We start from the raw sequence: 57671 nt of genomic DNA, 5'->3' as shown, positions 1-57671 counted from the left end.
GACGGACACGGCACGGCCGACCTCGCCGCGGGCCCACTTGATCGGCTTGCCGTTCTCGGCGGAGATCAGCCGGGCGATCTCCTCGGTGCGCTCGACGAGGCGCTTGCTGACGTGGTCGAGGGCGGCGGCGCGCACATGGGCCGGCGTGGCGGCGAACTCGTCACGGACGGCGTACGCGGCGGCCACGGCCTCCTCGGTCTGCGCGTCCGTGGGTACGCTGACCGTGCCGACGACACGGCCGTCCCACGGCGAGGTGACGTCGAAGCTGTCCTCGCCGCTGACCTGGCGGCCGGCGAGCCAGAAGGCGTGGGTGGAAGTCATAGGGATTCCCGGCCCTTCCGCGTTGGGGGTGTCCTGGTCTGTCGAGACCCACGGTAGGGGCGCCGGGCCACCCGGGTGTTTGGCCGGGGTGTACTGGTGGGGTGCCCGGCTTCGACGGATTGGCGCAGCCCGAAGCCCGGCCCGGTCCTACTCCTCGGCCGAGGTCGCCTTCAGCGCCAGCCACAGCTCCATCCGCACGTCCGCGTCGTCCAGGGAGCGCCCGAGGATCTCCTCGACCCGCCGCATCCGGTAGCGCAGGGTGTGCCGGTGGACGCCCAGGTCGGCGGCGGCCGCGTCCCACTGGCCGTGCCGGGACAGCCACGCCCGCAGCGAGGCCACCAGATCGCCGCGGCCGGTCGCGTCGTGCTCGTGCAGGGCCCGCAGCAGCCCGTCGGCGAACGCCCTGACCGCGTCGTCCGCGAGCAGCGGCAGCACCGACCCGGAGGCCAGCTGCTCGTGCTCCACGCACACCCGTCCGCGCCGCCGGGCCACCGACAGCGCCTGCTCGGCCTGCTTGTAGGCGGCGGCCGCGGCGATCGGCCCGGCCGGCGCCGACAGCCCGACGACCAGTTCGTCCTGGTCGCCCGCCGGCTGCTCCGGTACGGCCCCCGCGCGCGCCGCCTCCAGGCCCGCCGCGTACTCCCCGCACGCGGCGACCGCCGCGCCGCCGTCGGAGGCGAGCACCACCAGCCGCCCGGTCTCCGTCTCGGGCACCACCAGCACCGCCTCCCCCGCGCGGGCCGCCGCCGACTCGACGACCTCGGTGAGCGCGCCGAGCGGGTCGCCGGCGTCGGCGGCGACGACGAGGGCCGCGGCGGACGCCTTGGTCAGCGCCACCCGGGTGCCGGAGTCCACGACCCGGGCGGCCGAGACCGGCGCCGCCTCGGCGACGATCACCCGGAACGGCGCGTCCAGCAGACCGCCGTACAGGCCGCCGGCCACCGCGCGGGCGTGGTCGGGTTGTCCGGCCAGCAGCATGCGCAGGACGGCGGCGCCGACGCGCTGCTCGGCGGCCTGGAGCGAACGGGAGCGCTCGGTGGTCAGGGTCAGCAGCGCGATCGCCGAGTGGACGGCGTACCGTTCGGCGGTGCCGAGCGCGGCGGCGGTGCCCACGGCGAGCGCGGCGCGCGGGCGGCGCCCGGTGCCCAGGCTGTGCAGCTCGACCCGGTCCTCGTTCTCGGGGCCGCCGACCACGGAGGACGCCGGCGCCGGCCGCTCGCGCAGCCGCTCCACATCGGCGGTGAGGCGGGCCGCCCGCCGCCCGGCCCACTCGGGGGCGGTGGCGACGACGGCGCCGGAGGCGTCGTACAGCGCGGCCCAGCCGTTGACCTGGGAGGCGAGCGCGGCCAGCAGGCCCTCGGGGCCGGAGGTCAGCGCCTGCCGGGTCAGTTCCCGCTGGGCGGCGAAGCCCGCGGTGACCGCCTGGTACTGCTCCGCCGCGATGGCCGCCGAGACGGCCTTGCTGATGGCGAGGAAGGGCGTGCGGCGCGGCACCTCGAGGAGCGGCAGGCCCTCCTCGTCGGCGGCGTCGATCAGCGCCTTGGGGATCTCCTCGTAGTTCACGCCGACCGCGAAGCCGAGCCCGACCACCCCGGCCCCGGCCAGCCGCCGGACATAGCGGCGCATCGCCTCGGGGTCCTCCGCGTCCAGCTGGAGGGCGGTGATCAGCAGCAGCTCGCCGCCCTCCATATAGGGGACGGGGTCGGCGAGCTCGCTGACGTGTGCCCAGCGCACGGGCACGTCCAGGCGGTCCGCGCCCGCCCGCACGGTCAGCTTGAGCGCGGAGTGGTGGACGAGCGAGGCAAGCGTCGGGGGCATGAGGCCTTCACATCGGTGTGATGGGGTGTGATCGCCGGATCTTCGGTGGATCCTGTGATCAGTTGGCCGCCATGTATGAACGGCCTGTGCCGATTCTGCCTCACCGTACGGTCATCGCGCGGCCCCGCTCCTGGATCGCGCGGTCAGCCCCGCAGATCGAGCAGCAGCGGCGGGGCGTGCTCGCCCCGGACGCTGGTCACCGACAGCACCGCGTGCCCCGGCGGCACCCCGTGCGCCAGCTCGGAGGCCGACCAGCGCTCCCGCTCGACCTTCCGGACGGTCACCGCCTCGGTGGTGACCGCCTTGCCGGTGACCAGCTTGCGCAGCCGGTGCAGGGCCCGGGTCATGGGCTGGTCGGCGAAGACGGTGTGCTGGGCGACGTCGCGCGTCTCCACCCACTCGGTGCCCCAGGCCTCGGCGAAGCGGCTGCCGTCCCAGGTGGTCACGCCGGACAGCGCCATCCGGCAGCCGACGGCCCCGTACAGCGGCCCGTGCAGCGCCTCCGGTACGTCGGAGACCGTGCGCAGGGCGAGCACGACCCCGGCGTTGCGCGGGCGCAGCCGCTGGATCCGCCGGACGGACTCGGGGGTGACGGTGCCGGTGGCGTCGTCGAGGACGAGGGCGGCGAAGTGCTCGCCGGTCCCGTCCTGGACGATCTCGGTGAACTGGGCCAGCACCAGCCGGGCGATCAGCCGGGAGACCTCGGCGTGGGTGCGTTCGGGCAGATCGATGCGGACCCGCAGGGGGTGGTGGGCGACCGCCCGCAGCGAGAAGGGCCGGTGTTCGTCGCCGCCGGCGCCGAGGAAGCCGGCGAAGGCGGGCCGGTCCAGCAGGGCGAGCCGGCCGGCGAGGACCGGGCCGGGGTCGCCGGTGGTGCCGGTCAGCCGGACCCGGGCGTCCAGGTCCCGGCGCATTGCCGTGTGCGGGTCGTCGGCCAGCCGGGCGCGCAGATCGGTGAGGGCCCGCTCGTCGCCCTCCAGCAGGTCCCGCAGGACCGGGAGGGTGGGGAAGCGTCCGTGGGCGGCCCGGTAGGGGCCGAGCAGCTGGGCGAGCGCGGTGGTGGCGCGCTCGGCGCCGACCGCGTCGAGGTCCCCGGCGAGCGCCTCGGCGAGGAACCCTGCGGCCTCGTCCGGGTCGTCGCTGCCCGCGTACGGGTCGAGGTCGTGGGTGGAGGCGGGGTCGCCGACGCGCACCACCACGTCGTACGACGAGTCGGGCCCGACCGCGCTGCCCGCGGCGCACACCACGACGACCGCGCAGGTCCCGGTGAGCGCCTGCAGTGCCAGGGACTCGGCGAGCGGGGCGATCACCTGCCGGGTCTTCCCGGACCCGGACGGTCCGACGACCAGCAGCGAGGTGCCCAGCGTGGCCGGTTCGAGCGCCGCCCCGGCACCGCCGTACGCGGCCGGGGTGCGCTCGGTGGCGGCCCAGGTGCCGATGCGCACCTGTCCGCCGAGCAGATCGTGCCGTGCGGTGCGGCCGGGCAGGTCCCGGGCGCCGGACGGATGGGCGAACGCTGCGGCGCCCTGTCGCAGCACGGCGTCGGTGAACTCCGCCGGCCGGCCCTCGCCCCGGGCGCGCGCCCACTGGCGCTCGACGCGGGCGCAGTCGACGTCGTTCATCCGTCCGGCGAGAACCTCGGCGGCGAGGACGTCGGCGGCCTGGTGCTGGCCGGCCTCGCGCAGCTCGGGGAAGCGAGACCGGGGCACCTCGACGACGGGGGCCTCCCCCTGTGCCGCATGGGCGCGGGCGGCGAGCCGGTCCCGGGCCAGCTCCCACCAGCCGCCCAGTCGGGCGAAGGGCCATACGACGAGGGCGGTGACGAGCAGATGGAGGACGGTCTCCCAGGGCGCCGAGTAGACGTCGTAGGAGTCGCTGAGCAGCACGATCAGGGAGAACAGCGGGCTGACCACGGGCAGCGGGTCCCAGCCGACGCCCGGGAAGGTGTCGGGGTACACGAGGGTGAGGGCGGCCAGGGCGCCGAACGCGGCCCACAGGGCGCGGGCCGGCTGGGGCCTGGTGTCCAGCAGATGCCGGACGACCGCGGGCCAGCTGCCGAGCCGGGCGACGGTGTAGAGGAGCAGGGCGAAGAAGAGGCCGTTGTAGACGTCCAGCGCCTCGACGCCCGGGTACTGCAGCGCCTGGTCCTCCAGGTGCTTGGGCCGGGCCATGGTGCCGCCCCACCACCAGTCCTCCGGGGTGAACAGCCGCAGCACGGTGAACTGGTACGGCAGCGCGCCGCGCCGCCAGAACGACCACACCAGGAGGGCGACGGCCAGCGGGATCAGCATGCCGACGACGATGGTGGGGCTGATCCGTTCGGCCCGCGCGGCCTTCGGCGGCCGGTATCCGAGACGCCAGATGCCGGGCTCCGTCGCGGGCCGGGGCTCGTCCAGCCAGGCGGCCACGGAGGTGTTGGGGGCCTGGCCGGGCGGGGCCGAGGGCATCGGGGGCAGGGCGGAGCGTGATCGGGGCACGGGTGTCGCGTGTGTGCCCCGTGCGTCCTGCGTCCCGTCGCCGTCCATCGCCGTTGCCCCCTGACCAGCCGTTCCGTGCAAGCGCCAGCCAGTCAATCTAGTGCCCGGCACCCGTCCGTCCACCGCTTACGCGGCCGACGCGGCGGACCCGGGTGTTCCGGTCGCGTCCCGGCGGCCCCGCCCCGCCATGTCCACCACGGACAACCGGATGCGCGGACAACGCCCACATGGAGCATGCCCACCCCCCGCTGTCCGCCCTAGCCTGCGAGAAAAGAGAAGACAAAACGTCCGTAGAGCACCCCCAGGAGCCCGTCATGAGCGCACTTCCCCAGGAGCGCCGCGTCGTCACCGCCATTCCCGGCCCGAAGTCGCAGGAACTGCAGGCCCGCCGTACCGCCGCGGTCGCGCAGGGCGTGGGCTCCGTCCTCCCTGTGTTCACCGCGCGCGCGGGCGGCGGCATCATCGAGGACGTCGACGGCAACCGCCTCATCGACTTCGGCTCCGGTATCGCCGTGACCTCGGTCGGCGCCTCCGCCGAGGCGGTCGTACGCCGGGCGTCCGCGCAGCTCGCCGACTTCACCCACACCTGTTTCATGGTCACGCCGTACGAGGGCTACGTCGAGGTCGCCGAGGCGCTGGCGGAGCTGACGCCGGGTGACCACGCCAAGAAGTCCGCGCTGTTCAACTCGGGCGCCGAGGCCGTCGAGAACGCCGTCAAGATCGCCCGCGCGTACACCAAGCGCCAGGCCGTCGTCGTCTTCGACCACGGCTACCACGGCCGTACGAACCTGACGATGGCGCTGACCGCGAAGAACATGCCGTACAAGCACGGCTTCGGCCCGTTCGCGCCCGAGGTCTACCGCGTCCCGGTCGCCTACGGCTACCGCTGGCCGACCGGTGCCGAGAACGCCGGCCCCGAGGCCGCGCAGCAGGCCATCGACATGATCACCAAGCAGGTCGGTGCCGACAACGTCGCCGCGATCATCATCGAGCCGGTCCTCGGCGAGGGCGGCTTCATCGAGCCGGCCAAGGGCTTCCTGCCGGCGATCGTGAAGTTCGCCAACGACAACGGCATCGTCTTCGTCGCCGACGAGATCCAGTCGGGCTTCTGCCGCACCGGCCAGTGGTTCGCCTGCGAGGACGAGGGCATCGTCCCGGACCTGATCACCACCGCCAAGGGCATCGCGGGCGGTCTGCCGCTCGCCGCCGTGACCGGCCGCGCCGAGATCATGGACGCCGCGCACGCGGGCGGCCTGGGCGGCACCTACGGCGGCAACCCGGTGGCCTGCGCCGGTGCGCTCGGCGCCATCGAGACCATGAAGGAGCTCGACCTCAACGCCAAGGCGAAGAACATCGAGTCCGTCATGAAGGCGCGTCTGTCCGCCATGGCCGAGAAGTTCGACGCCATCGGCGACATCCGGGGCCGCGGCGCCATGATCGCCATCGAGCTGGTCAAGGACCGCGCCACCAAGGAGCCCAACCCGGAGGCCACCGCCGCGCTGGCCAAGGCCTGCCACGCCGAGGGCCTGCTGGTCCTGACCTGTGGCACCTACGGCAACGTCCTCCGCTTCCTGCCGCCGCTGGTCATCGACGAGGACCTGCTGAACGAGGGCCTCGACATCATCGAGCAGGCCTTCGCCCGTATCTGAGGTCACGGCGAAACCACTGGTGGGGGCGGGTGCACCGGCCCCCACCGCCTCATCCGCCCCACCCCTTTCACCACGTACGGTTCCGGGGCTGGGGCGGTCGGCGTCAGAGCGTGTGAAGAAGGTGTGCGAGGTGGATGGCAGGACGCGATTCCGACTGTCTAACGCCATCTCCCTGCCGTAGGTTCTAACCAGATGAGAGATACACCCCGCCCGGAGGGGACTCTGGGCGACATCAGGCCGGGGCCTCCCCAGCTTCGACCTGGTCGTGCCCTCGCGCACACAACCGGCGCCTCCGGCTCCGGATCTCCTCACCGATCGGACAGTCGCCCGCCCCAAACCCCCCGGGGCGCGCGACCACCCGATCCGGACGGCCGCCTCGGAACCACCCCCCCTGTTCCGGGGCGGCCGACCTCCCTCCTTCTCCTTCTCGGGCTTCCCGCCCTGCTCTTCGCGCTCATCACCTGGCAGGTGGTGACCGACGGCCCGCTGGTCGGTCTCGACGAGACCGCCAGTCGGGCCCTCGTGCGTCCCGGCCCTCTCTCCGAACTGCTGGCCGATCTGGGCAACGTCCAGGTCGCCGTGCCGGTCCTGGCCGTCGCTCTCGCGTACGTCATCTGGCGGCACCGCCGTATCGGTACAGACCAATGGTGGCTGCCGGGTGTGTCCGCGGCCCTGCTGATGGCCCTGGTCCCGGTGCTGGTGATCCCGCTGAAGGTGCTCACCGACCGTCCGGGCACCCCGGCCGTGCCGCCCGCGACCGGCTACTACCCGTCGGGGCACACGGCCACGGCCGCCATCGCCTACGGGGCCGCGACCCTGCTTCTGCTGCCGCTGCTGCGGTCGGCCGGCGCCCGCCGGGCCCTCCTCGTCCTCTGCGCCGCGCTGAACCTCGGCGTCGGATTCGGGCTGACCCGGCGGGGCTACCACTGGCCGCTGGACGTCCTGGCCAGCTGGTGTCTGGGCACGATCCTGCTCACCGCCCTGTGGCTGTTCCTCAGCCGAAGTAGCCGTCGAACGTCCGCTGGAACTCCCAGCCGCCGAACCGGTCCCAGTTGACCGACCAGGTCATCAGGCCGCGCAGCGCCGGCCAGGTGCCGTGGGTGGCGTACGAGCCGCAGTTGGTCTTCTTGGTCAGGCAGTCGAGGGTCTTGACGACCTCGGCCGGGGGGACGTGCCCGTTGCCCGCGTTGGGTGTGGCCGGCATGCCGATCGCCACCTGGTCCGCGCGCAGCGGCGGGAAGACGTTGTTCGCGTCGCCCGCGACCGGGAAGCCGGTGAGCAGCATGTCGGTCATGGCGATGTGGAAGTCGGCGCCGCCCATGGAGTGGTACTGGTTGTCCAGGCCCATGATCGGGCCCGAGTTGTAGTCCTGGACGTGCAGCAGGGTGAGGTCGTCGCGCAGGGCGTGGATGACCGGGAGATAGGCCCCGGCCCTCGGGTCCTGGCCGCCCCATTTGCCGGTGCCGTAGTACTGGTAACCGAGCTGGACGAAGAAGGTCTCCGGGGCCATGGTCAGCACGAAGTCGTCGCCGTACTTGGCCTTCAGGGTCTTCAGCGCCGAGATCAGGTTGACGATCACCGGGGTCTTCGGGTTCCTGAAGTCGGTGTCGTCGGCGTTCAGGGAGAGCGAGTGGCCCTCGAAGTCGATGTCGAGTCCGTCGAGTCCGTACTCGTCGATGATCTTCGAGACGGAGGACACGAAGGTGTCGCGTGCGGCCGCGGTGGTCAGCTGCACCTGGCCGTTCTGGCCGCCGATGGAGATGAGCACCTTCTTGCCGGCCGCCTGCTTGGCCCGGATCGCCGCCTTGAACTCGGCGTCGCTCTCGACGTTCGGGCACTCGGCGACGGGACAGCGGTCGAAGCGGATGTCGCCGGAGGTGACCGAGGTGGGCTCGCCGAAGGCCAGGTCGATGACGTCCCAGCTGTCGGGGACGTCGGCCATCCGGGTGTAGCCGGAGCCGTTGGCGAAGCTCGCGTGGAGGTAGCCGACCAGGGCGTGCGCCGGGAGGCCCTGGTCGCCGCCGCCGGTGGGTTGGGAGGTGGTGGCGGTGACCGTGGCGGAGCGCGCGGACTCGCCGGCCTCGTTGAGCGCGGTGACCTGGAAGGCGTACGCGGTCGCGGGTGACAGTCCGGTGATGGTGGCCGAAGTCCCGTTCACCGTGCGGACCTTGGCGCCGTCGCGGTAGACGGCGTAGCTGGTGGCGCCGGGGACCGCCGACCAGCTGAGGGCGACGCTCGTGGAGGTGACGGACCCGGTGGTGAGGCCGGTCGGGGGCGCCGGCGGCTGGGTGGCGTCGCCGCCGGGGCCGATCAGCGAGATGTCGTCGGCGTGGTAGGCGCCGGTGCCGTACCAGCCGTGGGTGTAGATCGTGACGCGGGTGGTGGTGGGGCCGGTGCGGAAGGTCGTGGTGAGCTGCTGCCAGTCGGGGGCGGACTGGGTCCAGGCGGAGACGTCGGTGGTGCCGGTGCCGCTCGCGCCGAGGTACACGTAGGAGCCGCGGACGTGTCCGGAGAGCGTGTACGCCGAGTCCGGTTTCACGGTGACGGTCTGCGAGCAGCGGGCGTTGTCGCTGCCGGCCGGGGTCGCCCGGAGGGCGGAACGGCCGCTGCGCACGGGCGAGTCGACGGTCGTACCGGCCGTGCAGGTCCAGCCGTCGAGGCCGGACTCGAAGCCGCCGTTGCGTACGACGTCGGCGTCGGCAGCACGGGCGGCCGACGAGAGCGCGGTGAGGCCGGGCAGGGTCAGTGCCGCGGCGATGAGGAGGGCGAGCGGTCTGGAGCGGTCCACAAGTGCCTCCGGGCATGGGGGATTTGGAGGGGGAGCCGCCCCCAACTTGGTCCAGACCAATTCACCGTGTCAAGGGTTCTAGGGGGTGTCTCGTTGATCAGGCCGGATCAGCTCCCGGTGTCTGGTGCCGTGCATCGCAAGGCGGAGGAGGGAGTCGATGCGGAGCATCGGCGAGTGACGACAACGCGGCGAGGCGCGGTGCCAGACACCGGGAGCCCGGCCTGATCGACGAGACACCCCCTAGTGCTCCCCGTCCGTCGGCCGGGCGAGGCTCGCGGCCGCCTCGTGCATGGCCAGTTCGAGCAGGGACGGGTCGGTGAGGGTGCCGCCGGCGTCCGGGGGGACCAGCCAGCGGACGCCGCCCGAGGCCCGCCCCGGGTACGGCACGACGATCCAGGTGCCCGCCCCGGCGGTGCGGATCCCGGTGCCGAGCCAGCGTGCCGCCGTGCCCGGCGGGACGAAGAACCCCATGCGTGCGTCGCCGAAGTCGACCAGCACCGGGCCCGGCCGGTCGAGGATGCGGGTGAGCACGTCGAGCGTGGGATAGCCCAGCTCGGCCGGCAGGATGAGCACGTCCCAGGCCCGCCCGGCCGGCAGCAGCGCGACCCCGAGCGGATTGCGCTCCCACTCCCAGCGGCAGCTCTCCGGATCGGGCGCGACCGACGCCAGCCATTCCACCGCCGTCTTCTCCCCTGTCATGACGATGACCTCCCTCTTCGTCGTGGACGCCCGATGGCGTCACGAGGGAGAGGGAGGTCACCGGCGGGCATTACGCGGCTTCCGCACCCCGTATGGGTGATGTGGATCACATGGCGGTGGCTGGGCGGGCGTCAGCTGTCGAAGCCGAGGCCCAGTCGGTCCATCGTCCGCAGCCACAGATTGCGCCGCCCGCCGTGCGCGTCGGCGCGGGCCAGCGACCACTTGGTGAGCGCGATCCCGGTCCAGGCGAACGGCTCGGGCGGGAACGGGAGCGGCTTTCTGCGCACCATCTCCAGCTCCGTGCGCTCGGTGCGCTCCCCCGCCAGCAGGTCCAGCATCACGTCGGCGCCGAACCGGGTCGCGCCGACGCCGAGGCCCGTGAAGCCGGCCGCGTACGCCACCTTGCCCTGGTGGGCGGTGCCGAAGAACGCCGAGAAGCGCGAACAGGTGTCGATCGCGCCGCCCCACGCGTGGGTGAAGCGCAGGCCCTCCAACTGCGGGAAGCAGGTGAAGAAGTGCCCGGCCAGCTTGGCGTACGTCTCCGGGCGGTCGTCGTACTCGGAGCGCACCCGGCCGCCGTACGGGTAGACGGCGTCGTAGCCGCCCCACAGGACGCGGTTGTCGGCGGAGAGCCGGAAGTAGTGGAACTGGTTCGCCGAGTCGCCGAGGCCCTGGCGGTTCTTCCAGCCGACCGACGCGAGCTGGTCCTCGCTGAGGGGCTCGGTCATCAGGGCGTAGTCGTAGACGGGGACGGTGTAGGCGCGCACCCGGCGGACCAGGTTCGGGAAGATGTTGGTGCCGAGCGCGACCGCGGCGGTACGGCGGGCGCGGATCCGGCCGTAGGGCGTGCGGACGGCCATCCCGGCGCCGTACGGCTTGAGGTCCAGGGCCGGGGTGTGCTCGTAGACGCGGACGCCGAGCTCCTTGCAGGCGCGCTTGAGGCCCCAGACCAGCTTGGCCGGGTGGAGCATGGCGACGCCCCGGCGGTCGTACAGGCCGGCCCGGAAGGTCGGCGAGTCGACCTGCGCCCGCACCGCCTCGGCGTCCAGGAACTCGACGCCCTCGTCCAGGCCCCGGTCGCGCAGCTCGTCGTACCAGGCGCGCAGTTCGGACGCCTGGTATGGCTCGGTGGCGACGTCGATCTCGCCGGTCCGCTCGAAGTCGCAGTCCAGGGAGTGGCGGGCGACCGCGCGCTCGATCTCGTCGAGGTTGCGGGCGCCCAGCCGCTCCAGCGTGTGGATCTCCCCCGGCCAGCGGGCGAGCCCGTTGGGCAGCCCGTGGGTGAGGGAGGCGGCACAGAAGCCGCCGTTGCGGCCGGAGGCGGCCCAGCCCACCTCGCGGCCCTCGACCAGCACCACGTCCCGCGCGGGGTCGCGCTCCTTGGCGATGAGCGCGGTCCACAGCCCGCTGTATCCGCCGCCGACGACCAGCAGGTCGCAGGTCTCGGCGGCCGTGAGGGCGGGCTCAGGGCGGGGCCGGCCGGGGTCGTCCAGCCAGTACGGGACCGGCTGGGCGTCGGAGAGGGACTTCGTCCAGTGACTGCCAGAACTCATGGCGCTCGGGGCCATGATGTCAACTCCCTACAGGGGTCTATGCCTTCTGCTTCTTGCGGCGGTTCCCGACGGCCATGGAGGCCAGGACGAACAGTACGGCGATGACGAACATGGCCGTGCCGATGACATTGATCTGAACGGGCGTTCCGCGCTGTGCCGAGCCCCAGACGAACATCGGGAAGGTGACGGTGGAGCCGGCGTTGAAGTTGGTGATGATGAAGTCGTCGAACGACAGCGCGAAGGCGAGCAGCGCGCCGGCCGCGATGCCCGGCGCCGCGATCGGCAGGGTCACCCGCACGAACGTCTGGACGGGTCCGGCGTAGAGGTCCTGCGCGGCCTGCTCCAGACGCGGGTCCATCGACATCACGCGCGCCTTGACCGCCGTCACGACGAAGCTGAGGCAGAACATGATGTGGGCGATGAGGATCGTCCAGAAGCCCAGCTGGGCGCCCATGTTGAGGAACAGGGTGAGCAGCGAGGCGGCCATGACGACCTCGGGCATCGCCATCGGCAGGAAGATCAGCGAGTTGATCGCGCCGCGCGCCCGGAACCGGTAGCGGACCAGCGCGAAGGCGATCAGCGTGCCGAGGAGGGTGGCGCCGAGGGTCGCCCAGAACGCGATCTGGAGGCTGACGGACAGCGAGCCGCACAGGCCGGAGACCCCGCACGGGTCGCGCCAGGCGTCCGTGGAGAACTCCTGCCACTCGTAGTTGAAGCGGCCCTTCGGGCGGTTGAAGGAGAACACCGTCACGACGACGTTGGGCAGCAGGAGATAGGCGAGCGTGACCAGTCCCGCGATGACGACGAGATGCCGCTTGAGCCAGTTGACGACGGCCATCAGACCAGATCCTCCGTTCCGGACCTGCGGATGTAGACGGTCACCATGACGAGGATGGCGGCCATCAGGATGAAGGAGAGGGCCGCGGCCGTCGGGTAGTCCAGGATGCGCAGGAACTGCGACTGGATGACATTGCCGACCATCCGGGTGTCCGTGGAGCCGAGCAGGTCGGCGTTGACGTAGTCGCCGGTGGCCGGGATGAAGGTCAGCAGGGTGCCGGAGACGACACCCGGCATCGACAGCGGGAAGGTGACCCGGCGGAAGGTGGTGACCGGCCGGGCGTACAGGTCGTTCGCCGCCTCGTGCAGCCGCGGGTCGATGCGCTCCAGCGAGGTGTAGAGCGGCAGGACCATGAACGGCAGGAAGTTGTACGTCAGACCGCACACCACCGCGAGCGGGGTGGCCAGCACCCGGTCGCCCTGGGTCATGCCGAGCCAGCTCGTGACGTCGAGGACGTGCAGGGCGTTCAGGGCGCCGACGACCGGTCCGCCGTCGGCGAGGATCGTCTTCCAGGCGAGGGTGCGGATCAGGAAGCTGGTGAAGAACGGCGCGATCACCAGGATCATGATCAGGTTCCGCCAGCGCCCCGCGCGGAAGGCGATGAGGTAGGCGAGCGGATAACCGAGGAGCAGGCACAGGATCGTCGCCGAGCCGGCGTAGAGCACCGAGCGCAGGAACTGCGGGTAGTACGCGGACAGGGCGTCCCAGTACGTCGCGAAGTGCCAGGTGACCTTGTAGCCCTCCTCCAGGGAGCCCGTCTGCACGGACGTGGAGGCCTGGTAGACCATCGGCAGCGCGAAGAAGACCAGCAGCCACAGGATGCCGGGGAGCAGCAGCCAGTACGGGACGAGACGGCCGCGCCGGCGTGGCGGCTTGGCCTTCTTCTCGGGGGCCGCGGGGGTGAGAGGCGGGGGCGCCTCGGTGAGGGTCGCCATCAGACCGCCGCCTCTTCCTCGGTGCCGGCGTCGATGTCCTGGGTGGCGTCGAGCCCGAAGGTGTGCGCGGGGTTCCAGTGCAGGACGACCTCGGCGCCGGGCACCAGCCGCGGGTCGCGGTCGATGTTCTGGGCGTAGACCTCGAACTCGGGGCAGACGGGACTGTCGACGACGTACTGGGTGGAGACGCCGATGAACGAGGAGTCGGCGATCCGGCCGGTGATGCGGTTGCGGCCCTCGGGTATCTCGCCGGCCTCGTCGGCGTGGGTGACGGAGATCTTCTCGGGGCGCACGCCGACCAGCACCTTGCCGCCGGTCGTCGTCGGCGCGGAGCAGCGGGCCTCGGGGAGGACCAGCTTGCCGCCGCCGGCCTTCAGCACCAGGCCGTCGCCGCCGCGGGAGTCGATCTCGGCCTCGATGAAGTTGGACGAGCCGAGGAAGTTGGCGACGAACGTGGTGCGCGGGTTCTCGTACAGGTCGGCCGGGGAGCCCAGTTGCTCGACGCGTCCGGCGTTCATCACGGCGACCTGGTCGGCCATCGTCATGGCCTCCTCCTGGTCGTGCGTGACGTGCACGAAGGTGATGCCGACCTCGGTCTGGATGCGCTTGAGCTCCAGCTGCATCTGGCGGCGCAGCTTCAGGTCGAGGGCGCCGAGGGGCTCGTCGAGGAGGAGCACCTTCGGGTGGTTGATCAGGGCGCGGGCCACGGCCACGCGCTGCTGCTGGCCGCCGGAGAGCTGGTGCGGCTTCTTGCGGGCCTGCTCGCCGAGCTGGACGAGGTCGAGCATCTCGTCGACCTGCTTCTTCACGCTCTTGATGCCGCGCCGGCGCAGACCGAAGGCGACGTTCTCGAAGATGTCGAGGTGCGGGAAGAGGGCGTACGACTGGAAGACGGTGTTCACCGGCCGCTTGTACGGCGGAAGCGCGGTGACGTCCTGGTCGCCGAGGTGGACGGTGCCCGCGGAGGGCTCCTCCAGGCCGGCGATCATGCGCAGGGTGGTGGTCTTGCCGCAGCCCGAGGCACCCAGCAGGGCGAAGAACGAGCCCTCGGGCACGGTCAGGTCGAGCGGGTGGACGGCCGTGAAGGAGCCGTAGGTCTTGCTGATGCCGGTGAGGCGGACGTCGCCGCCGTGGGCGGCGGACGTGCTGGTCTCTTTGGTGGTCTTCATCTCGTCACGCCCCAGTGAGCTTCGCGAACTTGCCTTCGAATTCCGTGTCTTCCTTGCTGCTCAGGGAGCGGAAGGCACGGGACTTGGCCTGCATGGCCTTGTCGGGGAGGATCAGCGGGTTGTTCGCCGCGTCCTCGTCGAGCTTCGCGAGCTCGTCCTTCACGCCGTCGACGGGGCAGACGAAGTTGATGTAGGCGGCGAGCTCGGCGGCCGGCTGCGGCTCGAAGTAGTAGTCGATCAGCCGCTCGGCGTTCGTCTTGTGCCGCGCCTTGTTGGGGATCAGCATGTTGTCGCTGGAGAGCATGTAGCCGCTGTCCGGGATGACGAAGTCGATGTCCGGGTTGTCGGCCTTCAGCTGGACGACGTCACCGGCCCAGGCGACACAGGCGGCGAGGTCGCCCTTGGTCAGGTCCGAGGTGTAGTCGTTGCCGGTGAAGCGGCGGATCTGGCCCTTGTCGACGCACTTCTGGAGCCGGGCGAGCGCCGCGTCGTAGTCGTCGGCGGTGAAGTCGCGCGGGTCCTTGTCCATGTCGAGCAGCGCCATGCCCATGGTGTCGCGCATCTCGGTGAGCAGCCCGACCCGGCCCTTGAGCTCAGGGTTGTCGAGCATGTCGGACAGGCTCTTCACCTCGACCCCGTCGAGCGCCTTCTTGTTGTAGGCGATGACGGTCGCGATGCCCTGCCAGGGGTAGGAGTAGGCGCGGCCCGGGTCCCAGTCCGGACTCCGGTACGACGACGCCACGTTGGCGAAGGCGTGCGGCAGGTTGGAGGCGTCCAGCTTCTGCACCCAGCCGAGGCGTATCAGCCGGGCGGCGAGCCAGTCGGTGAGGACGATGATGTCGCGGCCGGTGTCCTGGCCCGCGGCGAGCTGCGGCTTGATCTTGCCGAAGAACTCGGTGTTGTCGTTGATGTCCTCGGTGTACTTCACCTTGATGCCGGTGCGTTTGGTGAACGCCTCCAGCGTCGGGTGCTTGCGCCCGCTGTCGTCGATGTCCATGTACTCGGTCCAGTTGGAGAAGCTGACGGTCCTCTCCTTCGCCGAGTGGTCCTCCGCCGAGACGCCGCCCTTGGTGTCGCCGGCCGCGGGGATGCCGCAGCCGGACAGTGCCCCGAGACCGCCGGCCGCGAGCGCGCCGCCCGCGGAGGCGCGCAGCAGGCTGCGGCGGGTCATGGCGGCCCTGCCGTTGCGCAGGCTGCGCCGCATGGCGGCCACCTGGGGCGGGGAGAGGCGGTCGGGCTCGTACTGCTCCATGCGCGTGGTGCCCTTTCGGGAGTCGGCCGCGGGTCGGGCGGCCTGGCTGCTATCGGTCCCCGAAGACGGTGCGGTGCCAGTCCTTCGCGGCGACCGCGGTGTTGTCGAACATGACGTGCTTGATCTGGGTGTACTCCTCGAAGGAGTACGCGGACATGTCCTTGCCGAAGCCGGACGCCTTGTAGCCGCCGTGCGGCATCTCGCTGATGATCGGGATGTGGTCGTTCACCCACACGCAGCCCGCCTTGATCTCGCGGGTGGCGCGGTTGGCCCGGTAGACGTCACGGCTCCAGGCGGAGGCGGCGAGGCCGTACGGGGTGTCGTTGGCCAGCGCGATGCCCTCGTCGTCCGTGTCGAAGGGGAGGACGACCAGCACCGGTCCGAAGATCTCGGACTGCACGACCTCGCTGTCCTGCGGTGCGTCGGCGACCAGGGTGGGGCGATAGTACGCGCCGTTCCTGAGGTCTCCCTGTGGGGCCTCGCCGCCGGTCACCACGCGCGCGTAGCCGCGCGCCCGGTCGACGAACCCGGCCACCCGGTCGCGCTGGGTGTGCGAGATCAGCGGGCCGAGGTCGATGCCGGGAGCGAACGGGTCGCCGAGGCGGACGCTCTCCATCAGGGCGGCCGTGCGCTCGACGAACGCCTCGTACAGCGGGCGCTGCACATAGGCGCGGGTCGCGGCCGTGCAGTCCTGCCCGGTGTTGATGAGCGAGCCCGCGACGGCGCCGTGCGCGGCGGCCTCGAGGTCGGCGTCGTCGAAGACGACGAAGGGGGCCTTGCCGCCGAGTTCCAGATGGATCCGCTTGACGGTGGCGGTGGCGATCTCGGCGACGCGCTTGCCGACGCCGGTGGAGCCGGTGAACGACGTCATGGCCACGTCGGGGTGCCCGACGAGGTGCTCGCCGGCCTCCTTGCCGGTGCCGGTGACGATGTTGATCACACCGTCGGGGATGCCGGCGTCGGTGGCGGCCTGCGCGAACAGCAGTGAGGTGAGCGGGGTCAGCTCGGCGGGCTTGAGCACGACCGTGTTGCCCGCGGCGATCGCCGGGAGGATCTTCCAGGCGGCCATCTGCAGCGGGTAGTTCCACGGGGCGATCGAGCCGACGACCCCGATGGGCTCGCGCCGGACGTACGACGTGTGGTCGCCGGAGTACTCCCCCGCCGACTGGCCCTGGAGATGGCGGGCGGCGCCCGCGAAGAACGCGGTGTTGTCGATCGTGCCCGGCACGTCGAACTCACGGGTGAGCTTCAGCGGCTTGCCGCACTGCAGGGACTCCGCGCGGGCGAAGTCCTCGGCACGCTCGGCGAGGACGGCGGCGAAGCGGTGCAGCGCGTCGGACCGCTCGGCCGGGGTGGCACCGGACCAGCCGGGGAAGGCGGCGCGCGCGGCGGCGACGGCGGCGTCCACGTCGTCCGTTCCGGCCAGCTCGTACGTGTACACCTCCTCGCCCGTTGCGGGGTCGACCACGGCGTGGGTGCGCCCCGAGGTCCCCTTCGTCAACCGGCCCGCGATGAACTGGGCGCCGTCGGCGAAGCGGTGCTGGGCCGGGAATCGTTCCGGGGTCGGGTTGCCCGGGTTGTGCATGTCGCTCCCTCCGTGCCCCGGAGTGGGGCCGGCGTGGCTCAGGCTCGATTTGAGTGCCGATCCTGACAGAGCAGGTGGACTCCAACAAGTGATTCCGTTGTTGCCATTTGGTTACGCGACGGAATCTGTCGACCAGGTGTCGAGTCGGCACGGAAAACCCAGGACGGGTTGTCGGTGGTGCGTGCCAGACTCGGGCCCATGGTGAGGATCGATTCCTGGGACGTCCTGAAACAGGAGGTCCGCACGGGGGCGAGGGTCAAGTATCTCCACTTCTGGGGACACCGGCCGCTACCGGACGGACGTGTCGGCGCGAGCTGTCTCAGCCAGTGGTGGCCGTCGCCGTTCACGGTGGACGGCGTGCGCTACGCGACGGCCGAGCACTGGATGATGGCCGGCAAGGCACGGCTCTTCCGGGACGCGGAGGCCGAGCGGCTGGCGCTGGCCGCGGAGCATCCGGCGGAGGCGAAAAAGGCCGGCCGGCTGGTGCGCGGGTTCGACGCCGCGGTGTGGGCGCGGGAGCGCTTCCGGATCGTCGTGGAGGGCTCGGTGCACAAGTTCGCCGCGCACCCGGAGCTGCGCGGCTTCCTGCTCGGCACCGGTGAGCGGGTCCTGGTCGAGGCCAGCCCGCTGGACCGGGTGTGGGGCATAGGACTGGCGGCGACCGACCAGGGAGCCGCCGACCCGGAGCGCTGGAAGGGCCCGAACCTGCTGGGGTTCGCCCTGATGGAGGCGCGGGAGCGGCTGCGGGCCACCCCGTAGAGTCCCGCCGGCCCCTACAGGTTCGCGAAGACCGTGATCACCAGCAGGCCCACTCCGAGGACGATGCCGGTGATCCCGCAGATGATCCCGGCGAGCGCCTGACCGGGGTTCGTGGCCTCGCCTCGCCGCGCCTTGCCGCGTCCGATCGCGCCGAAGATCAGCGCCAGCACACCGAGCACGATGGCGATCGGCCACAGGCAGAAGATCGCCGCGGAGATGATGCCGAGCACCAGTCCGGCCGTCCCCATGCCGTTGCTGGGCAGGGGCTGGTGCATCCCGGGCCAGCCGTAGGAGAGTCCGGCGCCGGCGCCGGGCGCGTGGGCGCCCGGGTAGCCGGGGGTGCCGGGATAGCCGTACGGCACCTGGCCCGGTCCCTCGGGGCCGATGGGCGGCGGCGGGACGGGCTCGCCGTACGAGGCGACAGGGCCGTAGGGGCCGGGGTACGCCGGGGGTGCGAAGGGGTCGGACGGCGGGACCGCCTGGCCGGGCGCCGCGGGGTGCGCCCAGGGCGACGGGCCCGGCTGTCCGGGGCCCGGGGTGGGCAGCGCGGCCATCGTCCGCTGGTCGTGCACGGTCGGGCCGGCCCAGGCCGGCGGCTCGTTCGCGGCGACGGTGTGTCCGGGTCCGCCCGGCGCGGGCGGCGCCCAGGGGTCGCGCTCCTCGGCGGCGGGCGCGGCCGGGCTCCCGGTCTTCTCCAGCGAGGTCTTCGGGGCCGCGGCCCCGTCCTCGGGTGCCCCGGGGCCTTCCGGCACCTCCGGCGCCTGCGTGTCGTCGGACATGCGCGGACCCCCCTCAGTCGTACGTTCCGTCATGCTAAGGCCCCGGCCCGGCGGTCGCGGCCCCGGCCTACGATGATCCCGAGTCACCGATCAGCCGATCACCCGCGCCCCGCCGCCGGCACCCCGGCCGCGCGGACGCCGTTCCGGGGAGGAACCTTGACCGACCATCTCGTCGACGCCGACGCTCCGCGCGACCTGCACGCCTTCATCGCCGGGCTGCCGAAGGCCGAACTGCACGTCCACCACGTCGGCTCCGCCTCCCCCCGCATCGTCGCGGAACTCGCCGCCCGGCACCCCGACTCCAAGGTCCCCACCGACCCCGAGGCGCTGGCCGACTACTTCACGTTCACGGACTTCGCGCACTTCATCGACGTGTACCTGTCCGTCGTGGACCTCATCCGCACCCCCGAGGACGTGCGGCTGCTGACCTACGAGGTGGCCCGCGACCTGGCCCGGCAGCAGGTGCGCTACGCCGAGCTGACGATCACCCCCTTCTCCTCCACCCGCCGCGGTATCGACGAGCGGGCCTTCATGGAGGCGATCGAGGACGCGCGCAAGGCGGCCGAGGCCGAGTTCGGGACCGTGCTGCGCTGGTGCTTCGACATCCCCGGCGAGGCCGGGCTGGAGTCCGCCGAGGAGACCGCGCGGCTCGCCACCGACGACCGGCTGCGCCCGGAGGGCCTGGTCTCCTTCGGGCTCGGCGGGCCGGAGATCGGTGTGCCGAGGCCGCAGTTCAAGCCGTACTTCGACCGGGCGATCGCGGCCGGGCTGCACTCCGTGCCGCACGCCGGGGAGACGACCGGCCCGCAGACCATCTGGGACGCGCTCACCGAGCTGCGCGCCGAGCGCATCGGGCACGGCACGAGTGCCGCGCAGGACCCGAAGCTGCTCGCCCACCTCGCCGAGCACCGGATTCCGCTGGAGGTGTGCCCGACGTCCAACATCGCCACGCGCGCGGTGCGCACGATCGAGGAGCACCCGCTGGCGCGGTTCGTGGAGGCGGGGGTCCTGGTCACGATCAACTCCGACGACCCGCCGATGTTCGGCACCGACCTCGACAACGAGTACGCCGTCGCGGCCCGGCTCCTCGGCCTCGACGAGCGGGGCTTGGCGGACCTGGCGAAGAACGCCGTGACCGCGTCGTTCCTGGACGAGCCCGGCAAGGCCCGGATCGCCGCCGAGATCGACACGTACACGGCGGGGTGGCTCGCGCCCTGAGCGGCCACAATGACCCCATGCACCACGTGACCGCCGTCGCGCACCGCGGCGACCCCTACCGCGTCCGCGAGAACACACTGGACTCGCTGCGCTCCGCGCTCGCCCTGGGCGCGGACGCGGTGGAGATCGACGTACGGCTCACCCGGGACGGTGTGCCGGTGCTGCTGCACGACGCGACGCTGCGCCGGCTGTGGGAGCTGGACCGGCCGCTGCTCTCGCTGTCGGCGGCCGAGGTGCGGGGACTGACGGCGGGCGGGGTGCCGACGCTGGAGGAGGCGCTGGCGGTCTGCGAGGGGAGCCGGGTGATGCTCGACCTGCCCGGCACCCCCGACGTGCGGACGGCGCGGCGGATCGTGGACGTCGTGCGGGCGTGCGGCGCCGAGGAGCGGGTGTACTACTGCGCGGGCGCCCCCGCCATGCTCGCGGTGCGGGCCGCCGACCCGGCCGCCGAGATCGCCCTGACCTGGACGACGAAGGCGCCGCCGCGCCCCGGTCTGCTGGCGGCGGTCCGGCCGCGCTGGCTGAACTACCGCTTCACCCTGGTGGATCGCGCTCTCGCCGAGCGGGTCCACCGGGACGGGCTGCTGCTGTCGGCCTGGACCCCGGACACCGCGCGCTCGATGCGCCGTCTGCTGGACGCCGGCGTGGACTCGATCACCACGAACCGCGTCGACGTCCTGCTGGCCGTCCGGGACCGGAGCAACCGGTCCTGAAGCCAGGCCGGCGCGGGGGCCCGTAGGGGCCATCCCCCATCAACTCCCCTGCCGCGCACGGCTTTTGGTCGGGGCCCGCTCAGGGGCCCGACCCTCCTCGGCGACGATCCGGCTGCGGCCGGTCCGGCCGGACGATGATCACGCACCGTCCACCGGATCACCGGTCCCTCGTCACCAGGAGCAGCAGATGCCCGTACGCCCGTTCCCCGCGCTCGTCACCTCCGCGCTCGCCCTCACCCTGACCGCGCTGCCGCTGGCCGGTACCGCGTCCGCCCGGCCCGCCACCGGCACCTGCTCGGCGGCGGCGATCGAGGCCGCCGATCCGCACGGCCCCGACGTCGAGGCCCTGTGCGCGGCGCTGAAGGGGCTGCCCGACCACGACGCCACGGCCGCGCTGATCCGTGTGGGCGGCCGGGGCGACTGGCACGGCGTGGCGGGGGTGCGGGACGTCCGGTCGGGGGCGCCCGCGCTGGAGGACGCCCGGTTCCGGGCCGGCTCCACGACGAAGATCGTCACGGCGGCGCTCGTGCTGCAGCTCGCGGCGGAGGGGCGGATCTCGCTCGACGGCACCGTGCAGCGGTACCTGCCCGGTCTGCTCACCGAGGACTTCGCGCCCGTCACCGTACGGCAGTTGCTGAACTTCACCAGCGGTCTGCAGCCAGGCGCGTCCCTCGGCGACGACGTCGACACCGCCTATGAGCGCCGGTTCGAGACGCTGACGCCCGAGGAGGTGGTGGCCGCGTCGGTGGCCAAGGGCCCGGACCCGGAGCACGCGCCGGGTGAGTTCCAGCGGTACGGCAACATCCACTACACCGTGCTGGGACTGCTGATCGAGAAGGTCACCGGCGACTCGTACGCCCATCAGGCGGCCGTGCGGATCTTCCGCCCGCTCGGGATGCGGCACACGTCCTTCCCGGCCGGGCCCGACCCCCGGATCCACGGCCCGCACAACCGGGGCTACGACTGGATCGACGGGCGGCTCGTCGACGTGACCGAGTGGAACATGAGCGACCGGTTCGCGGCCGGCGATCTGATCACCACGACGGCCGATCTGGAGCGGCTCCTTGTCGCCCTGTTCCGCGGCCGGGTGGTGCCGGAGCCGCAGCTGAAGGAGATGTTCACGGTCCCGGACGTCGACGGCGCGACGATGGGTGCCGGTCTGGAGCGCTTCGAGCTGAACGGCAAGGTGATCTGGGGGAAGACGGGCTCCCGGCCCGGCTATCACACGGTGGTCGCCGCCACCCGCGACCTGTCCCGGACGGTCGTGTACTCCGTCAACTCCACCGACGCCAAGGGCGACGGCCTGGCCATCGCCCAGCGCTTCGCCTTCCCCGCGTTCAACCGCTGACGGCTGCGGCGGGGGCTCCGGGCACCGGCGCCCCCGTCAGCGCCTCCAGGCGCTTGATCCTCCGGCGCACGACGTACAGCGGGATCACCCCGACGACGCCGAACGCCATGTCGATCACCGACCACCACAGCGGGATGCCGCGGATCGGCCCGCAGATCAGGGCGAGCGGGATGATGCCGGCGCAGGCGATCATCCCGAACTCGACGACCCAGATGTTGCGGACGGGGTCGCGGTAGGGGCCGTAGAAGGCGACGGCGATGACGAGGTGGGCGAAGGCCAGCCAGTCCGTGCCGTAGAGGAGGAAGGGGTATTCGGCGTCCGCGGTGTCGAGTCCCTGCCGGACCCGGGCGATCCAGTCCGTCAGACCGGGAAGGCTCTCCTGGACGGACAGGGCCCGCAACAGGTCCTCCGTCCAGCGCAGTTCGTGGACGAGGGGGAAGGCCGTGGCCCCGCTGAGCACGAGGCAGACGACGAAGAGGACCAACCACACACGGATGCCCTTGAGCAGGGCGGCTCTGTCGCTCATGGCCGTCACCCTACGCCTGAGTTGAACATGTTCAAAAGTGGGGGTCGCGGTACCGGGGTTCGACGCGGCCGTGGCGAGCATCCGTAGACAGACCGGTCCTACGATGTGCACGGGGCGAACGGAGGAACGATGGCCCTCGACCTGAGCGGGCGCGCCTTTGTGAAGCAGCGGTGGGCGGCCCGTGGCGCGCTCGTCGCCGCCGCGCTCGCCGTGCTCGTGCCGCTGGTCCACGGCGGCGGCGTCGGCCTGCTGCTCCTCCTGGCCGCGGCGGTCGGACTGGCCGTCAGCGCGGTCGCGCTGTGGTGGACGCTGACCCTGCGCGGCCCCCTGCGCTGGGTCGCGGCCCTGGTGGCGCTGATCGTGCCGGCCGCGCTCGTGGCCCTGTTCGCGGTCACCCTGCTGTGGTCGCTGCTGGTGTCGGTGGCGCTGTGGGCGGTGGCCGTCGTGAGCGGGCGGTACGCGCTGGGGAGCACGGGCGAGACCCGGGTGCGGGCGATGCGCGAGCGCAGGGCGCCGCCCGTACGGCGGCCTTTCCTGATCATGAACCCGCGCTCGGGCGACGGGAAGGTGGGCCGGTTCGGGCTGAAGGAGAAGGCCGAGCGGCTCGGCGCCGAGGTCGTCCTCCTCGACCCCGAGCGGCAGCAGGACGTCACCGCGCTCGCCCGTGAGGCCGTCGCGAACGGGGCCGACCTGCTCGGGGTCGCGGGCGGCGACGGCACCCAGGCGCTGGTCGCGGCGGTCGCCGCCGAGCACGGGCTGCCGTTCCTGGTGATCAGCGCCGGCACCCGCAACCACTTCGCGATGGACCTGGGCCTCGACCGGGACGACCCGTCCACCTGCCTCGACGCGCTCACCGACGGTGTGGAGCTGCGCGTCGACCTCGGTTTCGCGGGCGACAGGCCGTTCGTCAACAACGCGTCCTTCGGGGCGTACGCGGCGATCGTGCAGAGCCCCGGCTACCGGGAGGCGAAGATCGGCACCAGTCTGGAGCTGCTGCCCGACCTGCTCCTCGGCGAGCAGGGCCCGCGGCTGACCGCCCGCGCCGGGCGGACCACGCTGGAGGCCCCGCAGGCCGTGCTGGTCAGCAACAACGTCTACCGCACCGACGATCCCTTCGGGCTCGGCTACCGCGACCGCCTCGACGGCGGGGTGCTCGGTGTCCTCGGCATCCGCGTGGACAGCGCCGCCCAGGCCGCCGCGCTGCTGCTGACGCCCGGACCGCACGGCCTCACCCTGGTCACCGCGCGGGAGGTGGTCGTGGACGCCGACCGGCCCGAGATCGAGGCCGGCGTCGACGGGGAGGCGCTGCTGCTGCCCAGCCCGGTGCGCTGCCGTGTCCGGCCGGGCGCCCTGCGCGTCCGCGTCCCGCGCGAGCGACCCGGCGTCCCCCGCCGCAAGGCCCGGCTGGACTGGCGCCGGCTCGGCCGGATGGCGGCGACGGTGGGCCGTACCGCCGTCCACCACCGGCACCACACCGCGTCACCCGACCGGCACCACACCGCGTGACCCCACCGGCACACCACACCGCGTGACCCCACCGGCACACCACACCGCGTGCCCCCCGGCAGGCACCACACCGCGTGCCCCCACCGGAACGGCGCGCTCCGGCCCGCGGGTGGGACGTCCGGCATGTAAACGCGGGTGAACCTTGCCGGAAACCGGCAATGCGCGAGCGGGACGGCCTCCGGCAACATGGTCCGCGGGGAGCACGACGGACGGGCGCGATGCCGGACACCGGCAGGTGTCCCGCATCGCGCCGTACGCCGCGCCGTGTCCCCGGACGACACGCGCCGCCGTTCTCGGCGCACGGGGAGAGGGGGCTCGGAGATGCGCACGGTTCTGACCGCCGCCACCGGCCTGCCCACCCTGCTGCTGAGCGCCGCCCTCGTCGTGGCCGTCTGCTACTGGCTCCTGGTCGCCGCCGGACTGGCCGGCGTCCGCGGCTTCGACGCCGACGTGGACCTGCGCGGCTGGGGGCTGGGCGGGGTGCCCGTGACGGTCGCGCTGTCGCTGCTGACGCTCCTCGCCTGGTCGCTGAGCGTCGGGGCGGCCGTGCCGCTCGCCGTCCTCGTCCCCGCCGGGAGCGCCGCCGGCCCGCTGCTGCGGCTCACCGTGCCGGTCGCCGCCCTGGTCCTGGCCTGGTCCGCGACCCGCCTTCTCGTCCGGCGGCTGCACCGCCTCTTCCCCGACGAACCCGGGCCGGCCGCGCGTCGCGCGGCCCGCGCGGGCACCCCCGCGCTCCGGACGCGGGACCGCGCCATCTGAGACGAGCCGTCGCCCGGGGCCGCCCCCCGCGCCCGCGCCTGCGCCCGCGCACCCGCTCACCCACGCCTGTTTCTCCGCACACCTACGCCTGAAGGACGTATGTCATGGTTCCCATGATCGTCGGCATCGGCGCGCTCGTCGTCGCCTGCCTGCTGGTCGTACTGGTCGTCGCCCGGTTGTTCCGCAAGGTCGAGCAGGGCAAGGCCCTGATCGTCTCCAAGATGCGCAAGGTCGACGTGACCTTCACCGGGCAGGTCGTGCTGCCCGTGCTGCACAAGGCCGAGACCATGGACATCTCGGTGAAGACCATCGAGATCACCCGGGCCGGCAAGGAAGGCCTGATCTGCCGCGACAACATCCGCGCGGACATCCGGATCACGTTCTTCGTCAAGGTCAACAAGACGGTCGAGGACGTCATCAAGGTCGCCCAGGCCGTCGGCACCGCCCGCGCCAGCGACCGCAACACGCTGCAGGAGCTGTTCCACGCGAAGTTCTCCGAGGCGCTGAAGACCGTCGGCAAGCAGATGGACTTCACCGACCTCTACACCAAGCGCGAGGAACTGCGGTACCGGATCATCGAGGTCATCGGCGTCGACCTGAACGGTTACCACCTGGAGGACGCGGCGATCGACTTCCTGGAGCAGACGCCGCTCACCCAGCTCGACCCCGCGAACGTCCTGGACGCCCAGGGCATCCGCAAGATCACCGAGCTGACGGCCGTCGAGCACGTGCGCACCAACGAGGCCCAGCGCACCGAGGAGAAGGAGATCACCCGGCAGAACGTCGACGCCCGCGAGGCCATCCTGGAGCTGGAGCGCCGCCAGGCCGACGCCGAGATCAAGCAGCGCCGGGAGATCGAGACCGTACGGGCGCGCGAGGAGGCCGAGACGGCGCGGGTGGTGGAGGAGGAGCGGCTGCGGGCCCAGGCCGCGTTCCTCAAGACCGAGGAGCAGCTCGGTGTGCAGCGGGAGAACCAGGCCCGTGAGGTCGCCGTCGCCGCGAAGAACCGCGAGCGGGTCATCGCCGTCGAGAGCGAGCGCATCGAGAAGGACCGTCTGCTGGAGGTCATCGCCCGTGAGCGGGAGACGCAGCTGACCCGGATCGCGGCCGACAAGGAGGTCGAGGCGGAGAAGCGGCAGATCGCCGAGGTGGTCCGCGAGCGGGTCGCCGTGGACCGCACGGTGGCCGAGCAGGAGGAGGCCATCAAGCGGCTGCGGGCCGTGGAGGAGGCCGAGCGCGACCGGCAGTCCGTGATCATCGCCGCCGAGGCGGAGGCGCAGGAGCGACTGGTCAAGGACATCAAGGCCGCCGAGGCCGCCGAGCAGGCCGCGGTGCACCGCGCGGCCGAGGAACTGACGCTGGCCGAGGCCCGGTTGAAGAGCGCCGACCTGGACGCGCGGGCCAAGCTCCGCCTCTCCGAGGGCATCCAGGCGGAGGCGGCGGCCGAGGGGCTGGCCGCGGTCCAGGTCCGCGACAAGGAGGCCGAGGTCATCGAGAAGGCCGGCCGCGCGGAGGCCGAGGCCACCGAGGCCCGGATGCGCGCCGAGGCCGAGGGCGCGCGGGCCAAGGCGCTCGCCGAGGCACAGGGCGTCGGCGAGAAGCTCAAGGCCGAGGCCGCCGGGCTCACCGAGAAGGCGGCGGCGATGGCCGCGCTGGACGACGCGTCCCGGGGCCACGAGGAGTACCGGCTGCGTCTGGAGGCGGAGAAGGACATCCGGCTGGCCGGCCTGGAGGTGCAGCGGCAGGTCGCCGAGGCGCAGGCCACGGTGCTCGCCACCGGTCTGGAGAACGCCGACATCGACATCGTCGGCGGGGACTCGGTCTTCTTCGACCGTCTGGTGTCGTCCATCTCGCTCGGCAAGGGCGTCGACGGGTTCGTCCGGCACTCCGAGACGGCGCAGGCGCTCGGCCGGCCGTGGCTGGACGGCTCGCGGGACCTCGGCGACGACCTCACCCAGGTTCTGGGTTCCGTCTCCACGGCGGACGTGCAGAACCTGACCGTGTCCGCGCTGCTGATGAAGCTCATGAAGTCGGGCTCGGCGGACTCCGGTCAGCTCCAGCGGCTGCTGGACCGGGCGGGTGAACTGGGTCTCGCGGAGACCCCCCTCGCCTCGCTCAACGGCAGCGCCCAGGGCTGACCGGCCCGTGGTCCGGAGCCGCCGCACAGGGGACGGCGGCTCGGGACCACGCCCACGCCGCCCGCCGAGACCCCCGAGACGTCCGAGAGGGATCCCATGACCACCGGGACGACGAGCCTGGACACCGGCACCTACGAGGTGCTGCGGGACCGGCTCACCGCGCAGGCCGCCGAACTCGCCCGGCGGGCCGAGGAGCTGAACGCCCGCCGGGCCGAGGAGTTCGGCTCGGCCCGCCTCGAACTCGCCGGTACCGGGCGGCTGCAGACCGGGCACGCCTGTGTGCCCCGCGACCTCGTGGCAGTCGGGGACGTCCTGCTCTTCGGCCACGGCCTGCCGCCGGGCACGGGCACCGAGCCGGCCGTCGGCGACGTCTTCGCGCTGCACGACCGCGAGCTGAACCGGCTGCCCGAGGACGCCGTGCCCGGCCTCCTCGACGACCCGGCGTTCGTCCGGGAGTTCGGCGCGCTGCACCGCTACTACCGGCAGGCCCGGCTGCTGCGGCTGCGGCTCGTCGAGGGCCGGCTGCTGGCCGTCTTCCAGACCGGTGAGACGGCGGACGACATCCGGGTGCTGCGCTGGGCGGTGACGGACGGCGGCGAGGTGTCCTTCCTGGACGCGCGCGGCGACCGCGACCATGTGGCGCCGCCCGCCCACGACTTCACCTGGACGTCGGCCACCCGCGAGGACCACCGGCTGGGCCGGCACCCGCATGTGTCCGTCGGGGACGAGCTGTTCGTCGCGACCGTCGGCGGCACCCTCACCGTGAAGACCGAGGACGACACGGAGACCGGCGAGGGAGTCTACGCCGAGCCCGTCGACGAGCCGCTACAGGCGCTCGCGGACGCCGAGATCGCCCACGCCCGGGTGGGGGCGCTGATCCTGCTGCGGATCCGCCCCTACAACGAGGACGCCCACCGGTACCTGGTGTTCAACACGCTCACCAGGACGGTCGTGCGCCTCGACGGGATCGGGCAGGCGTGCCGCCGGCTCCCCGAGGACCAGGGGATCGTCTTCCCCGGCGGGTACTGCCTGGCGAGCGGCGCGTACAAGATCTTCGAAGGGGTCGCGGAGGAGCCCGGGCTCCTGGACTTCGAGCGGACCGTCCGCTCCCCCAACGGCGAGGACGTCCTGTTCACGTTCCACGCGCGGGGGGCGGGCCGCGCCCTGCTGCTGCCGTACAACGTGATCCGCAAGGAGGTGTCGACGCCTCTCGCCTGCGGCGGCTGGGCCCTGTTCGGCGACGGCGGGCTGGTGCTGCTGGGCGTCGAGAGCGCCGAGCCGGGGCGCGTCCACCCGGTGCGGCTGTGGACCTCCCCCTTCGTCTCCGACGTCCACGCCGCCACGCAGCCGGCCGGCGCCGGACCGCTGGCCCGGGTCGGCAACGCCGATCTGGTGCGCGGCATCTCCGACTGCCTGTCCGTCGCCGGAGCCGTCGCCGACACCACCCCCACCGTCGAGATGTACGAGGCGCTGACGGCGTCCTGCGTCCGCGCGGCCGACGCCCACCACTGGCTGGGCGAGCCGGAACTCGGCGACCTGGCCGAGCCGTTGGGGTTGGTGCGGGCGACCGCCGAGCAGGTTGTCACCGAGTTCCGTACCGTGCGGGCGCTGACCCGGCGGGCCGCCGAGGCGCTCACCGAGGCCGCCGAGCGCGTCGCCGCGGTCGTCCGGCGGCTGCGCGGCGAGGCACCCCGGGGCGCCGACGCCTGGGTGTCGGGGCTCGCCGAGCTGCGCCGCGCGCAGGGGCATCTGCTCACGCTGAAGGACCTGCGGTACGCCGACACGGACCGGATCGACGCGCTGGCCGCCGATGTGGCGGCCGACCTCGCCGCGTTCGGCCGCCGGGCGGTCACCGACCTGGCCCGCGAGGACGCCTTCGCCGCCCACCACGAGCGGGTCGACGCCCTCCTCGCGGACGCCGCGGGCCTCGCGACCGCCGCCGAGGCCGGGCCCGTCGCCGCCCGGATCGACGAACTCGCCGAGGGGCTCGACACGGTGACGGAGGTCGTCGCCGGTCTCGACATCGCCGACGCCACGGTCCGTACGGCCGTCCTGGGCCGGATCGCCGAGGTCGCGGGCGGAGTCAACCGCGCCCGTGCCGTCCTGGACGGCCGCCGCCGCGAACTCGCCGACCAGGAGGGGCGGGAAGGGTTCGCCGCCGAGTTCGCCCTGCTCGGGCAGGCGGTCACCGCCGCCCTCGCGGCCGCCGGCACGCCCGACGCGTGCGAGGAGCAACTGGCCCGGCTGCTGGTGCGGGTGGAGAACCTGGAGTCGCGGTTCGCCGAGTTCGACGACTTCCTCGGCGCGCTCGCCGACCGGCGCGACGAGATCCACGAGGTGTTCACGGCCCGCAAGCAGGCCCTCGCCGACGAGCGGGCCCGGCGCGCCGAACGGCTGGCCGGCTCCGCGGAGCGGGTGCTGCGGTCCGTCGCCCGGCGGGCCGCCGCGCTGCCCGACGCGGACGCCGTCGCGGCCTTCTTCGCCTCCGACCCGATGCCCGCCAAGGTCCGCCGGATCGCCGGCGAGCTGCGTGAACTTGGCGACCAGGTACGGGCGGAGGAGCTGGACGGACGGCTGAAGGCCGCCCTCCAGGAGGCAGGCCGCGCCCTGCGGGACCGTACCGACCTGTACGCCGACGGCGGCCGCACCCTGCGCCTGGGCGGGCACCGCTTCGCCGTGCACACCGAGCCGCTCGACCTCACCGTGGTCCCGGACGGCGACGGCCTCGCCTTCGCCGTGACCGGCACCGACCACCGCTCCCCGCTGACCGACCCCGAACTGACGGCGGCCCGTGCCTACTGGGACCGTCCGCTGCCCTCGGAGTCCCCGGACGTCTACCGCGCCGAGCACCTGGCCGCCCGCCTGCTCGACACACACGGCGCCGAGACCCTGGCCGGCGCGGACCTGCCCGAACTCGTACGCCGGGCCGCGCGGGAGGCGTACGACGAGGGGTACGAGCCCGGTGTCCACGACCACGACACGGTGCTGATCCTCACCGCGCTGCTCGGCCTGTACGAGAGCGCGGGCCCGCTGCGCCACGAGCCGTCCGCCCGGGCGCGGGCCCAGCTGTTCTGGGCCCACGGCACGACGGAGGAGGCCCGCGCGGACTGGGCCCGGCGCGCGGTGTCGCTGGCCCGCGCCCGCGACACGTTCGGGCTGGCGCCCGCGATCGCGGACCTGTGCCGGGAGCTGGCGGAGGCGATCGGCGGAGAGGACGCCCGGCCCGCCGCGGACTACCTCTTCGACGAACTGACCTGCGGCCCGGACGGCTTCGTCGTCAGCGCCGGCGCCCGCACCCTGCTGGACAAGTTCCGCCGTACGGTCGGCACGTCCGCGTACGACGACGACCTCGCGGCGCTCGGCAGTCTGGCCGCCCGCCGCCAGCTGGTCGAGGCGTGGCTGTCCGCGTACACCGCCTCCACCGGCGCCGACGTCACCGCCGGGGACCTGGCGGAGGCCGTGGCCGCCGAGCTGTGCCCGGACCTCCCCCGCTACGAGTCCGAGGCGCCGCTGACCGCGACCGTGGACGGCCTGCTCGGCACCCACCCCCGGATCGGCGCCGGCCGGCTCAGGCTCCGCGTGGACGAGTTCCTCGCCCGCACCCGGGCGTTCGCCGCGCACGAGGTCCCCGCCCACCGCGCCTGTCTGCGCCGCCGTACCGCCGTGACGGCCGCGGAGCGGGCCCGGCTGCGGCTCGACCAGCACCGCCCGCGGGTGATGCCGGCGTTCGTCCGCAACCGGCTCATCGACGAGGTGTACCTGCCGCTCGTCGGCGACAGCCTCGCCCGGCAGCTCGGCACCACCGTTGAGACCAGGCGGACCGACACCGGCGGTCTGCTGCTGCTCGTCTCCCCGCCCGGCTACGGCAAGACGACCCTCGTTGAGTACGTCGCGGACCGGCTGGGGCTGATGCTGGTCAAGGTCAGCGGTCCCGCGCTGGGCCGGGGCGTGACCTCGCTCGACCCCGCCGAGGCCCCGAACGCGACCGCGCGCCAGGAGGTCGAGAAGATCAACTTCGCGCTGGCGGCGGGCAACAACACCCTGCTGTACCTGGACGACATCCAGCACACCTCGCCGGAGCTGCTGCAGAAGTTCATCCCGCTGTGCGACGCCACCCGCACCATCGACGGGGTGCACGACGGCACGCCCCGGACATACGACCTGCGCGGCAAGCGGTTCGCTGTCTGCATGGCCGGCAACCCGTACACCGAGTCCGGCGGGCGCTTCCGTGTCCCGGACATGCTCGCCAACCGCGCCGACGTGTGGAACCTCGGCGACGTCCTCACCGGCAAGGAGCAGGTCTTCGCGCTGAGCTTCATCGAGAACGCGCTCACCGCCAACACCGTGCTGGCGCCGCTCGCCGGACGCGACCGGGCGGACCTCGACCTGCTGGTCCGGCTGGCCGAGGGCGACCCGACGGCCCGCCCGGACCGGCTGGCCCACCCCTACGCCCCCGCCGAACGGGAGCGGATCCTCGCGGTGCTGCGCCATCTGCTGACGGTGCGGGCGACCGTGCTCGCGGTGAACGACGCCTACATCGCGTCCGCCGCGCAGTCCGACGCCACACGCACGGAACCGCCGTTCCGGCTCCAGGGCTCGTACCGGAACATGAACAAGATCGCGCAGCGCGTCCAGCCGGTCATGAACGACGCCGAGCTGACCGCGCTGATCGACGACCACTACCGGGCCGAGGCGCAGACCCTGACGACCGGCGCCGAGGCCAACCTGCTGAAGCTGGCAGAGCTGCGCGGCACGCTCACGGCCGCCCAGGCCACCCGGTGGGCGGAGGTGAAGGCGGCGTACGTCCGCACCCAGGCGCTGGGCGGTGCCGAGGACGACCAGCTCACCCGGGCGGTGGCGGCGCTCGGTCTGCTGGCCGACCGCATCGCGGCCGTCGAGTCGGCCATCACCCGGCGCCAAGTCGCAGGGGCCACTTCGGACGCCGGGATCGCCCCCACCCCCAGGGGCGCGGGGCACTGCGCGACCAGCCACGACGGCGCCGCGGCGGACCACGCCTGACCCGGGGGACGCGACGCGGCCCCGGCCGGCGTGTGCCGGGTCCGGGGCCGCGTCCGTGCGCTCAGGGTGGTGTCAGACGTCCAGCGACGTCATGACGTGCTTGATGCGCGTGTAGTCGTCGAAGCCGTACGCCGAGAGGTCCTTGCCGTAGCCGGACTTCTTGAAGCCGCCGTGCGGCATCTCCGCGACCAGCGGGATGTGGGTGTTGATCCACACGCAGCCGAAGTCGAGGGCCTTGGACATCCGCATCGCGCGCCCGTGGTCCTTGGTCCACACCGAGGAGGCGAGCGCGTACTCGACGCCGTTCGCCCACTCGACGGCCTGGGCCTCGTCGGTGAACGACTGGACGGTGATGACCGGCCCGAAGACCTCCTTCTGGATGATCTCGTCGTCCTGCTTCAGCCCGGACACGACGGTCGGGGCGTAGAAGTACCCCTTGTCGCCGACCTGGTGGCCGCCCGCCTCGACCTTGGCGTGGGCGGGGAGCCGGTCGATGAACCCGGCGACCTGCTTGAGCTGGTTCGGGTTGTTGAGCGGGCCGAACAGCACGTCCTCGTCGTCCGGCTGACCGGTCTTGGTGTCGGCGGCGGCCTTGGCGAGCGCCCGCACGAACTCGTCGTGGATGGACTCCTGGACGAGCACGCGGGTGGCGGCCGTACAGTCCTGACCGGCGTTGAAGAAGCCCGCGACCGAGATGTCCTCGACGGCCTTGGCGATGTCGGTGTCCTGGAAGACGACGACGGGGGCCTTGCCGCCCAGCTCCAGGTGGACCCGCTTGAGGTCCTTGGCCGCGGACTCGGCGACCGACATGCCGGCGCGTACGGAACCGGTGATGGAGGCCATCGCGGGGGTCGGGTGCTCGACCATCATGCGGCCGGTGTCACGGTCGCCGGTGATGACGTTGAAGACGCCCTTCGGCAGGATCCCGCCGATGATCTCGGCGATCAGGACGGTCGACGCGGGGGTCGTGTCCGACGGCTTCAGGACGACCGTGTTGCCCGCGGCGAGGGCCGGGGCGAACTTCCACACGGCCATCATCATCGGGTAGTTCCACGGGGCGACCTGCGCGCAGACGCCGATCGGCTCACGGCGCACGATGGAGGTCAAGCCCTCCATGTACTCGCCCGCGGAGCGGCCCTCCAGCATCCGCGCCGCGCCGGCGAAGAAGCGGATCTGGTCGACCATCGGCGGGATCTCCTCGGACCGCGTGAGGCCGATCGGCTTGCCGGTGTTCTCCACCTCGGCGGCGATCAGGTCCTCGGCGCGCTCCTCGAAGGCGTCCGCGATCTTCAGCAGGGCCTTCTGGCGCTCGGCGGGGGTGGCGTCGCGCCAGGCCGGGAAGGCCCGGGCCGCCGCCTCCATGGCGGCGTCGACGTCCGCCTGTCCGGACAGCGGCGCGGTCGCGTACGCCTCGCCCGTCGCGGGGTTGACCACCTCGGTGGTCCGTCCGTCGGCGGCGTCCCGGAACTCACCGGCGATGTAATTGCGAAGTTTGCGCAGCCCACCCAGCTCGGTGCTCACTGCCGGCCTCCTGTCAGGGGTCTTCACTGGTTTTCCGACTGTCCATTCTCTGAGACACCCACCCTAATCGCCCGACCCGCGTTTTCAACACCCCCGTTGGCTCCGAATCTGCGAAATCCGCAGGTATCGGGGATGTGAACAACGAATTTCATCGCTTCGGCCTTGCGGAACTGTCGAGACGTCGTGCAGAGTGACCCCGTGGCCAGTCGAAGCGCAGAGCACAGGGACTCCCGCGAGTCCAGAAACGGCGGCGGTGCCCAGCTGGACGCCGTCTCCCTCGCCATCATCGAACAGCTCCAGGAGGACGGCCGCCGGCCGTACGCCGCGATCGGCAAGGCCGTCGGCCTGTCCGAGGCGGCCGTGCGCCAGCGCGTCCAGAAGCTGCTCGACCAGGGCGTCATGCAGATCGTCGCCGTCACGGACCCGCTGACCGTGGGCTTCCGCAGGCAGGCGATGGTCGGCGTGAACGTCGAGGGCGACGTGGAGTCCGTGGCCGACGCGCTGACCGGCATGGCCGAGTGCGAGTACGTGGTGATGACCGCCGGCTCCTTCGACCTGATGGTGGAGATCGTCTGCGAGGACGACGACCACCTCCTGGAGGTCATCAACCGGCGCATCCGGGCCCTCCCGGGCGTGCGTTCGACGGAGAGCTTCGTCTACCTCAAGCTCAAGAAGCAGACCTACATGTGGGGAACCCGATAACCGTGAGGACCCGATAACCGTGAGCACCAACAGCCCTCAGGACCTCGGCAGGACCGCGTACGACCACTTGTGGATGCACTTCACGCGCATGTCCTCGTACGAGAAGGCCCCCGTCCCGACGATCGTCCGCGGCGAGGGGACCCACATCTTCGACGACCAGGGCAAGCGGTACCTGGACGGACTCGCCGGTCTCTTCGTCGTCCAGGCCGGGCACGGCCGCACCGAGCTCGCCGAGACCGCCAGCAAGCAGGCCCAGGAGCTGGCGTTCTTCCCGATCTGGTCGTACGCCCACCCCAAGGCCGTGGAGCTGGCCGAGCGTCTGGCCCACCACGCCCCGGGCGACCTGAACAAGGTCTTCTTCACCACCGGCGGCGGCGAGGCCGTCGAGACCGCCTGGAAGCTCGCCAAGCAGTACTTCAAGCTCGTCGGCAAGCCCACCAAGCACAAGGTCATCTCCCGCGCGGTCGCCTACCACGGCACCCCGCAGGGCGCCCTGTCCATCACCGGCCTGCCCGCCCTGAAGGCGCCCTTCGAGCCGCTGGTCCCCGGCGCGCACAAGGTGCCGAACACCAACATCTACCGCGCCCCGCTCTTCGGCGACGACCCCGAGGCCTTCGGCCGCTGGGCCGCCGACCAGATCGAGCAGCAGATCCTCTTCGAGGGCCCCGACACCGTCGCCGCGGTCTTCCTGGAGCCCGTGCAGAACGCGGGCGGCTGCTTCCCGCCTCCGCCCGGCTACTTCCAGCGGGTCCGTGAGATCTGCGACCAGTACGACGTGCTGCTCGTCTCGGACGAGGTCATCTGCGCCTTCGGCCGCCTGGGCACCATGTTCGCCTGCGACAAGTTCGACTACGTCCCGGACATGATCACCTGCGCCAAGGGCATGACCTCGGGCTACTCCCCGATCGGCGCCTGCATCATCTCCGACCGCCTGGCCGAGCCGTTCTACAAGGGCGACAACACCTTCCTGCACGGCTACACCTTCGGCGGCCACCCCGTGTCGGCGGCGGTGGGCCTCGCCAACCTCGACCTGTTCGAGCGCGAGAACCTCAACCAGCACGTCCTGGACAACGAGGGCGCCTTCCGCTCCACCCTGGAGAAGCTCCACGACCTGCCGATCGTCGGCGACGTCCGCGGCAACGGCTTCTTCTACGGCATCGAGCTGGTCAAGGACAAGGCGACCAAGGAGTCCTTCACCGACGAGGAGACCGAGCGGGTCCTGTACGGCTTCCTGTCGAAGAAGCTCTTCGAGAACGGCCTGTACTGCCGCGCCGACGACAGGGGCGACCCGGTCATCCAGCTGGCCCCGCCGCTGATCTCCGACCAGGGCACGTTCGACGAGATCGAGCAGATCCTGCGCGTCACCCTCGAGGAGGCGTGGACGAAGCTCTGATCCACCGGCCCGTCGGCGGGGGTGCACCCGTAGGAGTGAGAAGGGTGCACCCCCGCCGCGTGCTGTCCGGCGTTCGACGCCCCGGTCCTTAGCGTGCCTGGTAACCGATCGGCCCTGTCTTCGTTCCCCCGGACGGGGGAACGGCACGGGAACTACGGATCTGAACCGAGGTGTACGCCATGGTGGCTCCGCCGGACAACGACGTGCTCTGGGCACGCGCCCTGCACTATTCGTACGACGACGGCTCGCCCGCGCTCAGCGGTGTCTCGCTCGGGGTCCAGGAGAGCGAGATCCTCGCCGTGGTCGGCCCGCGCGGCAGCGGCAAGACGGCCCTCCTGCGCTGTCTGTCGGGACTGGTCCCGGCGCGCTCCGGCGAGGTCTGGTTCAACAGCGTGCCGGTGCACACCATGGGCGCCCAGGCCCGCGACCGGCTCCGCCGCGACCGCTTCGCCTGGATCGACCCGGCCCCCTCACTGGTCCCCGAGCTGAACGTCTGGGAGAACACCGCCCTGCCCCTGATGCTGCGCGGCACCGGCCGGCGCCGCGCCAAGCAGGCCGCGCTGGAGTGGCTGGAGCGCCTGGACATCGGCGACGCCGCCCGCAAGCGCCCGCACCAGCTCGTCCAGGCCGAACGCCAGCGCGTCAGCATCGCCCGCGCCCTGGCCCCCGCACCCCAGGTGCTGTTCGCCGACGAGCCGACGGCGCCCCTGCGCCGCGCCGACCGCACCCAGGCGCTGCGCACCCTGACGGCGGCGGCCCGCTCGCACGGCATCACCGTGGTCATGACCGGCCACGACACCGAGTGCTCGGCGTTCGCCGACCGCACCATCGCCCTGCTCGACGGACGGCGCGTGAACACCGTGCACCTGCCTCCCGTCCCCGAGACGGAAGGCCGGGCGGCGTGCTCGCTCTCCGCCTGACCCGCGGCGCCCGGCCCGCCGTCCAGCTGCGCCGGCTGCTGGTCACGGCGGCGTCGGCGGGCACCGGGTTCCTGCTGCTGTGCGCGATGGGCTACGCCCTCGCCCACCCCGGCTCCCCCGCCGACGCGACCGCCCGGCTCGTCTGGTGCCTGCCCCCGGTCGCCGCGACGGTGCATCTCGCGGTGGCCGTCGCCCGCACGGACCCCGGCACCCGGCCGCGTCCCGGGCTCGCCGCGGTCGGCCTGGGCCCGGCGCGCCTGATGCTGGTCTCGGCCACCACCACGGCCCTGTCCTGTGTGCTCGGCTCGATGCTGGCGCTGCTGGTCTTCCTGCATCTGCGGGGCGACCTCACCGGCATGCCGTTCGACGGCGCCGCCACCGAGGCGCTCGCGGCGGGCACCCCGCTGCCGGTGCCGGGCTCCCTGACCCTGCTGACCCTGGTACCGGTGCTCGCGTCGGCCGCGGTGGCCTTCGTCCTGCGGCCCACGGTGCTCGGCCCCGCGCCCGACGGCGGCGCCAGACGCTCGTACGGCCGCTTCGGGGCGACCGGGCGGGTGGCGGCCCGGGAGACGTTCGGGTCCTACGGCCGGTTCGGCACCCGGGGCGGCGCGGCCGGGCGGGGCACGGGACGGGACGAACCTGAGCCGGCGGAAGGCACGGTGGCGGTGGAGACCCCCGCCGTCGAGACCCCCGCCGTCGAGAGCGTGCCGGAGCTTCCGGCCCCGCACCCCGCGCCCAAGGGCCTGCCCTGGGGTGTCGCCGTACTCGCGGCCGGCCTGGCCGTCGAGACGTACGCCGCCGGCGCGACGGACCACGGCGGGCCCGCGCTGCCCGCGGCGCTGCCCGCAGGGCCCACCGGGGTCCTGGCCGGCTGGCTGCTCACCGCGGTGGGCCTCGCGCTGCTCGCCCCCGGCCTCACCCACCTGTGCGGCCTGCTGCTGCAGGCCGTGCGTCCCGGGGCGCTGCGGCTGCTCGCGGGCCGGGGCCTGATGGAGGAGGCCACCCGGATCGGGCGCCCCCTCGGCGTCGTGTGCGCGGTGGCCTCGGCGGCGGTCGCCATGACGCCCCTGCCGGACTCCGGCTCCTTCGGTCCGCTCACCGCGCTGGGCGCCGCCGTGGTCACCGGCTGCGCCGTCGCCACGCTCTGCACGGCCGCCGTCGAGGCCCGGCAGGACCGGTCCGGCACCACGGCGGCCCTCCTCCGCCTCGGTGCCCCGGCGGCGACTCTGCGCGGCGCGGCGGCCCTGCGCGCCGGCGCCCTGCTCGCCGTCTTCGGCCCGCTGACCCTCGTCGTGGCCGAACTGGCCGCGCTCCCCCTGACCCGCTGACCCCGCCCCGGAAGAAATCTCCGGGCGCCGATGAGTTTCGCGAGGCCCTCCGGTCTACCTCACCGAACAGCGACGAACCGAATGGGAGAGACCACGATGACCGCCCCCGCGTACCAGCAGATGATCTTCGTCAACCTGCCCGTGAACGACCTGGACGCCTCGAAGAAGTTCTTCACGGAGCTGGGCTACTCGATCAACCCGCAGTTCAGCGACGACAACGCGGCCTCGGTCGTGATCAGCGACACCATCGTCGCGATGCTGCTCACCAAGCCGTTCTACGCGACCTTCACCAAGAAGGAGATCGCGGACGCCACCACGACCAGCGAGGTGCTGATCTGTCTGAGCGCGGAGAGCCGCGCCAAGGTCGACGAGCTGGTCGAGAAGGCAGTGGCGGCCGGCGGCACCGCGTCGGACCAGGTCCAGGACATGGGCTTCATGTACGGCCGCGCCTTCGACGACCTCGACGGGCACACCTGGGAGGTCGTGTGGATGGACCCGGCGGCCGTCGAGGGCTGAGGGATGGTCGTGGAGGACGACTTAGCATGGGCGGGTGCAGACGATGCCCGCCCATGCGGCCCACCACGACGACCATGAGATAGAGACGCTCGAGGAGTTCGACGCGGTCGTCTCGGCGCGCGGCTCCCTCGCCGGATTCCGCGTCCAGGCCGTCGATCTGACGGACCGTACGCGCGAGCTGCTCACCACCGGTGCGGCGGGCGCGGTCTTCCTCGGCTGCCCGATGCGCGAGGACGCGGCCGCCAAGGTGCGTGCCGAGGGCGCCCTGGTCTTCCCGCCGCTGCCCGACCTCCCCTTCGACCCGTACCGGGGCCATGTCTACACCCCGGACGAGTTGTTCGCGTCCCTGGCGGACGGCTACGAGGCCACGCCGGACGCCCGCGCCTACGCCTGGCTCCAGCGCACCAAGGCCGACCGGGACGTGTACGCCTCGACACTGCGCGCGCTGCACGACGACGCGGTCTCCGACGCCCTGGACGAACTCCTTTCCGGCGCGCGGGTGGTGGGCGTCATGGGCGGTCACGCGATGCGCCGCGGCACCACGGAGTACGAGGGCGCGGCCCGGCTCGGCCGGGAGCTGGCGCGCACCGGTCTGACCGTCGCCACCGGTGGCGGCCCCGGCGCCATGGAGGCGGCCAACCTCGGCGCGTATCTCGCCCCGTACGGCGACGAGGAACTGGGCGACGCCCTGCGGCTGCTGGCCAAGGCGCCGGGCTTCACACCGTCCGTGACCGACTGGGCGGCGGCCGCCTTCGAGGTGCGGGAGCGCCTGCCCAGGGGCGGCCGTTCGGTCGGCATCCCGACCTGGTTCTACGGCCATGAGCCGCCGAACCCCTTCGCCTCCCACATCGCGAAGTACTTCTCCAACGCCACCCGCGAGGACGGCCTGTTGGCGCGCTGCACGGCGGGTGTCGTCTTCCTGCCCGGGGCCGCCGGCACCGTCCAGGAGGTCTTCGACAACGCGACGCCCAACTACTACGAGTCGCGCGGCGAGCCCACGCCCATGGTGCTGGTGAACCGGGCGCACTGGACCGAGAGGCTGCCCGTGTGGCCCCTGCTCCAGTCACTGGCGCGGGAGCGGTCGATGGAGGCGCGGATCGCGCTCGTCGACCGGATCGAGGAGGCGCCGGAGGCGTTGAAACGTCTCCTCGGTTAATAAGACGGCAAAGCCAACGCCCGTTGGCTGCATATGCGTTGACAGTGCTTATGCGACGCTTATAAATCTGTGAGTCTCACGGGGACGGTGATGTCCCGTCGCCGCCCCCTTCCAACCCCCCTCAGTGGTGCAACTCCCGTAAGGACAAACGTGTCCATAAACCGCCGTACTGTCGCACGTTCCGTGCGGGCCCTGGGCGTGGCGTCCGCCTCGGCCGCCCTGGCCCTCTCCGTCGCGGGCAACGCGCTCGCGTGCGACATCAGTGAATTCTCCGCCGAAGCCAAGTGCGACGGCGACAAGGGCGTCATCACGGTCACGGACAAGGACCCCAGCGGTATCCCCGCGACGGTCACCGTGTTCCTGCAGAACAACGGCGCCGACCTCAAGAAGATCGGCGAGCAGACGGTCAAGGGCTCGCGCGAGGGTGTCACCATCACCTTCGCCGAGGACTGGAAGCCGAACGCCGAGTACCGCGTGCACGTCAAGGCCGCGGGCTACGTCGACGAGGACATCGAGCCGAACCTCACAACGCCGTCCACCGCCTGCAAGAAGGACGAGGAGAAGCCCCCGGCTCCGTCGGACAGTCCGACGCCGACGCCGTCGGACTCCGCCTCGACCCCGGCCGAGGAGACCGAGTCCCCGGCCCCTTCCGAGAGCGCGTCGACCACCGCCCCGGCGGAGAACGTCCCGTCCCCGGCGGCCGGTGACTCCAACCTGGCCGAGACCGGTGCCAACTCCAACACCGGTCTGATCGCGGGCATCGCGGTCGCCCTGGTCGCCGTCGGCGGAGGCGCGGTCTTCTTCGGCCTGCGTCGCCGTGGGGCCAAGAGCGAGGGCTGATCCCGCCCCGCAGTGTCGGTGTGGTGGCCCGTCCCCTTCCCGGGGGCGGGCCACTGCCATGTCCGGCGCCCGCACTGATCCTTCGCGCTCAGCCCTCAGCCCTCAGCCGAACGTCGCGCGCTCCAGCCAGAACTCCAGCAGCTCCCGCTCGCCGAGGACCTCCAACTCGGGCGCGTCCAGCGGCAGTCGGCGGTAGAACGCCAGCAGGACGTCGGTGAGGCTGCCGCGCAGCGCGACCGTCGCCTTCTCGTGCCCGCGCCGCCATACGATCGCGTCCCCGCCGAGGTCGACGAACCACTCGGCGTCCACCCCGGGCGTGGGGTCGGTGGCGTGCAGATGGATGCTCGCGCCGGGCCGGTGCAGTTCGCGCGCGGGGTCGTCGGGGATGGTCCGCTGCGCCCACTGCACGATCTCCAGCCACTCGTCGATCGCGTCGGCCGCGATCTCGGGGGCCACCTCGTACGGCAGTCCGGCGGCGAGCGTCGCGTCGGCGCGGTGGACGGTGAGCTCGTGCGTCATCCGGCGGGCCCAGAACCCGGCGGTGGGGACCCCGGCCCACGACCACACGGCGGTGTCCGGGCCGGCCGCCCGCAGCGTGCCGACGAGCAGGTCGCCGGTCTCCGCCAGCCAGGCGTCGAGCGCGACGGGGTCGCCCTGCGCGTCGGGGCCCTGCGCGCCCGGCACGGTCTCCTCCGGGATCTCCTTCTCGGCGCGTGTCCGCACCATCAGCTCCACCCAGCGCAGGGCCTCCCCCGTGTGCCGGACGAGCTGCTCCAGCGACCAGTCGGGGCAGGTCGGCACGGTGGCCGACAGATCGGCCCCGGAGGTCACCACGGCCCTCAGCAGGCCGACCTGGTGATCTATCTCGTCGCAGTAGCGATCATGTGCGAGCGTCGTCATGCCCGCACCCTAAGCGCCGGGCGATCAGCCGAGCACCACGATTTCCGCCGGGTCGAACTCCACGCCGACCACGTCCCCGACCTCCGGCGCCTCCCGCAGCGCGCACGCGGCCTCCAGGCGCGGCGCCTCCTCGGGCCGCAACTGCAGGGCGACATGGGTGCCGCGGAACGTCCGCGCGGCCACCGTGCAGTGCAGTCCCTCGTCGGGCGCGACGAGCCGTACCCCGGCGGGCCGTACGAGCAGGGGCCGGGTGCCCTGCGGGGCGTTCTCGCCGACCGGGAGCTTGCCCCAGGGGGTGTCGGCGGCCTCCCCGGCGACGGTGCCCTCGACCACGTTGTCGAAGCCCAGGAAGCGGGCCACGAACGCGTCGGCCGGGTGCTGCCACACCTCCAGCGGCGTCCCGGTCTGGGCGATCCCGCCGTCCCGCATCACCACGACCCGGTCGGCGAGCGCGAACGCCTCACCCTGGTCGTGGGTGACGGCGAGCACGGTCGTACCCAACCGCCCGAACAGCTCCCGCAGTTCGACGACGAGGCGCTCCCTCAGCGAGCGGTCGAGCTGCCCCAGCGGCTCGTCCAGCATCAGCAGTCGCGGTCGGGGCGCGAGGGCGCGGGCGAGCGCCACCCGCTGCTGCTCGCCGCCGGACAGCGAGGCGACGGCCCGGCCGGCGGCTCCCGGCAGCCCGACGAGGTCAAGCAACTCGGAGACCCGGTCGGCCTGTTCACGGCGGGACGCCCCGTGCATCCGCGCGCCGAAGGCGACATTGCCGCCGACGTCCCGCTGCGGGAACAGCTGGTGGTCCTGGAACATCAGGCCGACGCCACGCCGGTGCGCGGGCACCCCGGCCTGGTCGCGCCCGTCGAGGGTGACCCGGCCGGCGTCCAGGCGCTGCAGCCCCGCCACGGCCCGCAGCAGCGTCGACTTCCCGCTGCCGCTGGGCCCCAGCACGCACACGATCTCGTGCTCGGCGACCTCCAGGTCGACGGCGTCGAGCACCGCCCGCCCACCGAAGCGGACCGTCGCGCCCTCGAGGCTCAGCAGCATCTAGAACTCCCCCGTCCGGTCGGTGCGCAGCCGCTCCAGCACGAGGAGCGCCACCGCGCACACCACCATCAGCACCGTCGAAAGGGCCATCGCCTGGCCGTAGTTGAGGTCGCCCGCCCGCCCCAGCAGCCGGGCCACGGCGACCGGCAGCGTCGGGTTGTCGGGCCGTGCGATGAACACGGTCGCGCCGAACTCGCCGAGCGACACGGCGAAGGCGAACCCGGCCGCGATCAGCAGCGCCCGCCGCACCATCGGCAGGTCGATCTCCCGCCACACCCGCCACGGCGAGGCGCCGAGCACCGCGGCCGCCTCCCGCAGCCGGTCGTCGACGGCCCGCAGCACGGGCAGCATGGTCCGTACGACGAACGGCACCCCGACCAGCGCCTGCGCGAGCGGCACCAGGATCCAGCTGCTGCGGAGGTCGAGCGGCGGCTCGTCCAGGGAGATCAGGAACCCGAATCCGACGGTCACCGCGGACACCCCGAGCGGCAGCATCAGCAGCGCGTCGAAGCCCCGCACGAACCGGCCCGCGTCACGCCGGGTCAGCGCGGCCGCCGCGAGTCCGCCGACCAGCACGGCGATGAGGGTGGCGACGACGGCGTACTCGAGCGAGTTGCCGATCGCCTCGATCGGGGCGACGAGGAAGACCCCGCCGTCGGCCTCGGTGAGCGCCCGGTAGTAGCCGAGGTCCGGCGCGTCGAGCGACCGCTGCACCAGCACGGCCAGCGGCAGCAGCAGGAGTACGACGATGACGGCCAGGACGCCGGCCAGCAGCGCCCACTGCCCGGCCCCGCGCGGCCGCCGCGAGGTCAGGGCCGCGTCGACCAGCCGCAGGGTGCTCTCCCGCCGCCGTACGGTCCACGCGTGCACGGCGAGGATCGCGCCGACCGCCACGAACTGCACGATCGTCAGCACGGCGGCCGTGGACAGGTCGAAGATCTCCGAGGTCTGCCGGTAGATCTCCACCTCCAGGGTGGAGAACGCCGGCCCGCCGAGGATCTGCACGACGCCGAACGACGTGAAGGTGAACAGGAAGACCATGAGCACGGCGGCGGCCACGGCGGGCCCGAGCGCCGGCAGGGTGACGGTCCGCCAGGCGGTCCACCGGGACGCCCCCAGCATCCGCGCGGCCTCCTCCTGCCGGGGGTCCAGCTGCGCCCACAGCCCGCCCACCGTGCGTACGACGACGGCGTAGTTGAAGAAGACGTGCGCGAGCAGGATCGCCCACACGGTCGTGTCGAGCCGTACGCCCCACAGCTCGTCGAGCAGCCCGCCGCGGCCGACGAGCGCGAGGAACGCGGTGCCGACGACGACGGTCGGCAGCACGAACGGCACGGTCACGACGGCCCGCAGGACCTGTTTGCCGGGGAAGTCGAAGCGGGCGAAGACATAGGCGCCGGGCAGCGCGATCAGCAGGGTGAGCGCGGTGGAGGCGAGGGCCTGCCAGGTGGTGAACCACAGCACGTGCCGGATGTCGGACTGCCCGAGCACGTCCCACAGCCGCCCGAACCGCCACACCCCGTCGACGTGCAGGCCGCGCGCCACGATCGCGGCGACCGGGTAGGCGAAGAACACCGCGAAGAACGCGACGGGCACGGCGACGAGACCGAGCCGCGCCGCCGCGCTCCGCGTACGGCGTCCCACTACCTCAGGACGAGCGAGGTCCACGACTTGACCCAGTCGTCACGATGGTCGGCGATCTTCGCCGGGTCCATGGTCTGGGGGTTCTCGGCCGCCGGCCCGAACTCCGTGAACTCCTCGGGCACCTGGGCGCCCTCGACCACGGGGTAGACGAACATGTTCAGCGGCATGTCGTCCTGGAACGTCTTGGACACCAGGAAGTCGATCAGGGCCTTGCCGCCCTCGGCGTTCTTGGCGTTGCTCAGCAGACCGGCGTACTCGAACTGCCGGAAGCAGGTGCCGTCCGCGACACCGGTCGGCGCGGTGGTCGGCCTAGGGTCGGCGTAGATGACCTCGGCGGGCGGCGAGGAGGCGTACGACACCACGAGCGGCCGGTCGCCCTTGGCCTTCTTGCCGCCGGCGGACCCGGAGAACTCCTCGTTGTAGGCCTGGTCCCAGCCGCTGACGACCTTGACGCCGTTGGCCTTCAGCTTCTTCCAGTAGTCCTGCCAGCCCTCGTCCCCGTACTTGGCGGCGGTCCCGAGCAGGAACCCGAGGCCGGGCGAGGAGGTGGAGGCGTTCTCGGTGACGAGGAGGTCCTTGTAGGCGGGCTTGATCAGGTCGTCGAACGAGGTCGGCGGGGCCAGCTTGTGCTTGCTGAAGTACGCCTTGTCGTAGTTGACGCAGATGTCGCCGGTGTCGACGGGCGTGACCCGGTGCTTGTCCTGGTCGACCCGGAACTCGGGCAGGATCCTGTCCGAGCCCTTGGCCTCGTACGGCTGGAACAGGCCGTTGTCGAGGGCGCGGGACAGCAGGGTGTTGTCGACGCCGAAGAAGACGTCGCCCTGCGGGTTGTCCTTGGTCAGGATGGCCTTGTTGACGGCCTCCCCGGCGTCGCCGTCCTCCAGGACCCGGACCTTGTAGCCGGACTGCTTCTCGAAGGCGGCGAGGACGTCCTTGGACACGGCCCACGAACTATGGCTGACCAGTGTGACGGTCTTGGAACCGCCGCCGCTGTCGTCCCCGCCGGACGACCCGCAGGCGGACAGCGTGACGAGCCCCAGCCCGACGGCCAGGACGGTGACCTTCTTGGTGATGCCCACTTGATTCCTCCTGGAGTGACCAGGAAGAGACGCGGCCCTGCCCGTGGCCCCGGGGGGCTAGGTCGTATCCGTAAAGTCGCGTCGTCCGCCCGGAGGGCGGGCCGAGCGGCGTCCGGTGCGTGCTCTCGGCGTGCCGGGCGGACTCCCGCGTACTGGTTGTACGCGGGTGGCCGGCCGGTGCGGCGAGAGTGCGTGCCGGACGTCGAACGGCAGACGGGACTTTGCGGACACGGCCTAGGGCAGGGCGCAACAGCTCGAGTGATGACCGATCTCCCTACCCAGAATGACCTGGGCCAGGTTCGGAGGGTCTGCGGCCGGTGCCGCACTCTCAGCGCTGTGGCGCTCCCCTGTCGGAATATGCAGATGTGTTGACGCCGGTCAGACTACCGCTCGGTGGCGGCGAGCTGACCACACGCCCCGTCGATCTCCTGACCACGGGTGTCCCGGATCGTCACCGGTACACCGTGGGCGGCGATGGCCTCGACGAACGCCTTCTCGTCCTCGGGCCGCGAGGCGGTCCACTTCGACCCCGGAGTCGGGTTCAGCGGAATCAGATTCACGTGCACGGGCTTGCCCTTGAGCAGCCGCCCGAGCCGGTCACCGCGCCAGGCCTGGTCGTTGATGTCCCGGATGAGCGCGTACTCGATGGACAGCCGGCGCCCGGACCGGGCCGCGTACTCCCACCCGGCGTCCAGCACCTCCCGCACCTTCCACCGCGTGTTCACGGGGACGAGGGTGTCCCGCAGCTCGTCGTCGGGCGCGTGCAGCGAGATCGCGAGCCGGCACTTGAACCCCTCATCGGCGAACCGATGAATGGCAGGCACCAGCCCGACCGTCGAAACGGTGATCCCCCGCTGCGAAAGCCCCAGCCCGTCGGGCTCCGGATCGGTGAGCCGCCGAATGGCCCCGACGACCCGCTTGTAGTTGGCGAGCGGCTCGCCCATCCCCATGAAGACGATGTTGGACAGCCGAGCGGGCCCACCGGGCACATCCCCGTCCCGCAGCGCCCGCATCCCATCGACGATCTGATGAACGATCTCAGCGGTCGACAGATTACGATCCAGCCCAGCCTGTCCCGTAGCGCAGAAGGGACAGTTCATCCCACACCCGGCCTGCGAGCTGATGCACATGGTCACCCGGTCCGGGTACCGCATCAGCACCGACTCGACGAGCGTCCCGTCGAACAGCCGCCACAGCGTCTTACGCGTGGTCCCCTGGTCGGTCGACAGATGCCGCACGACGGTCATCAGCTCGGGCAGCAACTCGTCCCGCAGCTTGGCACGCGACCCGGCGGGGATGTCGGTCCACTGCTCCGGATCGTGCGCGTACCGCGCGAAGTAGTGCTGCGACAGCTGCTTGGCACGAAACGGCTTCTCGCCGATCGCGGCGACGGCGTCCTTGCGCTCACCGGGCGTGAGATCGGCAAGATGCCGCGGCGGCTTCTTGGCTCCGCGCGGGGCGACGAATGTGAGTTCTCCGGGTGCAGGCATAACCCTTCCAGTGTGGCAGATCATCTGCGAAGGCCAGGCGGGAGCGGGATGGAGGCGTAGGTGCATGCCGATGACCGCCCTTGATCGCCACCTGCGACACGGTCGGAGGACGAGATGTTGCTGCCCTGATCACACGAGAAGAGGCTGAGCGGGACGTCACCGGATCTCTGCGCGCGGACGAGACCGCGCCGGTCGTGGTGGACGGAGGGAGCGCGTGCGATGAGGGTCATGCTGAGAGCGCATCTGGACACCCAGATCTCGAATGAGGCGCTCAAGAACGGCACGCTGCCGCAGATCATGCAGTCGATGACGGAACGACTCAAGCCTGAGGCTGCCTACTTCGGGCCCAGCGAAGGCGGGCGGTCCTGCACCTTCGTCTTCGACATGCAGGACAGTTCACTGCTGCCCACGATCACGGAACCACTCCTCGAGGGACTCGGCGCGAAGATCGAGATCCAGCCGGTGATGAACAGCGAAGACCTGCAGAAGGGTCTTGCCGCGCTGCAACGGGGGTGACCTCTTCGGCCGCCCACAACGCTCGATCCGCCGCAACGGGTGCCGGCCGCGTCTGCTCGGCGCTCCAGTCACTCGCCGAGGAGCTTGAGCTGGTACCTGGCGGTGAGTTCGGCGACCCACTCGTCGGAGAACCCGAGACCGTACTGCTCGCCCAGCTCGGCCCGGCGCTGGAGGAACTCGGCAGGATCGGAGGCCGTCTCGCCGGCCGTGCCCAGTGCGGCGAAGAACCCCTCGAAGCCCGCGGGGGAGATGATCTCCAGGATCCTCGCCGGTTCCGGGCCGGCGTTCCAGAAGGTGTGCAGGATGCCTCGCGGTTTGAGGATGTACGAGCCCGGACCCGCCGTGGCCTCCTCGTCGCCCACTCGTGCGCCGACCCTGCCCTGCAGGACGTACGAGAACTCGTCCTCACGGCTGTGAACGTGCGGCGGTACGAGACGGCCCGGCTCGATGGGGTGCTCGACGATCGAGAACTGGCTGCCGGTCTCCTCGCCCCGGATCTTGAAGTCGACTCCTATGCCCGCTAGCCAGATCGACTTGCCCTCGTCCGGTTCGACTACGAAACGGAGAGCCCCCATAACGGCCTCCCAGGTGTCGGTTGTGCCGTCCTCTGCAACCCTATGACCGATTCATAGGAGGCGCCCTCCGTGCCGCCCCCGCGCCCCGCTCCCCCGCGTAAATCGCTGTGCGGCCGCCACCGGGCGGTGATAGACACCCGTGGTGGCCATGACATGTACGTATGACTTCTCCGGCCTGCTTCGGCTCATCGACGAGCGGTCGGGCGCCTTTCGCGCCGCGGTCGCCTCGGCGGCCGATTTCGAGGTGCCGGTGCCGACCTGCCCCGAGTGGACGTTGTTCGATCTGGTGCAGCACCTCGGCGGCGGGGACCGGTTCTGGGCCGCCATCGTGGGCGCGGGACCCGCCGACGGTCCCCCGGCCGACGCTGTCGCGGCTCGTACCGCCATCGCCGTACCCCGGGAGCGGGAGGCGTTGCTGGAGTGGCTCGAGGAGTCGACAGAGCTGCTGCTGAGCGCCCTTCGGGACGCGGGGCCCGAGCGTGGGTGCTGGACCTGGTGGGGAGCCGGGCAGTCGCCGCAGAGCGCCGCCGGAGTCGCCCGGCACCGGGTCCAGGAGACCACCGTGCACACGTACGACGTCCAGGTCGCCCTCGGCGCCCCGCGGCCGCTGCCGGACGACGTGGCGCTCGACGGGGTCGACGAGTTCCTGGCCACCTGCTGCGCCACGACCGCCGCCTGGCCGCACAAGCCGACCACCTTCGACTTCCACGCCACCGAGGGGTACTCCTGGCGCCTCACGGTCGACGGGGACGGCGCACGCTCCACCCGGCTGCCCGGGGAGGGCCCGGACGCGGCCGGCGTCTCCGTCACGGGCACCGCCGGCGAGATCGTCCTCTACCTGTACGACCGGATCCCGGCCGAGTCCCTGGAGCTCGCCGGAGACCCTGAGCTCCTCGACCTGCTGCGCGCCTGGGAGCCGGAGGAGTAGGACCCACTCACCACAAGGAAGCCCCCGTTCCTGAAGAGCGGGGGCTTCCTTGTGGTCATGGTCAGCTCGAGCCCACGAACAGCACCAGCAGCAGCCACACCACCGGTGCCGTCGGCAGCAGGGAGTCCAGGCGGTCCATGATGCCGCCGTGCCCCGGCAGCAGCGTGCCCATGTCCTTGATGCCCAGGTCGCGCTTGATCATCGACTCGCCGAGGTCGCCCAGCGTGGCACTGGCCGCGACCGCGAGGCCCAGGAGCAGACCCTGCCACCACTGGCCGTCGTCGATCAGGAACTGCATGCACAGCGCGCCCGCCACCATCGCGAAGCTCACCGCGCCCAGCAGGCCCTCGCGGGTCTTGCCGGGGCTGATGCGCGGCGCCAGCTTGGTCCGGCCGAAGCGCCAGCCGATGGCGTACGCGCCGGTGTCGCTGACGACCGTCAGCACCAGGAACGTCAGGACGCGCCACGCCCCGTCGTCCGCGGTCAGCATCATCGTGACGAACGTGGCGAGGAACGGCACGTAGAACGCGGCGAAGACGCCCGCCGTGACGTCCCGCAGATAGTCCTCGGGCGGCTCCGTCATCCGCCAGACCAGGACGGCCAGCGCGGTCAGCGCCATCGCCACCCAGGCGCCCTCGGCACCCCGCACATACCCGGCGACCACCATCGCGGCGCCGCCGACGGCCAGCGGGACGAGCGGCGCCCGGATGCCCTTGCGCTCCTCCAGCCGCTTCGTCAGCTCCCACAGGCCCACCACCACGGCCACCGCGACCACACCGACGAACACGGCCTTGACGACGAACAGCGACGCCACGATCACCACACCGAGCCCGACGCCGACCCCTATGGCAGCGGTCAGGTCGCGTCCCGCGCTCTTCTTCTGCGGCGGGGGCGCCGGCTGCGAGGCGTCGGGCATGGGCTCCGGATTCTGCGGTGTGGCGGCCGGGAACGGCTGCGCCTGCGGCGTGTGCTGAGGCCGCGCCTGCGGCGGTTGTTCGCGGAACAAGGGGCCGCTCAGCCGAGCGGCCCCCCGGTCGTCATCCTGGTCTCCGCCGTACGCGGGTTCGTCGGGCACGATGGGCATGGGGCGAGTCTGCTGCGCCTGAGGCGCATCGTACGCGGGACCCGCCGGGTCGGCCCCTTGGACAGGTCCTCGATCGTCGGGCCCCCAGTACCCGGCCTGCCCGGCCCCGGTCGGCGCGCCCCAGGAAGAGTCGTTCATCAGACCTCGAGCAGCTCGGCTTCCTTGTGCTTCAGCAGCTCGTCCACCTGAGCGACGTACTTGTGGGTGGTGTCGTCGAGCTCCTTCTCCGCACGCCGGCCCTCGTCCTCACCGATCTCGCCGTCCTTGATCAGCTTGTCGATGGCGTCCTTGGCCTTGCGGCGGACGGAGCGGATGGACACCTTCGCGTCCTCGCCCTTGCCCTTGGCGACCTTGATGTACTCGCGGCGGCGCTCCTCGGTGAGCTCGGGGAACACCACACGGATGATGTTGCCGTCGTTGCTCGGGTTGACGCCGAGGTCGGAGTCGCGGATCGCCTGCTCGATGTTGCGCAGCGCGCTCTTGTCGAACGGGGTGACGACCGCCATGCGCGGCTCCGGCACGGAGAACGAGGCCAGCTGGTTGATCGGCGTCGGCGCACCGTAGTAGTCGGCCACGATCTTGTTGAACATCGCCGGGTGCGCACGGCCGGTGCGGATCGCGGCGAAGTCCTCCTTGGCGACCACGACGGCCTTCTCCATCTTCTCCTCGGCCTCGAGGAGGGTCTCTTCGATCACCACTTGCTCCTGCGTGTCTTGAGTGAAAGGCCCGGCTGCGGTTCCTGTGGGGGCGGCGGCCGGCTGCGTCGCGTCTTCTTCCTGCACGGTTCCCGACCGGCAGGACATTGTCCATCCCCCGGCCAGGGTCCGTCCCGTCCGTCCCCCGGACGGGTCGGCGTCGGAGCGTCAGCCCCGACCTCCCTGCTCACCCACCAGCGTGCCGATCTTCTCACCCTTGACGGCACGGGCGATATTGCCCTCCGCCAGAAGCTCGAAGACGAGGATCGGGAGCTTGTTGTCGCGGCACAGAGTGATCGCCGTGGCGTCGGCGACCTTGAGGTCCCGGGTGATGACCTCGCCGTATCCGAGGGAGTCGAACTTGACGGCGTCCGGGTTGGTCTTCGGGTCGGAGTCGTAGACCCCGTCGACGCCGTTCTTGCCCATCAGCAGCGCCTCGGCGTCGATCTCCAGGGCGCGCTGCGCGGCGGTGGTGTCGGTGGAGAAGTACGGCATGCCCATACCGGCGCCGAAGATGACCACGCGGCCCTTCTCCAGGTGCCGCACGGCGCGCAGCGGGATGTACGGCTCGGCGACCTGACCCATCGTGATGGCGGTCTGGACCCGGCTGTCGATGCCCTCCTTCTCCAGGAAGTCCTGGAGGGCGAGGCAGTTCATCACGGTGCCGAGCATGCCCATGTAGTCGGAGCGCGCGCGGTCCATGCCGCGCTGCTGCAGTTCGGCACCGCGGAAGAAGTTGCCGCCGCCGATGACGACGGCGATCTCCGCGCCGTCGCGTACGACGGCTGCGATCTCACGTGCGATCTTGTGCACCACGTCCGGGTCGACACCGAGTCCCCCGCCGCCGGAGAAGGCCTCTCCGGACAGCTTCAGCAGAAACCGGCCGTGTACTTTGCCGTCGTCGCTCTTCTGGGCCTTGGTGGTCATCGAGATCCCGCCTTTGTTACTGGGTGCACATGCGAAGAAGGCCATTGCCGGTGGGGTGTGTTTCGCATCCCATGCGCGGCAATGGCCTCCTCGTCAGATCTGCTGTCGTCCGTCAGCCGCGCGAGCGCGGTGGCGGCGTCCGCCATCGACTGCCTTCGACCCTATAGGGACGGGGCGTCGAACGCGGTACGGACTCAGATGCCGACCTTGATGCGCGAGAAGCGCTTCAGGGTGACACCGGCCTCGTCCAGGACCTTCTGGACGGACTTCTTGTTGTCGAGCGCGTACGGCTGGCCGAGCAGCGTGGCGTCCTTGAAGAAGCCGTTGAGGCGACCCTCGACGATCTTCGGCAGGGCGGCCTCGGGCTTGCCCTCGGCGCGGGTGGTCTCCTCGGCAACGCGACGCTCGGACTCGACGACGTCGGCCGGCACGTCCTCCTTGGAGAGGTACTTCGGCGCGAAGGCGGCGATGTGCTGGGCGACGCCCTTGGCGATCTCGGCGTTGGGCTTGTCGAGCTCGACGAGGACACCGATCTGCGGGGGCAGGTCGGGCATCGTGCGGTGCATGTACGCCGTGACGTAGCCGTCGGCGAACTGCGCGAAACGGTCCAGGACGATCTTCTCGCCCAGGTTGGCGTTGGCCTCGTCCACGAACGCCTGCACGGTCTTGCCGGGCTCGATCTCGGAAGCGAGCAGAGCCTCGATGTCGGCCGGGGAGGTCGCGGCGACGTGCTGCGCGATCTGGTTGGCGACGGCCTGGAACTTCTCGCCCTTGGCGACGAAGTCCGTCTCGCACTTCAGCTCGACGATGACGCCGGAGGAGTTGTCGTCGGCGATGACGGAGACCACGGCGCCGTTCTCGGCGGAGCGGCCCTCGCGCTTGGCGACGCCCTTCTGGCCCTTGATCCGGAGCGCCTCGACGGCCTTCTCGACGTTGCCCTCGGCCTCGTCCAGCGCCTTCTTGCAGTCCATCATGCCGGCGCCGGTGAGCTCACGGAGCTTCTTGACGTCAGCGGCGGTGTAGTTCGCCATGAGTCTGTGAATCTTTCTGGAAGTCTGGAAGATCGAAGAACGACGGGGTCTGCGGCTTCCATGGACTGGCCGGAGCCGCCGGCCTTCCGTCGACCTACAGGTGAACGGCGGGAGCGGGTGTCACCGCGGCACGCAGGCCGTGGGAATCAGTACCGCTCCCGCCGTCAACGCTGACGGTGTCAGGCCTGCTCGCCCTCGGCGGCCGGAGCGTCGGCGGCCGGAGCCTCCGCGGCGGGGGCCTCGGCGGCCGGGGCCTCCGCAGCCGGGGCCTCCGCAGCCGGGGCCTCGGCGGCGGCCGGAGCCTCGTCGGCCTTCTTCTCGCCCTCGAGCAGGTCGCGCTCCCACTCGGCCAGCGGCTCGCCGGCGGCCTTCTCGCCCTTGCCCTCGGTGGCGACACCGCTGCGGGCGATGAGGCCCTCGGCGACGGCGTCGGCGATCACGCGGGTGAGCAGGGTGACGGAGCGGATCGCGTCGTCGTTGCCCGGGATCTTGTAGTCGACCTCGTCGGGGTCGCAGTTGGTGTCGAGGATGGCGACGACCGGGATGTTGAGCTTCCGGGCCTCACCGACCGCGATGTGCTCCTTCTTGGTGTCCACGATCCAGACGGCGCTGGGCACCTTCTGCATCTCGCGGATACCGCCGAGGGTCTTCTCCAGCTTGGCCTTCTCGCGGGAGAGGACGAGCAGCTCCTTCTTGGTGAGGCCGGACGCGGCCACATCCTCGAAGTCGATCTGCTCGAGCTCCTTGAGGCGCTGCAGACGCTTGTAGACGGTCGAGAAGTTGGTGAGCATGCCGCCCAGCCAGCGCTGGTTCACGTAGGGCATGCCGACGCGGGTCGCCTGCTCGGCGATCGCCTCCTGCGCCTGCTTCTTCGTGCCGACGAACATGACCGTGCCGCCGTGGGCGACGGTCTCCTTGACGAACTCGTAGGCGCGGTCGATGTACGACAGCGACTGGAGCAGGTCGATGATGTAGATGCCGTTGCGCTCCGTGAAGATGAAGCGCTTCATCTTCGGGTTCCAACGACGGGTCTGGTGACCGAAGTGGACGCCGCTCTCCAGCAGCTCCCGCATCGTGACGACGGCCATGGCCGTGTTCTCCTTGGTTCTCGGTTGTGCCGCGGGGACCGGACGGCTCCCGCGCCTGACGCCCGCATGCGCCGTGCCGCAAAGGACCGAGGGGCGCTGACACCGACCGTCTCCGGTGCGATGTCGGGGCGTGCGAAGTCGACCCGGTGACCCGGATCGCCAGAAGAAGTGTACGGGACCCGGGAGGCCCCGGGTGACGCCGCTGTCCACAGCACGGGACTTATCCACAGATCCCGGCCATGATCGGCGGGATTGCGGCACCGTTCGGACATGCGACAGAAGCGATACGAGACAGCGGCGAGGATCTTGGGCCGTGTGATCCTGCTGGTCCTGCTGACGGCCACCGCCCTCCTGGCACCGGTACCGGACCTGACGCCGACCGGCGTGGAGGTGCGTGTGGCGCCGGGCGCCGACCCGGACGTCCCGAGAGTCGGGCGGGCCTGGCCCGTGGGCTTACGTCCGCCGGTGCTGCGTACCTGGGAACTCCCGGCGACGGCATACGGCAGGGGCCACCGGGGCGTGGACCTGGCGGCCCCGGCCGGCACACCGGTCCGGGCCGTTGCGGCCGGACGGGTGTCCTTCGCGGGGCGGGTGGCCGGCAGGGGTGTGGTGTCGGTGGAGATCGCCGGGACGGGGGATCCGCCGCTGCGGACGACGTACGAGCCGGTGCGGGCGTCCGTGGCGAAGGGCGACGCGGTGGGGGCGGGTGACGTCGTCGGAGTCGTGGAGGCGGCGGGGTCGCATTGCGTGGCGCCGTGCGTCCACTGGGGGCTGCGGCGGGGGGATGCCTATCTGAACCCCTTGTCGCTTCTGCCGCCCTGGCTGCTGCACGGGCCGACACGGCTGCTGCCGGTGTGGGGGGTGCGGGTGCCCGGCGGGTAGGTCAGCCCCGCACGCCCCGCAGTGCCATCGACACGGCCGCGTCCGTGATCGCCGCCGGTTCCTCCGCGGCGCCCAGTTCGATCCTGCGTACGGCCGCGTCGACGACGCCCTGCAGCAGCATCGCGGCCAGCCGGGGTTCGGCGTGGCCCATGTCCCGGAGCGCCTCGACGATCATCGCGATGAGCCCGCCGTGCGCGGCGCGGATCTTCTCGCGGGCGCCGGCGTCCAGCTCGCTGGCGGAGATGGCCACGACGGCCCGGTGCCGCCGGTCCCCCACCAGGGCCAGCTGGCGGCGCACATACGCCTCGATCTTGCCCTCGGGGGTCGTCTCACGTTCCATCGCGGCCTCGACCTCGGCGGCCCAGACCGGGAAGTCGACCTCGCACAGCTCCTCGACCACGGCGGCCCGTGACCGGAAGTACTCGTACACGGAGGAGCGCGCGAGTCCCGTGCGCTCGGCGAGGGCCGGGAAGGTCAGCGCCTCCGTCCCGCCCTCGGACAACAGGGAACGAGCCGCGTCCAGCAGGGCGGCTCGCTGCATCGACCGGTGCTCGGCCACGGAGGCCGCTCGAATCCTTGGCACCCGTCCACTGTACGGACGCCGCTCGCCGGACGGGAGTGTCTGCGCCGAACACCACTGTCGTCGGGCCAGGTCAACGGCCGAAGCCGGCCAGTTTCGCCCGGAGCTGCAGTACGGACTTGGTGTGGATCTGGCTGACCCGGCTCTCGGTGACGCCGAGGACGTTGCCGATCTCGGCGAGGGTGAGGCCTTCGTAGTAGTACAGCGTCACGACGGTCTTCTCGCGCTCGGGCAGCGTGTTGATCGCCCGGGCGAGGAATCTCCGCAGTTCTCTGTCCTCGGCGACTTCGACGGGGTTGTCGGCGGCGGTGTCCTCCAGCGTGTCCATCACGCTGAGTCCGTCGCCGCCTTCCGCGCCGACGTGCAGCAACTCCTCCAGGGCGACCACGTTGGCCAGCGACAACTGGCTGAACACCGCGTGGAGTTCCTCGACCGCGATGCCCATCTCGGCGGCGACCTCGGACTCGGTCGGCGTCCGGCGCAGCCGCGCCTCCAGGGTGGCGTAGGCACGCTCGACGTTGCGTGCCTTCTGCCGGACGGAGCGTGGGATCCAGTCCAGCGCCCGGAGTTCGTCGATCATCGCGCCGCGGATCCGGGTGATCGCGTACGTCTCGAACTTGATCTCCCGGTCGATGTCGAACTTCTCGATCGCGTCGATTAGTCCGAACACCCCGGACGACACGAAGTCGGCCTGCTCGACATTGGGCGGCAGGCCGACGCTCACCCGGCCCGCCACGTATTTGACGAGGGGCGAGTAGTGCAGGATCAGCTGCTCGCGCAGCCGCTCGTCCCCCGTCGCCTTGTACGACCGCCACAGCTCGTCGAGTGTCGAGGGAGCGGGCGGCCGCGCGCTGCCACCGTCACGGGCGGCTGGGGGGATCGCCGCCCGGTCGGACCCGGAGGTGTGCTGGGGCATTCGTTGCCTAGTGCCGTTCTGCCGTGAAGCGGGGTGCCTGGGGAGCCGTCGGTCTGGAGGTCGTCGTGGTCGTCGTGCTCGCTTTCCGTGTCGTGGGGGCCGGCCGGAGCCGGAACTCCGTGAGCGTAGCGTGACTGACGTGTCGCGGTGCGCGAAGGGCGGAGCCCGAAGGGTACGCAGATACGTTCCGCTGGACGCCCCACAGGGGCACGACGGTTGCTCTACGTGATCACACGAACACCCCAACTGGGGGAATTCTCAAGGGCGTCCGTGTTCCCCCGTACGGCCGAACACGCTCGGTCAGCATGGACCTCGGCCGGTGCGGGCGGTCATCATCGCCTGGCGTGTCAACTTCCAGCCGTCGCCATGTCGTTCGACCCAGCCGAGTGAGCGGAGTTCGTACAGTCTCGCGACGGTGTCGTCCTCCGTGGTCTGCGCCGCGCGCGCGATCTCGTCGGCTCTGGCGGCGCGCTGTCCGGGCAGTGCGGCGAGGACGGCCCGGGCTCCGGGCCGGAGGAGGTCGCGGGGCAGGACGGGTCCCCGTCGCTCGGGGGCCAGCTCCCCCATGTCTCCGACGAGTTCGATGATCTCGGCGGCGTCGGTGACGAGGACGGCGTCCTGCCGCAGCAGTTCGTGCACACCGGCGGAGAGGGCGCTGGTGGCGGGGCCGGGTACGCCCATGGTGTGCCGGCCGAGGCGCCGGGCGGCCCGTGCGGTGGCCAGGGAGCCGCTGCGGTGGGCGGCCTCCACGACGACGGTGCCCCGGGTGAGGCCGGCGATCACGCGGTTGCGCACGATGAATCTGCTGGGGGTGGGGTGCTCCCCCGGTGGCAGTTCTCCGACGACCAGGCCCTGGTCGGCGATGCGGTTGATGAGCTGGGTGTGGCCGCGCGGGTAGGGCCGGTCGACACCGCAGGCGAGGACGGCGACGGTGGCTCCGCCGGCGCCGAGGGCGCCGCGGTGGGCGGCGCCGTCGACTCCGTAGGCGCCGCCTGAGACGACCACCCAGCCCTGTTCGGCGAGGGAGCCGGCGACGGTGGCGGCCATGTGGGCGCCGTACTCGGTGCAGGCGCGGGCTCCGACGACGGCGACGGAGCGCAGGGCCCACATCCGCAGGTCGGCCGGGCCGCGCACCCACAGTCCAAGGGGCCGTGCGTCGCCGAGGTCGTCGAGCTGTCGGGGCCACTCGGCGTCCCCGGGGCTCAGGAACCGCATCCCGGCGTCCTGTGCCACGGCGAGGTCCCGGGCGGGGTCGGCGCGCTCCGCCCGGGCGCGCAGCCCTTCCCAGCGTTTGGGCCCGACGCCCGGCAGGGGTGGCTCCGTGTCGTCGCGCAGCCTGCGTACGACCGTCGCCGGGCCGTACTCGCGCACCCAGCGCCCGGCGGTCTCGTCACCGGGTTCGAGGACCCGGTTGAGGAAGACCCGGTCGAGCAGACCGTCCCCGCCCTCCTGGGCCCCGGCACCGGTCATGTCAGGGCTCCGATGGCCATGGGAACCCCGCGGGGGACTCCGGTGCGCAGTTGCAGGGCGAGGGCGACGTCCGTGGCGTCGGGCCGGTCGTGGCCGACGAGGTCGGCGACGGTCCAGGCGACGCGCAGGACGCGGTCGAGTCCGCGGGCGGTGAGGACGCCGCGCTCCAGGTTCCGTTCCGCCTCGTCCATGGCGCCGCTCCTGGCGTGCCAGCGGCTGCGGAGCTCGCGTCCGGGGATCTCGCTGTTGGTCCGCCAGGGGGTGCCGGCCAGGCGGGCCGCGGCGCGTTCGCGGGCGGCGCGTACCCGGTCGGCGACGGTGGTGGTGGATTCGCCGCGGGCGCCGCGTTCGGTGAGCTGGGCCCGGGTGACGCGGTCGACCTCGACGCGGAGGTCGACGCGGTCGAGCAGGGGTCCGGACAGCCGGGCCTGGTAGCGGCGGATGGCCGAGGGCGGGCATTCGCACAGGTCGTCCGTGCGGGAGAAGCGGCCGCAGGGGCAGGGGTTGGCGGCGAGGACCATGAGGAATTTCGCCGGGAAGCGGACGACGCCGGCGCTGCGCGCGATGACGACGTGCCCGGCTTCGAGGGGCTGACGG

The 57671-nt window shown here is 72.0% G+C and carries 49 protein-coding genes and 1 riboswitch (2 of these 50 running past the window's edge); of the genes, 20 read left to right on the top strand and 29 right to left on the bottom strand.

What is annotated here, in order from left to right:
• The 3 genes from KBY32_RS06320 to KBY32_RS06310 all read right to left on the bottom strand — a co-directional run.
• Positions 1-321, bottom strand: partial view of an aldehyde dehydrogenase family protein gene (locus tag KBY32_RS06320; RefSeq protein WP_210979156.1) — the 5' end (the start) only. Its footprint begins 1125 nt before the window's first position; the window shows 321 of its 1446 coding nt (coding positions 1-321); it begins with the start codon at positions 319-321; its stop codon lies beyond the left edge, outside the window.
• Positions 322-468: 147 nt separating this feature from the next.
• Complete coding sequence (locus tag KBY32_RS06315) at positions 469-2139, bottom strand: PucR family transcriptional regulator (protein WP_210979155.1); 1671 nt, start codon at positions 2137-2139, stop codon at positions 469-471.
• Between the two features lie 143 nt (positions 2140-2282).
• Positions 2283-4664 carry an ATP/GTP-binding protein gene (locus KBY32_RS06310; RefSeq protein ID WP_210979154.1) on the bottom strand — a complete coding sequence of 794 codons (2382 nt, stop codon included), beginning with the start codon at positions 4662-4664 and terminating at the stop codon, positions 2283-2285.
• 266 nt (positions 4665-4930) lie between these two features.
• Here KBY32_RS06310 and gabT point away from each other — a divergent pair, with 266 nt between their 5' ends.
• Positions 4931-6265, top strand: coding sequence for a 4-aminobutyrate--2-oxoglutarate transaminase (gene gabT / locus KBY32_RS06305; RefSeq protein WP_210979153.1), 1335 nt, complete (start codon positions 4931-4933; stop codon positions 6263-6265).
• 192 nt (positions 6266-6457) lie between these two features.
• Complete coding sequence (locus tag KBY32_RS06300) at positions 6458-7321, top strand: phosphatase PAP2 family protein (RefSeq protein ID WP_210979152.1); 864 nt, start codon at positions 6458-6460, stop codon at positions 7319-7321.
• On the opposite strand, the gene KBY32_RS06295 is transcribed toward KBY32_RS06300, so the two are convergent.
• The 8 genes from KBY32_RS06295 to KBY32_RS06260 form a co-directional block, all read right to left on the bottom strand.
• Positions 7260-9053 carry a chitinase gene (locus KBY32_RS06295; RefSeq protein WP_210979151.1) on the bottom strand — a complete coding sequence of 598 codons (1794 nt, stop codon included), beginning with the start codon at positions 9051-9053 and terminating at the stop codon, positions 7260-7262. The two genes, KBY32_RS06300 and KBY32_RS06295, sit on opposite strands and share 62 nt — an antisense overlap.
• A gap of 240 nt (positions 9054-9293) precedes the next feature.
• The gene (locus tag KBY32_RS06290; protein ID WP_210979150.1) at positions 9294-9752 is read right to left on the bottom strand and encodes a hypothetical protein; all 459 of its coding nucleotides are present in this window, start codon (positions 9750-9752) and stop codon (positions 9294-9296) included.
• Between the two features lie 131 nt (positions 9753-9883).
• Positions 9884-11320: an FAD-binding oxidoreductase gene (locus KBY32_RS06285; RefSeq protein ID WP_210979149.1), complete on the bottom strand. Its 1437-nt coding sequence runs from the start codon at positions 11318-11320 to the stop codon at positions 9884-9886.
• A 22-nt stretch (positions 11321-11342) separates the two neighbouring features.
• A complete protein-coding gene (locus tag KBY32_RS06280) occupies positions 11343-12143 on the bottom strand; it encodes an ABC transporter permease (protein ID WP_210979148.1) in 801 nt (266 codons plus the stop codon).
• Positions 12143-13078, bottom strand: a complete 936-nt coding sequence (locus KBY32_RS06275; protein ID WP_210979147.1) for an ABC transporter permease — start codon at positions 13076-13078, stop codon at positions 12143-12145. The genes KBY32_RS06280 and KBY32_RS06275 overlap by 1 nt, the downstream gene beginning before the upstream one ends.
• A complete protein-coding gene (locus KBY32_RS06270; RefSeq protein WP_210979146.1) occupies positions 13078-14247 on the bottom strand; it encodes an ABC transporter ATP-binding protein in 1170 nt (389 codons plus the stop codon). Before KBY32_RS06270 ends, KBY32_RS06275 begins: the two co-directional genes overlap by 1 nt.
• 4 nt (positions 14248-14251) lie before the next feature.
• A complete protein-coding gene (locus KBY32_RS06265) occupies positions 14252-15499 on the bottom strand; it encodes a spermidine/putrescine ABC transporter substrate-binding protein (protein ID WP_210979145.1) in 1248 nt (415 codons plus the stop codon).
• A 49-nt stretch (positions 15500-15548) separates the two neighbouring features.
• On the bottom strand, positions 15549-17084 hold the full coding sequence (locus KBY32_RS06260) for a gamma-aminobutyraldehyde dehydrogenase (RefSeq protein WP_210979144.1): 1536 nt from the start codon (positions 17082-17084) through the stop codon (positions 15549-15551).
• Positions 17085-17282: 198 nt separating this feature from the next.
• Here KBY32_RS06260 and KBY32_RS06255 point away from each other — a divergent pair, with 198 nt between their 5' ends.
• Positions 17283-17843: an NADAR family protein gene (locus tag KBY32_RS06255; protein WP_247689022.1), complete on the top strand. Its 561-nt coding sequence runs from the start codon at positions 17283-17285 to the stop codon at positions 17841-17843.
• A gap of 14 nt (positions 17844-17857) precedes the next feature.
• On the opposite strand, the gene KBY32_RS35230 is transcribed toward KBY32_RS06255, so the two are convergent.
• The gene (locus KBY32_RS35230) at positions 17858-18622 is read right to left on the bottom strand and encodes a DUF4190 domain-containing protein (protein WP_247689021.1); all 765 of its coding nucleotides are present in this window, start codon (positions 18620-18622) and stop codon (positions 17858-17860) included.
• 156 nt (positions 18623-18778) lie between these two features.
• Between KBY32_RS35230 and KBY32_RS06245 the strand changes: the two genes are divergently transcribed.
• The 3 genes from KBY32_RS06245 (at position 18779) to KBY32_RS06235 (ending at position 21901) form a co-directional block, all read left to right on the top strand.
• Positions 18779-19840 (top strand): adenosine deaminase, encoded by a 1062-nt coding sequence (locus tag KBY32_RS06245; protein WP_210979142.1) that lies wholly within the window; start codon positions 18779-18781, stop codon positions 19838-19840.
• A 17-nt stretch (positions 19841-19857) separates the two neighbouring features.
• Entirely contained in the window at positions 19858-20553 is a 696-nt protein-coding gene (locus KBY32_RS06240) for a glycerophosphodiester phosphodiesterase (protein ID WP_210979141.1), read from the top strand.
• 187 nt (positions 20554-20740) lie between these two features.
• The gene (locus KBY32_RS06235; protein WP_210979140.1) at positions 20741-21901 is read left to right on the top strand and encodes a serine hydrolase; all 1161 of its coding nucleotides are present in this window, start codon (positions 20741-20743) and stop codon (positions 21899-21901) included.
• Here KBY32_RS06235 and KBY32_RS06230 read toward each other — a convergent pair.
• Complete coding sequence (locus tag KBY32_RS06230) at positions 21891-22427, bottom strand: hypothetical protein (protein ID WP_210979139.1); 537 nt, start codon at positions 22425-22427, stop codon at positions 21891-21893. The two genes, KBY32_RS06235 and KBY32_RS06230, sit on opposite strands and share 11 nt — an antisense overlap.
• 129 nt (positions 22428-22556) lie before the next feature.
• On the opposite strand from KBY32_RS06230, the gene KBY32_RS06225 reads away from it, so the two are divergent.
• From KBY32_RS06225 to KBY32_RS06210, 4 genes are all read left to right on the top strand, one after another.
• A complete protein-coding gene (locus tag KBY32_RS06225; protein ID WP_210979138.1) occupies positions 22557-23933 on the top strand; it encodes a diacylglycerol kinase family protein in 1377 nt (458 codons plus the stop codon).
• Positions 23934-24254: 321 nt separating this feature from the next.
• The gene (locus tag KBY32_RS06220; protein ID WP_210979137.1) at positions 24255-24692 is read left to right on the top strand and encodes a hypothetical protein; all 438 of its coding nucleotides are present in this window, start codon (positions 24255-24257) and stop codon (positions 24690-24692) included.
• Positions 24693-24796: 104 nt separating this feature from the next.
• Positions 24797-26830, top strand: coding sequence for a flotillin family protein (locus KBY32_RS06215; RefSeq protein ID WP_210979136.1), 2034 nt, complete (start codon positions 24797-24799; stop codon positions 26828-26830).
• Positions 26831-26926: 96 nt separating this feature from the next.
• Complete coding sequence (locus KBY32_RS06210) at positions 26927-31849, top strand: DNA repair ATPase (RefSeq protein ID WP_210979135.1); 4923 nt, start codon at positions 26927-26929, stop codon at positions 31847-31849.
• A gap of 72 nt (positions 31850-31921) precedes the next feature.
• Here the strand turns inward: KBY32_RS06210 and KBY32_RS06205 are convergent, their stop codons facing one another.
• Positions 31922-33370, bottom strand: coding sequence for a gamma-aminobutyraldehyde dehydrogenase (locus KBY32_RS06205; protein WP_210979134.1), 1449 nt, complete (start codon positions 33368-33370; stop codon positions 31922-31924).
• Between the two features lie 183 nt (positions 33371-33553).
• Between KBY32_RS06205 and KBY32_RS06200 the strand changes: the two genes are divergently transcribed.
• From KBY32_RS06200 to KBY32_RS06170, 7 genes are all read left to right on the top strand, one after another.
• Complete coding sequence (locus KBY32_RS06200) at positions 33554-34072, top strand: Lrp/AsnC family transcriptional regulator (RefSeq protein WP_055623260.1); 519 nt, start codon at positions 33554-33556, stop codon at positions 34070-34072.
• 19 nt (positions 34073-34091) lie between these two features.
• A complete protein-coding gene (locus KBY32_RS06195) occupies positions 34092-35465 on the top strand; it encodes an aspartate aminotransferase family protein (protein ID WP_055623261.1) in 1374 nt (457 codons plus the stop codon).
• 179 nt (positions 35466-35644) lie between these two features.
• Positions 35645-36385 (top strand): ABC transporter ATP-binding protein, encoded by a 741-nt coding sequence (locus tag KBY32_RS06190; RefSeq protein ID WP_210979133.1) that lies wholly within the window; start codon positions 35645-35647, stop codon positions 36383-36385.
• Positions 36367-37713 (top strand): hypothetical protein, encoded by a 1347-nt coding sequence (locus tag KBY32_RS06185; protein ID WP_210979132.1) that lies wholly within the window; start codon positions 36367-36369, stop codon positions 37711-37713. Before KBY32_RS06190 ends, KBY32_RS06185 begins: the two co-directional genes overlap by 19 nt.
• Positions 37714-37809: 96 nt before the next feature.
• Complete coding sequence (locus KBY32_RS06180) at positions 37810-38229, top strand: VOC family protein (protein ID WP_055623351.1); 420 nt, start codon at positions 37810-37812, stop codon at positions 38227-38229.
• Between the two features lie 34 nt (positions 38230-38263).
• Positions 38264-39385: an LOG family protein gene (locus tag KBY32_RS06175; RefSeq protein ID WP_210979131.1), complete on the top strand. Its 1122-nt coding sequence runs from the start codon at positions 38264-38266 to the stop codon at positions 39383-39385.
• Positions 39386-39568: 183 nt separating this feature from the next.
• A complete protein-coding gene (locus KBY32_RS06170) occupies positions 39569-40225 on the top strand; it encodes an LAETG motif-containing sortase-dependent surface protein (protein ID WP_308293658.1) in 657 nt (218 codons plus the stop codon).
• Positions 40226-40327: 102 nt separating this feature from the next.
• Here the strand turns inward: KBY32_RS06170 and KBY32_RS06165 are convergent, their stop codons facing one another.
• The 5 genes from KBY32_RS06165 to rlmN all read right to left on the bottom strand — a co-directional run bounded on the left by KBY32_RS06165 (position 40328) and on the right by rlmN (position 46382).
• A complete protein-coding gene (locus tag KBY32_RS06165) occupies positions 40328-41125 on the bottom strand; it encodes a maleylpyruvate isomerase family mycothiol-dependent enzyme (protein WP_210979129.1) in 798 nt (265 codons plus the stop codon).
• A 24-nt stretch (positions 41126-41149) separates the two neighbouring features.
• Positions 41150-42169 (bottom strand): ABC transporter ATP-binding protein, encoded by a 1020-nt coding sequence (locus KBY32_RS06160; RefSeq protein WP_210979128.1) that lies wholly within the window; start codon positions 42167-42169, stop codon positions 41150-41152.
• Positions 42170-43837, bottom strand: a complete 1668-nt coding sequence (locus tag KBY32_RS06155; protein WP_210979127.1) for an iron ABC transporter permease — start codon at positions 43835-43837, stop codon at positions 42170-42172.
• The gene (locus KBY32_RS06150; RefSeq protein WP_210979126.1) at positions 43813-44892 is read right to left on the bottom strand and encodes a thiamine ABC transporter substrate binding subunit; all 1080 of its coding nucleotides are present in this window, start codon (positions 44890-44892) and stop codon (positions 43813-43815) included. The genes KBY32_RS06155 and KBY32_RS06150 overlap by 25 nt, the downstream gene beginning before the upstream one ends.
• Before the next feature lie 253 nt (positions 44893-45145).
• Positions 45146-45251: riboswitch (TPP riboswitch) on the bottom strand.
• Between the two features lie 24 nt (positions 45252-45275).
• Positions 45276-46382, bottom strand: coding sequence for a 23S rRNA (adenine(2503)-C(2))-methyltransferase RlmN (gene rlmN / locus KBY32_RS06145; protein WP_055623269.1), 1107 nt, complete (start codon positions 46380-46382; stop codon positions 45276-45278).
• A gap of 219 nt (positions 46383-46601) precedes the next feature.
• Here rlmN and KBY32_RS06140 point away from each other — a divergent pair, with 219 nt between their 5' ends.
• Entirely contained in the window at positions 46602-46898 is a 297-nt protein-coding gene (locus KBY32_RS06140) for a DUF3303 family protein (protein ID WP_181890426.1), read from the top strand.
• Between the two features lie 68 nt (positions 46899-46966).
• On the opposite strand, the gene KBY32_RS06135 is transcribed toward KBY32_RS06140, so the two are convergent.
• Positions 46967-47473 (bottom strand): cupin domain-containing protein, encoded by a 507-nt coding sequence (locus tag KBY32_RS06135; RefSeq protein WP_210979125.1) that lies wholly within the window; start codon positions 47471-47473, stop codon positions 46967-46969.
• Positions 47474-47621: 148 nt separating this feature from the next.
• Here KBY32_RS06135 and KBY32_RS06130 point away from each other — a divergent pair, with 148 nt between their 5' ends.
• Entirely contained in the window at positions 47622-48401 is a 780-nt protein-coding gene (locus KBY32_RS06130; RefSeq protein ID WP_210979124.1) for a maleylpyruvate isomerase family mycothiol-dependent enzyme, read from the top strand.
• A gap of 61 nt (positions 48402-48462) precedes the next feature.
• Here the strand turns inward: KBY32_RS06130 and KBY32_RS06125 are convergent, their stop codons facing one another.
• The 5 genes from KBY32_RS06125 to rpsB all read right to left on the bottom strand — a co-directional run bounded on the left by KBY32_RS06125 (position 48463) and on the right by rpsB (position 53226).
• The gene (locus KBY32_RS06125; RefSeq protein WP_210979123.1) at positions 48463-49623 is read right to left on the bottom strand and encodes a phosphatidate cytidylyltransferase; all 1161 of its coding nucleotides are present in this window, start codon (positions 49621-49623) and stop codon (positions 48463-48465) included.
• Positions 49623-50180, bottom strand: a complete 558-nt coding sequence (gene frr, locus KBY32_RS06120; protein ID WP_055623354.1) for a ribosome recycling factor — start codon at positions 50178-50180, stop codon at positions 49623-49625. The genes KBY32_RS06125 and frr overlap by 1 nt, the downstream gene beginning before the upstream one ends.
• 168 nt (positions 50181-50348) lie before the next feature.
• Positions 50349-51107 (bottom strand): UMP kinase, encoded by a 759-nt coding sequence (gene pyrH, locus KBY32_RS06115; protein ID WP_055623272.1) that lies wholly within the window; start codon positions 51105-51107, stop codon positions 50349-50351.
• A gap of 194 nt (positions 51108-51301) precedes the next feature.
• Positions 51302-52138 (bottom strand): translation elongation factor Ts, encoded by an 837-nt coding sequence (gene tsf / locus KBY32_RS06110; RefSeq protein WP_055623273.1) that lies wholly within the window; start codon positions 52136-52138, stop codon positions 51302-51304.
• 179 nt (positions 52139-52317) lie between these two features.
• Positions 52318-53226 carry a 30S ribosomal protein S2 gene (gene rpsB, locus KBY32_RS06105; protein WP_210979122.1) on the bottom strand — a complete coding sequence of 303 codons (909 nt, stop codon included), beginning with the start codon at positions 53224-53226 and terminating at the stop codon, positions 52318-52320.
• A 270-nt stretch (positions 53227-53496) separates the two neighbouring features.
• Here rpsB and KBY32_RS06100 point away from each other — a divergent pair, with 270 nt between their 5' ends.
• Positions 53497-54108, top strand: coding sequence for a peptidoglycan DD-metalloendopeptidase family protein (locus KBY32_RS06100; protein ID WP_210979121.1), 612 nt, complete (start codon positions 53497-53499; stop codon positions 54106-54108).
• Between the two features lies 1 nt (position 54109).
• On the opposite strand, the gene KBY32_RS06095 is transcribed toward KBY32_RS06100, so the two are convergent.
• From KBY32_RS06095 to KBY32_RS06080, 4 genes are all read right to left on the bottom strand, one after another.
• On the bottom strand, positions 54110-54667 hold the full coding sequence (locus tag KBY32_RS06095) for a TetR/AcrR family transcriptional regulator (RefSeq protein ID WP_055623276.1): 558 nt from the start codon (positions 54665-54667) through the stop codon (positions 54110-54112).
• Between the two features lie 94 nt (positions 54668-54761).
• Positions 54762-55604 carry an RNA polymerase sigma factor WhiG gene (gene whiG / locus KBY32_RS06090; RefSeq protein ID WP_055623277.1) on the bottom strand — a complete coding sequence of 281 codons (843 nt, stop codon included), beginning with the start codon at positions 55602-55604 and terminating at the stop codon, positions 54762-54764.
• Between the two features lie 300 nt (positions 55605-55904).
• Complete coding sequence (gene dprA / locus KBY32_RS06085) at positions 55905-57074, bottom strand: DNA-processing protein DprA (RefSeq protein ID WP_210979120.1); 1170 nt, start codon at positions 57072-57074, stop codon at positions 55905-55907.
• Positions 57071-57671: the 3' end of a YifB family Mg chelatase-like AAA ATPase gene (locus KBY32_RS06080; RefSeq protein ID WP_210979119.1), read on the bottom strand. 1025 nt of this gene lie beyond the right edge of the window; 601 of the gene's 1626 nt are visible here — the last part of the coding sequence; its start codon lies beyond the right edge, outside the window — the gene reads right to left on this strand; its stop codon occupies positions 57071-57073. The genes dprA and KBY32_RS06080 overlap by 4 nt, the downstream gene beginning before the upstream one ends.

The sequence above is a fragment of the Streptomyces sp. RK62 genome, assembly GCF_018070255.1.
In the GTDB taxonomy this organism is placed as follows: Bacteria; Actinomycetota; Actinomycetes; order Streptomycetales; family Streptomycetaceae; genus Streptomyces; species Streptomyces nigra.
The sequence above is the reverse complement of the archived record's forward strand: the minus strand, read 5'-3'. Positions and strand labels throughout refer to the sequence as shown.

Excerpts from the sequence above, each read along its gene's own strand:
- KBY32_RS06315 (WP_210979155.1), bottom strand. The coding sequence starts at position 2,139 with ATGCCCCCGACGCTTGCCTCGCTCGTCCACCACTCCGCGCTCAAGCTG.
- KBY32_RS06310 (WP_210979154.1), bottom strand. The coding sequence starts at position 4,664 with ATGGACGGCGACGGGACGCAGGACGCACGGGGCACACACGCGACACCC.
- gabT (WP_210979153.1), top strand. The coding sequence starts at position 4,931 with ATGAGCGCACTTCCCCAGGAGCGCCGCGTCGTCACCGCCATTCCCGGC.
- KBY32_RS06300 (WP_210979152.1), top strand. The coding sequence starts at position 6,458 with ATGAGAGATACACCCCGCCCGGAGGGGACTCTGGGCGACATCAGGCCG.
- KBY32_RS06290 (WP_210979150.1), bottom strand. The coding sequence starts at position 9,752 with ATGACAGGGGAGAAGACGGCGGTGGAATGGCTGGCGTCGGTCGCGCCC.
- KBY32_RS06285 (WP_210979149.1), bottom strand. The coding sequence starts at position 11,320 with ATGGCCCCGAGCGCCATGAGTTCTGGCAGTCACTGGACGAAGTCCCTC.
- KBY32_RS06280 (WP_210979148.1), bottom strand. The coding sequence starts at position 12,143 with ATGGCCGTCGTCAACTGGCTCAAGCGGCATCTCGTCGTCATCGCGGGA.
- KBY32_RS06275 (WP_210979147.1), bottom strand. The coding sequence starts at position 13,078 with ATGGCGACCCTCACCGAGGCGCCCCCGCCTCTCACCCCCGCGGCCCCC.
- KBY32_RS06270 (WP_210979146.1), bottom strand. The coding sequence starts at position 14,247 with ATGAAGACCACCAAAGAGACCAGCACGTCCGCCGCCCACGGCGGCGAC.
- KBY32_RS06265 (WP_210979145.1), bottom strand. The coding sequence starts at position 15,499 with ATGGAGCAGTACGAGCCCGACCGCCTCTCCCCGCCCCAGGTGGCCGCC.
- KBY32_RS06260 (WP_210979144.1), bottom strand. The coding sequence starts at position 17,084 with ATGCACAACCCGGGCAACCCGACCCCGGAACGATTCCCGGCCCAGCAC.
- KBY32_RS06255 (WP_247689022.1), top strand. The coding sequence starts at position 17,283 with ATGGTGAGGATCGATTCCTGGGACGTCCTGAAACAGGAGGTCCGCACG.
- KBY32_RS35230 (WP_247689021.1), bottom strand. The coding sequence starts at position 18,622 with ATGTCCGACGACACGCAGGCGCCGGAGGTGCCGGAAGGCCCCGGGGCA.
- KBY32_RS06240 (WP_210979141.1), top strand. The coding sequence starts at position 19,858 with ATGCACCACGTGACCGCCGTCGCGCACCGCGGCGACCCCTACCGCGTC.
- KBY32_RS06235 (WP_210979140.1), top strand. The coding sequence starts at position 20,741 with ATGCCCGTACGCCCGTTCCCCGCGCTCGTCACCTCCGCGCTCGCCCTC.
- KBY32_RS06230 (WP_210979139.1), bottom strand. The coding sequence starts at position 22,427 with ATGAGCGACAGAGCCGCCCTGCTCAAGGGCATCCGTGTGTGGTTGGTC.
- KBY32_RS06225 (WP_210979138.1), top strand. The coding sequence starts at position 22,557 with ATGGCCCTCGACCTGAGCGGGCGCGCCTTTGTGAAGCAGCGGTGGGCG.
- KBY32_RS06220 (WP_210979137.1), top strand. The coding sequence starts at position 24,255 with ATGCGCACGGTTCTGACCGCCGCCACCGGCCTGCCCACCCTGCTGCTG.
- KBY32_RS06215 (WP_210979136.1), top strand. The coding sequence starts at position 24,797 with ATGGTTCCCATGATCGTCGGCATCGGCGCGCTCGTCGTCGCCTGCCTG.
- KBY32_RS06210 (WP_210979135.1), top strand. The coding sequence starts at position 26,927 with ATGACCACCGGGACGACGAGCCTGGACACCGGCACCTACGAGGTGCTG.
- KBY32_RS06190 (WP_210979133.1), top strand. The coding sequence starts at position 35,645 with ATGGTGGCTCCGCCGGACAACGACGTGCTCTGGGCACGCGCCCTGCAC.
- KBY32_RS06180 (WP_055623351.1), top strand. The coding sequence starts at position 37,810 with ATGACCGCCCCCGCGTACCAGCAGATGATCTTCGTCAACCTGCCCGTG.
- KBY32_RS06165 (WP_210979129.1), bottom strand. The coding sequence starts at position 41,125 with ATGACGACGCTCGCACATGATCGCTACTGCGACGAGATAGATCACCAG.
- KBY32_RS06160 (WP_210979128.1), bottom strand. The coding sequence starts at position 42,169 with ATGCTGCTGAGCCTCGAGGGCGCGACGGTCCGCTTCGGTGGGCGGGCG.
- rlmN (WP_055623269.1), bottom strand. The coding sequence starts at position 46,382 with ATGCCTGCACCCGGAGAACTCACATTCGTCGCCCCGCGCGGAGCCAAG.
- KBY32_RS06140 (WP_181890426.1), top strand. The coding sequence starts at position 46,602 with ATGAGGGTCATGCTGAGAGCGCATCTGGACACCCAGATCTCGAATGAG.
- KBY32_RS06135 (WP_210979125.1), bottom strand. The coding sequence starts at position 47,473 with ATGGGGGCTCTCCGTTTCGTAGTCGAACCGGACGAGGGCAAGTCGATC.
- KBY32_RS06130 (WP_210979124.1), top strand. The coding sequence starts at position 47,622 with ATGACATGTACGTATGACTTCTCCGGCCTGCTTCGGCTCATCGACGAG.
- KBY32_RS06125 (WP_210979123.1), bottom strand. The coding sequence starts at position 49,623 with ATGAACGACTCTTCCTGGGGCGCGCCGACCGGGGCCGGGCAGGCCGGG.
- pyrH (WP_055623272.1), bottom strand. The coding sequence starts at position 51,107 with ATGACCACCAAGGCCCAGAAGAGCGACGACGGCAAAGTACACGGCCGG.
- tsf (WP_055623273.1), bottom strand. The coding sequence starts at position 52,138 with ATGGCGAACTACACCGCCGCTGACGTCAAGAAGCTCCGTGAGCTCACC.
- rpsB (WP_210979122.1), bottom strand. The coding sequence starts at position 53,226 with ATGGCCGTCGTCACGATGCGGGAGCTGCTGGAGAGCGGCGTCCACTTC.
- KBY32_RS06100 (WP_210979121.1), top strand. The coding sequence starts at position 53,497 with ATGCGACAGAAGCGATACGAGACAGCGGCGAGGATCTTGGGCCGTGTG.
- whiG (WP_055623277.1), bottom strand. The coding sequence starts at position 55,604 with ATGCCCCAGCACACCTCCGGGTCCGACCGGGCGGCGATCCCCCCAGCC.
- dprA (WP_210979120.1), bottom strand. The coding sequence starts at position 57,074 with ATGACCGGTGCCGGGGCCCAGGAGGGCGGGGACGGTCTGCTCGACCGG.